At 41.3% G+C, this 57,671-nt stretch carries 55 protein-coding genes (2 of these 55 running past the window's edge); 25 read left to right on the top strand and 30 right to left on the bottom strand.

What is annotated here, in order from left to right:
* The 3 genes in view from ACP2AF_RS00755 to ACP2AF_RS00745 are tightly spaced (at most 28 nt apart) and all read right to left on the bottom strand, a layout consistent with a single transcriptional unit that may run on beyond the window.
* Positions 1–278, bottom strand: partial view of an FtsL-like putative cell division protein gene (locus ACP2AF_RS00755; RefSeq protein WP_120713444.1) — the 5' portion only. Its footprint begins 46 nt before the window's first position; the window shows 278 of its 324 coding nt (coding positions 1–278); its start codon is at positions 276–278; its stop codon lies beyond the left edge, outside the window.
* 28 nt (positions 279–306) lie between these two features.
* Complete coding sequence (gene rsmH, locus ACP2AF_RS00750; protein WP_425234335.1) at positions 307–1,218, bottom strand: 16S rRNA (cytosine(1402)-N(4))-methyltransferase RsmH; 912 nt, start codon at positions 1,216–1,218, stop codon at positions 307–309.
* Entirely contained in the window at positions 1,190–1,663 is a 474-nt protein-coding gene (locus ACP2AF_RS00745; RefSeq protein WP_282162536.1) for a division/cell wall cluster transcriptional repressor MraZ, read from the bottom strand. The genes rsmH and ACP2AF_RS00745 overlap by 29 nt, the downstream gene beginning before the upstream one ends.
* Positions 1,664–2,031: 368 nt before the next feature.
* Between ACP2AF_RS00745 and ACP2AF_RS00740 the strand changes: the two genes are divergently transcribed.
* The 6 genes from ACP2AF_RS00740 to yihA all read left to right on the top strand — a co-directional run bounded on the left by ACP2AF_RS00740 (position 2,032) and on the right by yihA (position 10,205).
* Positions 2,032–2,835 carry a hypothetical protein gene (locus ACP2AF_RS00740; protein ID WP_425234334.1) on the top strand — a complete coding sequence of 268 codons (804 nt, stop codon included), beginning with the start codon at positions 2,032–2,034 and terminating at the stop codon, positions 2,833–2,835.
* Complete coding sequence (locus ACP2AF_RS00735) at positions 2,832–5,597, top strand: TonB-dependent receptor (protein WP_425234333.1); 2,766 nt, start codon at positions 2,832–2,834, stop codon at positions 5,595–5,597. Before ACP2AF_RS00740 ends, ACP2AF_RS00735 begins: the two co-directional genes overlap by 4 nt.
* 43 nt (positions 5,598–5,640) lie before the next feature.
* On the top strand, positions 5,641–6,816 hold the full coding sequence (locus tag ACP2AF_RS00730; RefSeq protein ID WP_425234332.1) for a DUF4249 domain-containing protein: 1,176 nt from the start codon (positions 5,641–5,643) through the stop codon (positions 6,814–6,816).
* Entirely contained in the window at positions 6,813–8,609 is a 1,797-nt protein-coding gene (locus tag ACP2AF_RS00725; RefSeq protein ID WP_425234331.1) for a hypothetical protein, read from the top strand. Before ACP2AF_RS00730 ends, ACP2AF_RS00725 begins: the two co-directional genes overlap by 4 nt.
* 204 nt (positions 8,610–8,813) lie before the next feature.
* Positions 8,814–9,578 carry an alpha/beta fold hydrolase gene (locus ACP2AF_RS00720; protein ID WP_425234330.1) on the top strand — a complete coding sequence of 255 codons (765 nt, stop codon included), beginning with the start codon at positions 8,814–8,816 and terminating at the stop codon, positions 9,576–9,578.
* Between the two features lie 12 nt (positions 9,579–9,590).
* Complete coding sequence (gene yihA, locus ACP2AF_RS00715; RefSeq protein WP_425234329.1) at positions 9,591–10,205, top strand: ribosome biogenesis GTP-binding protein YihA/YsxC; 615 nt, start codon at positions 9,591–9,593, stop codon at positions 10,203–10,205.
* A gap of 133 nt (positions 10,206–10,338) precedes the next feature.
* Here yihA and ACP2AF_RS00710 read toward each other — a convergent pair whose 3' ends face one another.
* A complete protein-coding gene (locus ACP2AF_RS00710; protein WP_425234328.1) occupies positions 10,339–10,716 on the bottom strand; it encodes a GTPase in 378 nt (125 codons plus the stop codon).
* 56 nt (positions 10,717–10,772) lie between these two features.
* Here ACP2AF_RS00710 and bla point away from each other — a divergent pair, with 56 nt between their 5' ends.
* The 14 genes from bla to ACP2AF_RS00640 all read left to right on the top strand — a co-directional run bounded on the left by bla (position 10,773) and on the right by ACP2AF_RS00640 (position 24,635).
* The gene (bla, locus tag ACP2AF_RS00705; protein WP_425234327.1) at positions 10,773–11,513 is read left to right on the top strand and encodes a subclass B1 metallo-beta-lactamase; all 741 of its coding nucleotides are present in this window, start codon (positions 10,773–10,775) and stop codon (positions 11,511–11,513) included.
* Between the two features lie 16 nt (positions 11,514–11,529).
* Positions 11,530–13,146, top strand: coding sequence for an alkaline phosphatase D family protein (locus tag ACP2AF_RS00700; protein ID WP_425234326.1), 1,617 nt, complete (start codon positions 11,530–11,532; stop codon positions 13,144–13,146).
* Positions 13,147–13,382: 236 nt separating this feature from the next.
* Positions 13,383–14,408 carry a metallophosphoesterase family protein gene (locus ACP2AF_RS00695; protein WP_425234325.1) on the top strand — a complete coding sequence of 342 codons (1,026 nt, stop codon included), beginning with the start codon at positions 13,383–13,385 and terminating at the stop codon, positions 14,406–14,408.
* 469 nt (positions 14,409–14,877) lie between these two features.
* Entirely contained in the window at positions 14,878–15,009 is a 132-nt protein-coding gene (locus ACP2AF_RS00690; RefSeq protein ID WP_425234324.1) for a hypothetical protein, read from the top strand.
* A gap of 149 nt (positions 15,010–15,158) precedes the next feature.
* On the top strand, positions 15,159–16,586 hold the full coding sequence (locus tag ACP2AF_RS00685) for a sulfatase family protein (protein WP_425234323.1): 1,428 nt from the start codon (positions 15,159–15,161) through the stop codon (positions 16,584–16,586).
* 38 nt (positions 16,587–16,624) lie between these two features.
* Positions 16,625–17,677 (top strand): hypothetical protein, encoded by a 1,053-nt coding sequence (locus ACP2AF_RS00680; RefSeq protein WP_425234322.1) that lies wholly within the window; start codon positions 16,625–16,627, stop codon positions 17,675–17,677.
* A gap of 17 nt (positions 17,678–17,694) precedes the next feature.
* Positions 17,695–18,561: a Nif3-like dinuclear metal center hexameric protein gene (locus ACP2AF_RS00675; RefSeq protein WP_425234321.1), complete on the top strand. Its 867-nt coding sequence runs from the start codon at positions 17,695–17,697 to the stop codon at positions 18,559–18,561.
* An 84-nt stretch (positions 18,562–18,645) separates the two neighbouring features.
* A complete protein-coding gene (locus ACP2AF_RS00670) occupies positions 18,646–19,203 on the top strand; it encodes a DUF1572 family protein (protein WP_425234320.1) in 558 nt (185 codons plus the stop codon).
* A gap of 25 nt (positions 19,204–19,228) precedes the next feature.
* The gene (locus ACP2AF_RS00665) at positions 19,229–19,996 is read left to right on the top strand and encodes a hypothetical protein (RefSeq protein WP_425234319.1); all 768 of its coding nucleotides are present in this window, start codon (positions 19,229–19,231) and stop codon (positions 19,994–19,996) included.
* Complete coding sequence (locus tag ACP2AF_RS00660) at positions 19,996–21,024, top strand: phosphotriesterase (protein WP_425234318.1); 1,029 nt, start codon at positions 19,996–19,998, stop codon at positions 21,022–21,024. Before ACP2AF_RS00665 ends, ACP2AF_RS00660 begins: the two co-directional genes overlap by 1 nt.
* Before the next feature lie 176 nt (positions 21,025–21,200).
* A complete protein-coding gene (gene glgP / locus ACP2AF_RS00655; protein WP_425234317.1) occupies positions 21,201–22,856 on the top strand; it encodes an alpha-glucan family phosphorylase in 1,656 nt (551 codons plus the stop codon).
* Between the two features lie 108 nt (positions 22,857–22,964).
* Positions 22,965–23,204 (top strand): thioredoxin family protein, encoded by a 240-nt coding sequence (locus ACP2AF_RS00650; protein ID WP_425234316.1) that lies wholly within the window; start codon positions 22,965–22,967, stop codon positions 23,202–23,204.
* A gap of 41 nt (positions 23,205–23,245) precedes the next feature.
* Complete coding sequence (locus tag ACP2AF_RS00645) at positions 23,246–23,983, top strand: hypothetical protein (RefSeq protein ID WP_425234315.1); 738 nt, start codon at positions 23,246–23,248, stop codon at positions 23,981–23,983.
* Between the two features lie 52 nt (positions 23,984–24,035).
* Entirely contained in the window at positions 24,036–24,635 is a 600-nt protein-coding gene (locus ACP2AF_RS00640) for a MarR family winged helix-turn-helix transcriptional regulator (RefSeq protein WP_425234314.1), read from the top strand.
* Between the two features lie 58 nt (positions 24,636–24,693).
* On the opposite strand, the gene ACP2AF_RS00635 is transcribed toward ACP2AF_RS00640, so the two are convergent.
* From ACP2AF_RS00635 to gldB, 3 genes are all read right to left on the bottom strand, one after another.
* Positions 24,694–26,019 carry an ATP-dependent 6-phosphofructokinase gene (locus ACP2AF_RS00635; protein WP_425234313.1) on the bottom strand — a complete coding sequence of 442 codons (1,326 nt, stop codon included), beginning with the start codon at positions 26,017–26,019 and terminating at the stop codon, positions 24,694–24,696.
* A 135-nt stretch (positions 26,020–26,154) separates the two neighbouring features.
* The gene (gldC, locus tag ACP2AF_RS00630) at positions 26,155–26,490 is read right to left on the bottom strand and encodes a gliding motility protein GldC (RefSeq protein WP_425234312.1); all 336 of its coding nucleotides are present in this window, start codon (positions 26,488–26,490) and stop codon (positions 26,155–26,157) included.
* A gap of 2 nt (positions 26,491–26,492) precedes the next feature.
* On the bottom strand, positions 26,493–27,491 hold the full coding sequence (gene gldB / locus ACP2AF_RS00625; protein WP_425234311.1) for a gliding motility lipoprotein GldB: 999 nt from the start codon (positions 27,489–27,491) through the stop codon (positions 26,493–26,495).
* Positions 27,492–27,544: 53 nt separating this feature from the next.
* Here gldB and nadE point away from each other — a divergent pair, with 53 nt between their 5' ends.
* Positions 27,545–28,333: an NAD(+) synthase gene (gene nadE, locus ACP2AF_RS00620; RefSeq protein WP_425234310.1), complete on the top strand. Its 789-nt coding sequence runs from the start codon at positions 27,545–27,547 to the stop codon at positions 28,331–28,333.
* A 172-nt stretch (positions 28,334–28,505) separates the two neighbouring features.
* Complete coding sequence (locus ACP2AF_RS00615; RefSeq protein WP_299535263.1) at positions 28,506–29,135, top strand: response regulator; 630 nt, start codon at positions 28,506–28,508, stop codon at positions 29,133–29,135.
* A gap of 59 nt (positions 29,136–29,194) precedes the next feature.
* Here the strand turns inward: ACP2AF_RS00615 and dnaG are convergent, their stop codons facing one another.
* Positions 29,195–31,174, bottom strand: coding sequence for a DNA primase (dnaG, locus tag ACP2AF_RS00610; RefSeq protein ID WP_425234309.1), 1,980 nt, complete (start codon positions 31,172–31,174; stop codon positions 29,195–29,197).
* Between the two features lie 79 nt (positions 31,175–31,253).
* The gene (locus ACP2AF_RS00605; protein ID WP_425234308.1) at positions 31,254–31,955 is read right to left on the bottom strand and encodes a DUF4386 domain-containing protein; all 702 of its coding nucleotides are present in this window, start codon (positions 31,953–31,955) and stop codon (positions 31,254–31,256) included.
* 61 nt (positions 31,956–32,016) lie between these two features.
* On the opposite strand from ACP2AF_RS00605, the gene ACP2AF_RS00600 reads away from it, so the two are divergent.
* Positions 32,017–32,262 (top strand): zinc-ribbon domain-containing protein, encoded by a 246-nt coding sequence (locus ACP2AF_RS00600; RefSeq protein WP_425234307.1) that lies wholly within the window; start codon positions 32,017–32,019, stop codon positions 32,260–32,262.
* Between the two features lie 55 nt (positions 32,263–32,317).
* Here the strand turns inward: ACP2AF_RS00600 and ACP2AF_RS00595 are convergent, their stop codons facing one another.
* The 12 genes from ACP2AF_RS00595 to rsgA all read right to left on the bottom strand — a co-directional run bounded on the left by ACP2AF_RS00595 (position 32,318) and on the right by rsgA (position 45,470).
* Complete coding sequence (locus ACP2AF_RS00595; protein WP_425234306.1) at positions 32,318–33,385, bottom strand: hypothetical protein; 1,068 nt, start codon at positions 33,383–33,385, stop codon at positions 32,318–32,320.
* Between the two features lie 84 nt (positions 33,386–33,469).
* Positions 33,470–34,246, bottom strand: coding sequence for a hypothetical protein (locus ACP2AF_RS00590; RefSeq protein ID WP_425234305.1), 777 nt, complete (start codon positions 34,244–34,246; stop codon positions 33,470–33,472).
* Positions 34,233–34,799, bottom strand: a complete 567-nt coding sequence (locus ACP2AF_RS00585; protein WP_425234304.1) for an RNA polymerase sigma factor — start codon at positions 34,797–34,799, stop codon at positions 34,233–34,235. The genes ACP2AF_RS00590 and ACP2AF_RS00585 overlap by 14 nt, the downstream gene beginning before the upstream one ends.
* A gap of 149 nt (positions 34,800–34,948) precedes the next feature.
* Positions 34,949–35,926, bottom strand: coding sequence for a polyprenyl synthetase family protein (locus ACP2AF_RS00580; RefSeq protein WP_425234303.1), 978 nt, complete (start codon positions 35,924–35,926; stop codon positions 34,949–34,951).
* Positions 35,927–36,132: 206 nt separating this feature from the next.
* Positions 36,133–37,173: a 23S rRNA (adenine(2503)-C(2))-methyltransferase RlmN gene (gene rlmN / locus ACP2AF_RS00575; protein ID WP_425234302.1), complete on the bottom strand. Its 1,041-nt coding sequence runs from the start codon at positions 37,171–37,173 to the stop codon at positions 36,133–36,135.
* Between the two features lie 74 nt (positions 37,174–37,247).
* The gene (queA, locus tag ACP2AF_RS00570) at positions 37,248–38,297 is read right to left on the bottom strand and encodes a tRNA preQ1(34) S-adenosylmethionine ribosyltransferase-isomerase QueA (protein WP_425234301.1); all 1,050 of its coding nucleotides are present in this window, start codon (positions 38,295–38,297) and stop codon (positions 37,248–37,250) included.
* An 88-nt stretch (positions 38,298–38,385) separates the two neighbouring features.
* Positions 38,386–39,615 carry a 3-phosphoshikimate 1-carboxyvinyltransferase gene (locus ACP2AF_RS00565; protein WP_425234300.1) on the bottom strand — a complete coding sequence of 410 codons (1,230 nt, stop codon included), beginning with the start codon at positions 39,613–39,615 and terminating at the stop codon, positions 38,386–38,388.
* 37 nt (positions 39,616–39,652) lie between these two features.
* The gene (locus tag ACP2AF_RS00560) at positions 39,653–39,979 is read right to left on the bottom strand and encodes a nucleotide pyrophosphohydrolase (RefSeq protein ID WP_425234299.1); all 327 of its coding nucleotides are present in this window, start codon (positions 39,977–39,979) and stop codon (positions 39,653–39,655) included.
* On the bottom strand, positions 39,945–41,996 hold the full coding sequence (locus ACP2AF_RS00555) for a transglutaminase domain-containing protein (protein ID WP_425234298.1): 2,052 nt from the start codon (positions 41,994–41,996) through the stop codon (positions 39,945–39,947). The genes ACP2AF_RS00560 and ACP2AF_RS00555 overlap by 35 nt, the downstream gene beginning before the upstream one ends.
* Before the next feature lie 26 nt (positions 41,997–42,022).
* A complete protein-coding gene (locus tag ACP2AF_RS00550) occupies positions 42,023–43,939 on the bottom strand; it encodes a DUF3857 domain-containing transglutaminase family protein (protein ID WP_425234297.1) in 1,917 nt (638 codons plus the stop codon).
* 82 nt (positions 43,940–44,021) lie between these two features.
* Positions 44,022–44,474 (bottom strand): D-aminoacyl-tRNA deacylase, encoded by a 453-nt coding sequence (gene dtd / locus ACP2AF_RS00545; RefSeq protein ID WP_425234296.1) that lies wholly within the window; start codon positions 44,472–44,474, stop codon positions 44,022–44,024.
* Positions 44,475–44,516: 42 nt separating this feature from the next.
* Complete coding sequence (gene rsgA / locus ACP2AF_RS00540) at positions 44,517–45,470, bottom strand: ribosome small subunit-dependent GTPase A (protein WP_425234295.1); 954 nt, start codon at positions 45,468–45,470, stop codon at positions 44,517–44,519.
* Between the two features lie 105 nt (positions 45,471–45,575).
* Here rsgA and ACP2AF_RS00535 point away from each other — a divergent pair, with 105 nt between their 5' ends.
* Complete coding sequence (locus ACP2AF_RS00535) at positions 45,576–46,019, top strand: hypothetical protein (RefSeq protein ID WP_425234294.1); 444 nt, start codon at positions 45,576–45,578, stop codon at positions 46,017–46,019.
* 131 nt (positions 46,020–46,150) lie between these two features.
* Here the strand turns inward: ACP2AF_RS00535 and ACP2AF_RS00530 are convergent, their stop codons facing one another.
* Genes ACP2AF_RS00530 through ACP2AF_RS00515 form a run of 4 tightly spaced genes read right to left on the bottom strand, consistent with a single transcriptional unit; the run spans position 46,151 to position 50,120 of the window.
* Complete coding sequence (locus ACP2AF_RS00530; RefSeq protein WP_425234293.1) at positions 46,151–47,233, bottom strand: chorismate mutase; 1,083 nt, start codon at positions 47,231–47,233, stop codon at positions 46,151–46,153.
* A 4-nt stretch (positions 47,234–47,237) separates the two neighbouring features.
* A complete protein-coding gene (locus ACP2AF_RS00525) occupies positions 47,238–48,095 on the bottom strand; it encodes a prephenate dehydrogenase (RefSeq protein WP_425234292.1) in 858 nt (285 codons plus the stop codon).
* A gap of 55 nt (positions 48,096–48,150) precedes the next feature.
* On the bottom strand, positions 48,151–49,296 hold the full coding sequence (locus tag ACP2AF_RS00520) for a pyridoxal phosphate-dependent aminotransferase (protein ID WP_425234291.1): 1,146 nt from the start codon (positions 49,294–49,296) through the stop codon (positions 48,151–48,153).
* Positions 49,293–50,120 carry a prephenate dehydratase gene (locus ACP2AF_RS00515; RefSeq protein ID WP_425234290.1) on the bottom strand — a complete coding sequence of 276 codons (828 nt, stop codon included), beginning with the start codon at positions 50,118–50,120 and terminating at the stop codon, positions 49,293–49,295. Before ACP2AF_RS00515 ends, ACP2AF_RS00520 begins: the two co-directional genes overlap by 4 nt.
* A gap of 463 nt (positions 50,121–50,583) precedes the next feature.
* Here ACP2AF_RS00515 and gldA point away from each other — a divergent pair, with 463 nt between their 5' ends.
* Positions 50,584–51,477, top strand: a complete 894-nt coding sequence (gene gldA, locus ACP2AF_RS00510) for a gliding motility-associated ABC transporter ATP-binding subunit GldA (RefSeq protein WP_425234289.1) — start codon at positions 50,584–50,586, stop codon at positions 51,475–51,477.
* Positions 51,478–51,512: 35 nt separating this feature from the next.
* Here gldA and ACP2AF_RS00505 read toward each other — a convergent pair whose 3' ends face one another.
* The 5 genes from ACP2AF_RS00505 to ACP2AF_RS00485 all read right to left on the bottom strand — a co-directional run.
* A complete protein-coding gene (locus tag ACP2AF_RS00505; protein ID WP_425234288.1) occupies positions 51,513–51,980 on the bottom strand; it encodes a hypothetical protein in 468 nt (155 codons plus the stop codon).
* Positions 51,981–52,028: 48 nt separating this feature from the next.
* On the bottom strand, positions 52,029–55,259 hold the full coding sequence (locus ACP2AF_RS00500; RefSeq protein WP_425234287.1) for a DUF2723 domain-containing protein: 3,231 nt from the start codon (positions 55,257–55,259) through the stop codon (positions 52,029–52,031).
* Between the two features lie 80 nt (positions 55,260–55,339).
* Positions 55,340–56,053 (bottom strand): response regulator transcription factor, encoded by a 714-nt coding sequence (locus ACP2AF_RS00495; RefSeq protein ID WP_425234286.1) that lies wholly within the window; start codon positions 56,051–56,053, stop codon positions 55,340–55,342.
* Positions 56,054–56,078: 25 nt separating this feature from the next.
* Complete coding sequence (locus ACP2AF_RS00490; protein ID WP_425234285.1) at positions 56,079–57,200, bottom strand: serine hydrolase domain-containing protein; 1,122 nt, start codon at positions 57,198–57,200, stop codon at positions 56,079–56,081.
* A 7-nt stretch (positions 57,201–57,207) separates the two neighbouring features.
* Positions 57,208–57,671, bottom strand: the 3' portion of a protein-coding gene (locus tag ACP2AF_RS00485) for a head GIN domain-containing protein (RefSeq protein ID WP_425234284.1). The gene runs 337 nt beyond the window's last position; 464 of the gene's 801 nt are visible here — the last part of the coding sequence; the start codon falls outside the window, past its right edge; the stop codon is at positions 57,208–57,210.

Here is a 57,671-nt window from a genome sequence, read left to right as displayed (position 1 = left end):
TCTGATGGATAAAGCTCTTTCTCTTCTACGATGTTCATTACCGTAGATTCCAATTTTAGGCGTTGTACATCGGACCGAACATCCACAAACTCGCTTCGTAATTCCTTTACTTCTTCGTTCAACGCGGCAATCTGGTGCACCTTTTTATCGGCACTATGCGAGCTTCCAATCATTACTGTAGCCAGGAAGGAAGCAAAAATGATGAAGAGCCAATTTTTTGGTGCGTCGCCGCTTACCAAAAATTTCCCTTTTAATATGTCCAGTATTCCTTTTTTCATCAGTGTTCAATAAATTATTTTCTTTGAATCAAATTCTTTCCGCTACTCGTAATTTGGCACTTCGTGCCCTATTGTTCATTCTAATTTCCTCCTTGGATGGAACTACCAGTCCTCCCACTTTTTTAAACGGCACACTTGTATTGCCATAAAAATCTTTTTCGGGCTCTCCTTCAAACTGCCCGGCACGTATAAACCGTTTTACCAGACGGTCTTCCAGGGAATGGTAACTAATAATGCTCAACCTTCCCCCTTTATCCATCAACTCCGATGTTTGCATCAAAAATTCCTTGATCGCCTCAATTTCTTGGTTCACTTCGATTCGAATGGCTTGATAAATCTGCGCCAGAATCTTATGCTCCCTATGTTTGGGCAGGAACCCTTGCAAGGCATTTTTTAATTGTGCCGTGGTATTGATCGGCTCCACTCGCCGGTACTCGATCAGAGTACTCGCCAAGGCCTTGGCGTTTCGCAAATCGCCATATTCAAACAATATCCTTTGCAATTCCAACGAATCGTAAGTATTCACCACATCATGGGCGGTAAGCTGGTTGCGCGTACTCATCCGCATATCTAAATCCGAATCGAAGCGCGTTGAAAACCCACGCTCGGCCTGATCAAATTGATGTGAGGAAACTCCAAAATCACCAAGAATTCCATCAACTTTCCAAATGCCATAGAACTTTAAAAACTGCTTGATGTACCGAAAATTCTCATTGATCAGAACACATCTTTCGTCATCGATCCTATTCTCCAAAGCGTCCTCATCCTGATCAAATGCAAATAATTTTCCCTCATCTCCCAATCTTCCCAATATTTCCTTGGAATGCCCTCCGCCACCAAAGGTTACATCCACATACACCCCATCTTTTTTGATATGGAGTCCTTCTACAGACTCCTTTAATAGAACCGGATTATGATACATCGTCCTTGGGCTTTTCATTGCCCATGACCTTTCTGGCCAACTTTGCATTCTCCTCCGCAGGCGCCTTTATAGATTCCTCGTACAACGCCTTGTCCCATATTTCCAAGTTTTTGTTTATGGAGGCTAGTACCACCTCTTTGGTAATCCCCACGGTGGTAATCAGATTTTTTGGTATCAATAACCTTCCGGCACTATCTATCTCCACAGGCCTTAGTCCGGCCGTATATTTTCGTATGAACTCCAAATTTTCCGGTTCGTATCTGCTCTTGGTATTCAATTCCTTCATAACAGTATTCCATTCTCCCATAGGGTATAATTCCAAGCAGTTATCGTACATGGAACGCTTAATAACAAAGCCTTCGTTCCGGATGGGTGTCATCTGGCTCAAAAGGGTAACCGGTAGCTTTACCCTACCCTTGGCGTCTGCCTTACAATCATATGTTCCAAAAAAATAAATATCCAAAGTATGGCCGGTTCTACTTTTTAATAACTCAAATATATAGAAATTATTACCACAATTTACCACAAAAAACCACTTTGTTAATAAAATAGATGTTTTTTGAAGCAAAATGAGGTCCTTTGAAAGCAATTCATTGTAAAAAAGGGGAATAGGCCGTCACGGCACGGTTTAAAAAATGGAAGTGTGTTTTATTGGAGAAAGCTATATTTGGTAACTTTTTTATAACAATTCCTAGGATTTTAAGAGAGATTCGTACTGTTTTTGTTAAGCTGCGCTTTTTATGCCCCATTTGTGAATAAATAATCTATATTTAGAGAAGTTAGGCATGACCTCTTGTTGCTTACCTATTTTCTATTTTTTTGAACTAAAGAATGTACTACCCACATCGTAATTGCGGTCATTTTCATGTTCCTTTATTAAAAATTGGTAGTTTTAAGGCTATTCCCCTTCTAATCCTTCTATTTCTTTCTCCCCATATATGCACAGCGCAGGTTGAAAAGGATGTAAGCTCTCATTACAATTGGTTCGATTCTCTTATCGGCATTGAAAACCTGGAAATGCATTATGGGGCCGTTTATGTGGAAAAGCATAGGTCAAAAAGCAAAAAATCCAAGTTTTTTCCTTCCCCATATTTTTCACCGGGCCATGTGGTCATTGATAATCTACCGTATTATTCGCTTAACCTGAAGTATAACATCTATGAGGATGAGCTTTTAATGCAGGCTGCAAACGAGTTTGGAGGGAAAGTGTTAAAACTCTATAAAGACAAGATCAACAATTTTACTATTGCCGATCATACGTTTATAAGAATTGACGGTTCTGAAATTAATAATGACGCAGTTGATTCTGGTTTTTACGAAGTGGTCTTGGAAAAACCTCCATTTACTTTATTAAAGAGGTATCGAAGGTTATTAAAAGAGCAATTGGGTGCAAATTTGATTTTTTATGAATTCGAAGTGTTGGATCCTGAATTTGTGGTTCATTATAATACGGTATACCATCGCCTTAAAAAGATAGGTGATATAAAAGCGCTATTTCCACAAAACACGGTACAGCTCAACGATTTTATAAAGAATCAACCTTCAGGTTTAAGTTTTGAAAATCAACTGAAATCCGCATTCCTATTTATAGACTCCCTATGGAATAAAGAAAAGGATAAAGCCACGGACGAATGAAGTTTTTATTCTTTTCCTTATTTGCAGTGCTATCTTGTCAATGGTTGGCGGCGCAGAACGATACCACAAAAATAGACCTTGTTTTCACTGACGCTTCCAGAATGGAAGTTTTGGAAAAGCTAGAAGACGTTTCCGGATATCATTTCTTCTTTGTAGAGGAATGGTTAGGCAACGATTTAATTTCCGGGTCCTATCAAAATTCTTCCTTGACCACCGTCCTACAAGATGTATTTAAGGAAACCATTATCAATTTTTTCATTCTCGACGACCGCACTATCATATTGACCCGAAATACCATAATACGGGATGAACTGCACCCTAGTTTTTATGAAGAAACAACCTCTACGCAAGAGGATACAACAGAATTATCCGAGACTCCCTCCTACTTTTACCTAGAAGAAAAACAAGATACGGGGCCGCATATAGAAACCGTACGTATTGGAAGGGAGCGAAAAAACATTGGCCGCCAAACGTTTACCCTATCCGGACGTGTTCGGGACAAAACCACCGGCAAGCCTATCCAAAATTTGGCCATTGTGGTAAAAGGAGGTTCCAAGGGAGTAAGCACGGACGCCAATGGGTTTTATAAAATAGAACTTCCCGCCGGGGTAAACCTGCTTCAAACTAAAGGTATTGGTATAGAAACCTTGGAAAAAAGGGTTATTATGTACAATAATGGACAATTAGACTTTAACCCCGGTGAAAGTGCCGAACAGTTGGATGAGGTAGTGGTGGAAAGCAATAGGTTGAGAAATGTAGAAAAGGTAGTTACGGGCGTGGTCGAAATCGATATCGCCGAAATAAAAAGTATTCCCTTGGTGCTTGGGGAACGGGATATTCTTAAAACGGCCATAACATTGCCCGGGATTACCAATGCCGGGGAAGGTGCTGCTGGATATAATGTACGAGGAGGGGGCACGGATCAAAACCTGATATTATTGGACAATGCCGTTCTCTATAATCCGGCTCATTTCTTTGGTATTTTTTCGGCCTTGAACCCCTTTACCACGGGCGCGGTCACCATCTATAAGGGAAGTATCCCTGCAGAATATGGAGGGCGCCTGTCTTCTGTCTTTGATATTACCACCAAAGACACCAATACCAAAAAGTTTTCCGGCGAAGCCTCCTTGGGGCCGGTTACCAGCAATCTTGTCCTGGAAGTGCCTCTAGTAAAGGATAAGTCCGGTATTCTGGTCGGAGGGAGAACCACCTACTCCAATTGGATATTGAGATCTCTGGATGACGAATCGCTAAGAAACAGCCAGGCATCATTTTATGATATCATCGCAAAATATAATGACCGTATCAATGAAAAGAACAACATTTCGGCCACCGCTTACTTCAGTAGGGATGCCTTTAGTATTACATCGGATTCCATATTCAGCTATAGCAATCGATTGATATCCTTAAAATGGAACCATCAAATCAATGAAAAAAACTCCGCCAATGTATCGCTTTCCAATAGCGAATATGGTTTCGGTATTGATTTTGAGGCCAATTCCGACAGGGATTTCGATTTGGGCTATCGCATCAACGAGACGGAGCTCAAAATGAACATGCTAAAGCTTCTTGGGAAATCGCATAAGATCAACTATGGCCTATCCAGCAAACTATATCTTGTAGATCCCGGAGATATTGATCCCGTCGGCAGCCAGTCCATCATTGAGCCACTCAGTTTACAAAGAGAGAAAGGATTGGAATCCGCCTTGTTCATTTCGGACAATTTTACGGTAAGCCCAAAATTATCGTTTGATATTGGCCTACGCTATTCCTTCTATGCTGCACTTGGGGCATCGTCTCAAAGGATTTATGAGGACGGATTGCCCAAGAGCGAGGGAACCCTGGTGGAAGTTCAGGAATTTGGAAACAATGAAGTGATCAAAACTTATGGCGGTCCAGAAGGCAGGGTGTCCGGTCGTTACTTTTTGACCCCAGATTTTTCCATTAAGGCCAGTTACAACAACACGCTTCAATACATACATACCTTATCTAGCAACACTACGGTATCGCCCACGGATACGTGGAAGTTATCGGACATCAATATTGAGCCCCAAAGGGCCAATCAGGTTTCGTTGGGGTTGTTTAAGAATTTTGATGATAATCGCTATGAATTGAGCTTGGAGGGTTATTACAAAAGATCGAGAAATATTCTTGATTATAAGGTAGGGGCGCAATTATTGCTTAATGAATCCATTGAGACCGAAGTATTGCAGGGCGAGGGAAAGGCCTATGGGGTAGAGTTCCTCTTGAAGAAAAAGGAAGGCCGCCTAAATGGATGGTTGGGGTATACCTATTCCCGTTCCTTTATACAGTTGGATAGCGAATTTCCTGAGGAACAAATCAACAATGGCGAGTACTTTCCTGCGAATTTTGACAAGCCTCATGACATCAGTTTGGTGACCAATTATAAGCTGACCAAACGTTTTAGTTTCTCGGCCAATTTTGTATACCAAACAGGAAGGCCGGTTACCTTCCCCATAGGTTCTTATTTCTTGGATGGTGCGGAATATGCACTGTTCAGCGACCGAAATAAGTTTCGCATCCCGGACTTTTACAGGCTAGATTTGAGTTTTAATGTGGAAGGAAACCATAAGATCAAAAAATTCGCCCATAGCTTTTGGAATATATCGGTGTACAATGTGTTGGGTAGAAACAATCCATTTTCGGTCTTTTTTGTGACCGAGGATGGATCCTTACAGGCTTTTAAAAGCTCCATTTTTGCTATTCCTGTACCTACCATAACCTATAACTTTAAATTTTGAACGTGCAGTATCCATGAACAGAGAGCTCTCAAAATATAGTCAAATGATGTTTACCTTTTTTTGGGGATGCATCATTTTAGGGGGCTGCACAGAACCTTTCTCGCCGGAAATACCTCCTTCGGACAGTCTTTTGGTCGTAGATGCTGCCATTACCAACGAGCTAAAGAATCATGAAGTTTTTCTAAGTCGAACCACCCAGGGGGATGAAGAACCCCAAGTAGAATCCAATGCCACGGTCCGTATTATGGATGATAACCAACAACAATATCCATTTACGGAAACAGAACCGGGCACCTATGTTTCAGACGTTATGTTCGGTGCCGAGCCCAACCGATCCTACCGTTTATTGATTACAACAGCCAGTGGGCGGGAATACGCCTCCAGCCCTACACAGTTACCTCCCCAGACTTCGGAAATTACAGACGTTTATGCGGAAAGGACCATGACCGATAGTGGCCTGGACGGTATGGGCCTCTTTGTAAATAGTTTCGACCCTACCGGCAATTCCATCTATTATAAATACGAATATGAGGAAACCTACAAGATTATAGCCCCAAATTGGAGTCCTTGGCAACTGGTGGCCGGTTCCGAAGAAAGTCAAGTGGTGGGTGCGGTAAGAAGAGATCCGGACAATGAGGGACGAACTTGTTATACCACGGAAAAATCGAACAACATTATTATTACCAACACTTCAAGAACCGGGGAAGATCGGGTTTCCAATTTTAATGTACGGTTCATCAATCGGGACGACTATATTATTTCACATAGGTATAGCCTTTTGGTAAAACAATTTGTCCTGTCCAGGGAAGCTTTTGAGTTTTACGAAAAGCTCCAGGATTTTTCTGGTGTGGAAAGTCTATTTTCGGATAGCCAACCCGGTTTTATTGTTGGAAACATTTTCCCCGAGGATAATGGAAATGATCAGGTGGTGGGAATTTTTGAAGTGTCTTCGGTTTCGGAAAAAAGGGTCTTTTTCAATTATTCCGATTTTTTCCCTGAAGAAGACCTACCTCCTTTTGTTAATGAGTGCAATCGAGCTACATTTGAGAGCGGGTTTAATCCGATATTATATGATTTGGTCAAATCGAACAGGGTAAGCTATTTGGACGAGATACGCAATGAACTGGGAGCGCTGGAAGGATATATAGTTGTCCCTAGAGTATGTGGTGATTGCACGGTATTAGGGAGTAATGTTATACCTGATTTTTGGGAGGAATGAATATAACAAAGAACATACAAAGAATAATTCGCCTTGGTGCGCTACTATTTTTGGTTCCGTATTTTGTCAACGGCCAATACCAAATACGTAATGGAAAGGAAGTTGAAGGGTTCAAAAACATTCCGAGCGAAACTATTTTTGTCCACTACAATGACCCCGTATTGTTAGTAGGCGAATACTTGTATTATAAAATGTATTGCCTAAAGGGGGACGACCTAACCCCCAGTCCTATTAGTAAAATCGGATATGTAGAATTAGTGGGCAGGGACAAAAATTTGGTCTTTAGACATAAGGTACCACTTAAGTCCGGCACAGGCCAAGGAGATTTCTTTATCCCCACTACCGTTCCTACAGGAAGTTATAAATTGATCGGCTATACCCAATGGATGTTCAACGCCGACCATCAGGACTTTTTCACCGCCGATATCAATATCATAAACCCGTATCAAGAAATTCCCAAAACCGAATCTTCCCGGAAAGAAATTGAAGGACGATCTGCTCAAATTCGAGATGAAATCAACAGCTCGGATTCTGCAGTGACATCAGAGAAATCTCCTTCTTTAAAAATTGAATTGGATAGGGCTAAATATGCGAAACGGGAACAAGTATTCTTGAAAATAAGTCTTGGAACGGATGCTCAAGTAAATGGAAATTACTCGCTTTCCGTACGTAAAAAATACGTTGAAATGCCTAGTTCCAAAATCACGGCGACCCAGTTTCTCCTTAATTCCGATACCAGTGAAAAACCCTATGGAATAGCCATTAATAAGGGTATTTATTTACCAGAGTTACGTGGTGAGCTCCTATCGGGAAAGGTAGTTTCCAAAGCGGACAACACCCCTATGGCCTATGGAAAAGTAAGTCTTTCTTTTTTTGGGGACAATCCAATAGTACATATTGTAAATACAAATGCTGAAGGTGTGTTTCGTTCCAGTCTTGCCCGGTCTGATCGAAACAATTTGGCCGCATTACAGGTGTTGGGAGACACTAAGAATCAATGGCAAATACTCTTGGATTCCTTACCCCGGCCCAACTACGATAATCTCGATTTTAAAGAATTTTCAATTTCCCCAAACCTAAATTCCTCGATCCTTGAACGAAGCATTTACAACCAGGTAGAGAACGCTTATTTTGAACAAAAGCCTGATAGTACGGTAGGTATCAATTCAGAACTGCCCGTCTACCACAAATTGGAGGAAACCTATATTTTGGATGATTATACACGCTTTCCAACATTAAAGGAAACCATAGTCGAAATAATCAATGGTGTATTGCTCAGAAGGGTCAAGGGCCAATTCAAGTTTTTGGTACGGAGTGAAGAAAATTATCTTTTGGGCCCCGATAATATTCCATTGGTCTTAGTGGATGGACTGCCATTGGAAGATCTTTCCAGCTTGGTGGCCTACGATGTTAACGGAATTGAGCGAATTGATATTTCCCGACACGAATATTATATAGGTCCGCAGCTTTATAAGGGCATTGTGTCCATCAGCACCAAGGAAAATGATTTTTTATCCAAAACAAGCCTAAATCATGTGCAGCAAGTAAAAATAGTAAGCCCCATTTCCTTAAAACAGTATTACTTTCAGGATTATGCGGACCAGTCGGAAACAAAACGGTTACCCGATTATAGGCATCAAATGTTCTGGAAACCCGTTTTGGAATTGAAAAAAGAAGAGACCACCTTAATTTTCTATACCTCTGACAATACGGGGGAATATGAAATATCGCTTGAAGGGTTTACCCAAGAGGGAAAACCTATATCCATTTCCAAGTCCTTATTTGTAGAATAATCAGTATAGTGCACATTGTTATTCGCTCTTTTTAAAATTCTTTTTTTACTAAAAAATGCCTTCCCATTTTTTATATTTGGTAGGAAATAGGCAAAGGTGCCGGAAAATTTAAGTTGGGACTTAAAAATCGCTGGCGTACATACAGATTCATAGCTATTGTAGGGAAATGTCTATATTTGCCCGCAAGCACCTGAAGTATCCTGAATGGAAGAAAAGCTTACAACAGAAGGAAAATACCGGTATATCGAAGTAGGGGAAGGTGCCCCTATTATTATATTACACGGTCTTATGGGAGGATTGAGCAATTTCCATGGTGTTACCGACCATTTTCCCAAAAAAGGGTATAAGGTTTTGGTTCCCGAACTACCTATTTATGACATGCCACTTCTAAAGACCAATGTAAAGCAGTTTGCTAAATTTTTAGAAGGATTTATCGAATTTAAGGGACTTAAGGATGTAATTCTGCTAGGGAATTCATTGGGCGGCCATATAGGCCTTTTATATACCAAATTGTATCCAGAAAGGATAAAAGGATTGGTTATTACCGGAAGTTCGGGACTTTATGAAAGTGCCATGGGCGATGGTTATCCCAGGCGGGGGGACTATGAATTTATTAAGAAAAAGGCCCAGAACGTGTTTTATGACCCCAAGGTAGCCACTAAGGAGATTGTTGACGAGGTCTTTGCTACGGTCAATAACAGAAATAAAATTGTAAAGACTCTGGCCATTGCCAAAAGTGCCATACGCCATAATATGGCAAAAGATCTTCCAAATATGCATACCCCTACCTGTATCATATGGGGGGAGGACGATAACGTTACACCACCAAACGTAGCCAAGGAATTCCATGAGCTTTTACCGGATTCCGAACTGTTCTGGATCAAACAATGTGGGCACGCTCCGATGATGGAGCATCCGGAGGAATTCAACAAGATTCTGGATGCCTGGCTGGAAAAACGCGATTTCTAAAAGTTTTACCCGATGAAAATAAAGTCGGCCCATTTTGTGATGAGCAACTCCAAGGTGGCCCAATGTCCCAATGAACCCTTGCCCGAATATGCCTTTATAGGGAGATCCAATGTAGGCAAGTCGTCCCTGATCAATATGTTGGTACAACGAAAAAGCTTGGCCAAGACATCTGGACGACCCGGTAAGACCCAACTGATCAATCACTTCAAGATCAATGACAATTGGTTTTTAGTAGATCTTCCCGGTTATGGTTACGCCCGCGTATCCAAAAAAGAAAAGAAAACCTTCCAGAAATACATTACGGACTACTTTCTTAAGCGCAAACAATTAGTCTGTGCCTTTGTACTGATCGACGTTCGCCATGAACCCCAAAGGATAGATTTGGAATTTATGCAATGGATGGGGGAACATGCCATCCCCTTTGCCATCATTTTTACCAAAGCGGATAAATTAAAACCCCAGGAGCTTGATTCTCAGGCCGATGCATACCTCCAAAAGCTACTGGAGGATGTCTGGGAGGAAGCGCCCACCCATTTTATCACTTCGTCTACCAAGGGAACAGGGCGGGAAGCCGTTTTGGCCTATATTGATGCTATCAACGAGGAATTTCGTAAGCAGGTGAAGTAGCTGGAGAGTTTAATTTTAAGTTCTGGGTTTTGACGCTTCGACTGCGCTCAGCGTCTAGCGTTTAGCGTTCAGCCTTTTGCGTTTCAGGTTTTGAATTCTGAATTTTGGAATTTGTGATTTGTGATTTGTGATTTCACAAAAAACTACTTTTCCTTCCTGCTATCAACCCAATCAACGCATCAGCATTCTCCAACGCATTCAATTCCTCTGTCTTTATAAAAACCTCCAGATTTTCATCTACCGAAGCCAGGACAATGGGGAACGTAAACTTATAGCCGAATTTTGATCGATACGCCTTGGCAAACTCGTCCCGATGCAAAAACTCAAGGTCCAAATCGGATTGTTTTCTAAATTCCTTCCATACCTTATTTTCGGTAAAGGCACCATAGGTAATGTCACAGAGGTTGCATTCGTAGGTAGCCGGACTTAATATCTTATGCGCCCCGTCTATCAATTGGTTGCGCAGTCCGGAATCGGCATTGTAAATAAAGATGAGTTTTTCAAGTTTCATAGCATTCGAATTGAAGGGTAAAGATCTATATTTATGGCACATTTATTATTCTTTTCATGTACCGGAAATCCTTTTATGCACTTTTAGTTGTCGCCTTGGTATTTGTCCATGGTAGGTCACAAAAAACAACCACTGCTTACAGTTCGGAAAATTTAAAGATAATTCCCTTAACGGAGCATAGCTTTATCCACATTTCGTATTTGTACGTACCTGAATATGGTCGAGTAGCATGCAACGGCCTGATCTACATGAATTCCGGAGAAGCTGTTGTTTTTGATACCCCAACTAATGATGCCGTCTCCGAGGAGCTGATCCAATGGATTACGGAAACCAAGGAACATCAGGTAACCGCTGTAGTCATCAATCATTTTCACAACGATTGTGTTGGGGGGCTGGCCGCATTCCACAAATTGGATATCCCCTCTTATGCAAACCAACAAACCTTGGTCTTGGCAAAGCAAGAGGGTTATACGGTTCCAAAAGTAGGTTTTGAGGCAAAGATGGAGCTTAAGGTAGGTAACCAGATTGTACTAAACCAGTTTTTTGGGGAAGCCCATACACGGGATAACATTGCAAGTTACATTCCCAGCGAAGCGCTCCTATTCGGGGGCTGTGCCGTAAAGTCCATGAGTGCGGGCAAAGGGAACCTCGAGGACGCCAATATAGCAGAATGGAGTGCTACTATGGAAAAAATAAAAAAGACCTATCCCCATATACAGACCGTAATTCCGGGACATGTAGATCCCGGTGGGATAGAACTCCTGGAGTATACCCGAGACATGTTTAAAAAAAAATGAATCAATAAAATAGCAAATGAACAAATTACTTGTTACCCTTACCCTAGGCTCTCTGATACTCTCCTGTGCAGAGAAACCCAAAGAACAAATCCCACCGGTCACGGCACCCTTTTCCGATGTGGATACCCTAGCCATCAATGATTGGTGGAATCGGGGTGATAATCCCATAATAAATCTAAAGGTAAGTCGGGACAGTGTGGTCGCTTTTGGCATTTATACCGTGCATAACAAGATTCTAAAACTATCGGCCCAGTTATATCCGCTGTATCCCGAAGAGACCCGTGAGGTACATCTGGAAATCCAAAAAGACGGCAAGTGGACGGAAATTCAGAAACAAAAAATAAACGATATTGGTTGGTCTGCTTTGTTTCGGGTGGAGGATTGGGACGATTCGCAGGATACCCCATATCGGATCCGCCATGGAGAAATAGCTTCTTTTGAGGGATTGGTGCGAAAGAACCCAACCGATAAAACAGAGGTCAGCATTGCCGCCCTTTCCTGCAACTCCAACAAGGACCGGGGTATGCGCAAGAATTATGTTCGGAACATCAACCACCAGGATCCCGATATTATCTTCTTTGCGGGTGACCAATCCTATGACCATACGGAACATACGGCGGCTTGGTTAAAATTCGGCCTACAGTTCAGGGAAATCTTCCAAAATCGACCCTGTATTGCCATTCCCGATGATCATGATGTAGGGCAGGGCAACCTGTGGGGCGAAAATGGTAAGGTCTCCACCTCTCCTGGAGGCCCGGATGGCGGGTACACCTATCACCCGGAATACGTAAAAATGGTGGAACGCTGCCAAACGGCCCATTTACCGGACCCCTATGATGCCACGCCCATAGAACAGGGAATCGGGGTGTACTATTCCAATTTAGCACTCGGAGGTGTGGATTTTGCCATAATAGAGGATCGTAAGTTTAAGTCGGGGCCCGAGGGGAAAATCCCACAACAGGGCCCAAGGCCTGATCATATCCGCAATCCGGACTATGACCCTGCCTCTATTGATCTTCCCGGACTCAGCCTCTTGGGCGATCGCCAGTTAAAATTTTTGGACGAATGGGGCGACCAAAACCCGGATGCCTTGAAAGTAGTGCTTTCCCAGACCGGTTTCTGCGGTGGCGCCCACATTCACGGTTCTTTGGATAATCGCCTCCATGCCGATTTGGACAGTAATGGTTGGCCTCAAACGGGGCGTAACAAAGCACTAAGATTAATCAAAGAAGCTGGGGCCGTACATATTGCAGGCGACCAGCATTTGGCTACGGTAATCCACCAGGGCATTGATGAATTTGGGGACGGCCCCTGGGCCTTTGTGGTCCCTGCCATTGTCAACGACTATTATAGCCGCTGGTGGTGGCCCGAGGATGAAAAGCCCGGTACTAACCCCAACCCGGATACCGCCCTTCCCTGGACCGGGGACTATCTGGATGGGTTTCACAACAAGATACGGATGATGGCCTATGTAAATCCTGAAAGCTCCTCCAGAGGCGGGGGCTATGGCTTGATTCGTTTCAATAAGACGGACCGTACGGCCATCTTTGAGTGCTGGCCGCGCTATGTGGACGTAACTCAAGCGGACGCAGCCCAGTTTGAGGGCTGGCCCATTACGGTTCCTATGGAATAGCTTGTACCATCAAAGTGTATATCAATTTCCGCTTATTATCGTTTATAAATGCTTGTTTTCGTTCTCCCCCGAGGCGGGCAAGTGTACACAATTTCATAGTGTTTTCAGATGGGTGTACTTGATTTTATGGAAAAATTGCAGGAATTTTATAGTATTGTTTATATCCCTATGTTGGCGTACATGTGGAAATTAGAAAAAACGAAAATTGTATGAGAAAAAACAAATAAGAACACTATATGAAACGTAGATCATTTTTCAGAAAAACTTCTACAGCCCTAGTGGGGGTTGGACTTACAACCAGTTCTTATGCAAGTATAACTAAAAAGAAAATTAAGAAACCTGTTAAGGTATGTGCTACCATAGATCAGCAAGAAGTGTTCTTTTATGCCGAGGTTATTAATGAGTTAATAAAGGTAGTTCATATAGCCGATACGCATTTGTTTAAAGATGATGAAAGAGGACTACCTTACCAAGAGTTTAGTAACCGAATGGCCAAAGCTTATAACCAAACCACACATTTTAAAACACGAATAAACACGAATCCAGAGGAAGCTTTTGAACAAACACTTGCATTTGCAAAAGAAGTAAATGCCGATGTGATTACGTTGGGTGGAGATATTTTTAGTTTTCCGTCTGAAGCGGCAATAGAGTGGGTACTATCTAAATTGAAAGATACCGGCATACCGTACATTTATACCGCTGGAAACCATGATTGGCATTATGAAGGGATGGAAGGTACTTTGGAGTCTTTACGTGATTCATGGATTGAAAAGCGATTACTGCCTTTGTACCAAGGCAACCACCCTTTAATGGCGGCTTATGATATCAAAGGAATCAGATTTTTGGCTATTGATAATTCTACCTATCAAATTAATGAGGAGCAATTAGCCTTTTTTATTGAACAAGTTGCCATTGGAATGCCTTTGGTTTTATTGGTCCATATTCCAATGTATGCTCCCGGGAAGAAGATTGTATTTGGATGTGGAAATCCGAATTGGGGAGCGGCCACAGATCGCAATTTTGAGTTAGAAAGACGTCCTAAATGGCCAGAAAGTGGACATACTCAAACAACCCTTAATTTTCATAAGAAAGTCTTTACTGCGCCAAATCTATTAGGCATTTTTGCAGGACATGTCCATCGAAACTCTATTGAAATGATTAAAGGAAAACCTCAAATAGTTGCTGATGACAACGCCAGTGGAGGTTATTTAGATATCAACTTTTTACCTATGGATGAAAAAGATAAAAAGTTGATTTTGTAATTGTTGATGAAGAATTTCAACCTTCCATCGCATACACGACAATGGACGGGAATGTAGGGTCACATCTCCGAAATTCTCGAAAGGTTGCACCGGGTTAAGATAAACAATAAGGAAATAAATACATGCCAACAATGTGTAAGCAATCATAGGTTCCATAAGTTCGCTACGCTGTATACACCTGAAGTTGTGGAACATATGATGAGAGCATTTCTGTTTATTTCGCTGTTTTTATAACTCCCCGGTTGTAAAGAATAATCAACAAAAAACTATGTAGATTATAATGAAGAGGACTTTGTTGAAGTACAAGGACTTATAATAAAGGTAGAAAAGGAATTTACCTATCAGGACAAAAAAGTGGACGTAACCTACATTTACGATTTGGAAAAAGACAAACCTGTCATAGGACATGAAAACGATACTCCATTTATTCCTATGGCAGGATCGCCTGCAATAATTTTGGTTCATAAATATGGGGATAGCGTCACTTTATGAGGAACTTGGCTATTTAGAAGATAAAGACGATATGATAAAACGATACCTAGAGAAAAGTGAGCGATTTGGAGTTGAATATTATGGTATCGATGAAAATCTACTGGATTAATGGAAACAACTTACTATCAGGACGAAATGTAGAAATACAATGCACAACTAAACCCACAGCAAATAGGGTAATAAGTGCTGAATGCAATGGTTTTGTAATGTTTACCAGGTCCGGCAAATCTTTTGGATTTGGCTTTTAAAATGAGAAATATGAAAATACTAGTACAATTGATATTCGTTTTTGGTCTAGGCATTTCCTCCTGTACGGAACCCCCTAAAAGACCCAATATCATCCTGGTCATGACCGATGACCTGGGCTGGTATGATGTAGGATTTAACGGAAACACTATAGTAAAGACCCCTTGGTTGGATTCCCTGGCTTCCCAAGGGGTAATTTTGGACCGGTTTTACTCCGCTTCCTCGGTCTGCTCCCCTACCCGGGCCAGTGTACTTACGGGAAGAAATCCGTTGCGGATGCACATTCCCACTGCGAATTCCGGGCATCTAAAGGAGGAGGAAATCACCCTTCCCGAACTGCTCAAGAAAGCAGGCTATGCCACAGGACATTTTGGTAAATGGCATCTGGGCACCTTTACCCGATCCATCCCCGATGCCAACCGGGGTGGCCAGGAAAAGTTCCATGCGGATTATAGTATCCCTACCCAACATGGTTATGATGGCTACTTTTCTACGGAATCCAAGGTACCTACCTTCGATCCCATGCTCTATCCCCTAACTTATGATACCGGGGAAAGCAAACGTTATGGTTGGAAAGCGATCCAATATCCCGATTCCGCCCAAGCCTATGGTACTGCCTATTGGACCGGGGAAAACCAAAAGGAGACCCGGAATCTAAAGGGCGATGATTCCCGTATCATCATGGATCGGGTACTTCCGTTTATTGAAAATGCCCTACAGGAAAATAAGCCGTTCTTTACGACACTTTGGTTCCATACGCCTCATTTGCCCGTAGTGAGCGATAGTGTACATCGGGGTCACTATCCCCAAATGAATCTGGCCAAACAATTGTACTACGGTACCATAACGGCCCTGGATGAGCAAATGGGACGATTATGGCAAACCTTGGAAGCCACGGGAACGGAAAAGGAAACGATCCTATTCTTTTGTAGCGACAATGGTCCCGAACGGGAAACGCCCGGTAGTGCAGGTGTTTTTCGGGAACGCAAAAGAAGCCTTCATGAAGGCGGGGTACGGGTGCCAGCCTTTGCCGTTTGGAAAAACGGTCTGGAGGGCGAGAAACGCGTGGACTTTCCTATGGTAACCAGTGACTATCTGCCGACCATCCTGGATATTCTGGACATTCCCTTTCCCGATCAACGGCCCCTCGATGGTACAAGCGTTTTAAAGTCGCTGAATCGTGAAGAGTCCCAAAGACCCAAACCTATTGGATTTATCTATGGCAACCAAATCTCCTGGGTAACGAATCAATATAAACTCATTGGTGATCAACAGCTAGAAAATTTGGAATTGTATGATCTGCTCCTCGATCCATCGGAAAAAGAAAATGTGATTCGGGAATATCCCAAAATTGCTGAGCAATTGAAAGCGGACTTATCAATATGGCTGAACTCTGTTGAAAACAGCAAGAGTGGGATGGATTACACTCCGGCCAAATGATGTCTTGAAAATTTCATGAAATTGCCTAAATTAATAGCATGATACGTTCGCTGATTCCCTTTTTTATGGTTTTTCTGATGGTTCATGATCTGCTTTGTCAGGACAAAACGGCTTCCTTCTCTTCCCTAAAAAAGATACTGTTGGATACGGATATGGGATCGGACTGCGATGATGTGGGGGCACTGGCCCTATTGAATGAATATGCGAATTCCGGGCGAGCGGAAATTTTGGGTGTAGTCTATAGTTCGGGTGCGGTTCCTTATGGTGTTGGGATTATCGACGCTATAAACAGGTACTATGGCAATGGCGGCATCCCTATCGGGGCCAATTATGATATGGAATTTGGGGATCCTGTGGACAAAATGCAAGCCAAAAAACTGGCCCAGGACACCGTAGCGTTTAAGAACCGGGTAATCCGCAATACCGATGTTCCGGAACAGACGCTATTTCTCCGTAAACTATTGGCCGAACAAGAGGATAACAGCTTGCACTACGTAACCATTGGCCATACCCAAGCCCTATACAATCTACTCGTTTCCGAGCCCGATAGCATTTCCAATCTGTCCGGAATGGCATTGGCCGAGAAGAAAATAAAGCGGTGGATCGCCCTTGGAGCCCTTAATGCAAAAAATGTGGACGGCCATTATACCAAGGACTGGAATTTCTTTTTTAATGGTACGGCCCCGTACACCCAATATTTGGTGGAGCATTTCCCAAAACCTGTTTTCTTTATTTCTGGCGGATCACAAATGATGACCGGAAAATCACTAATACATACACCCAACGGCAACATTGTCCGAACGGCCTATCGCGACTGGCTGTGGAATGTGGAGCAGAAAACATTGGCCGATCAGCGACCTAGTTGGGATCTAGTGGCCGTTTGTTTCGCCGTGGAAACTTCCAAAAAATATTTCAACGTCACGGCCCGGGGATACCTAGATTTCGATGTCGACCAAGGATGCCGATGGATCGAGACGGATACCCCTACAAATCATAGCTTTGTTACCTTAAATGCCGGGTCAAACCTTCGTTTTTCGAATTATCTAAATACGCTAATTTCACGACGGGGACACAATCAAAAACACCCATAAACTAAAATCGTAAAAAAATGAAAATATCGTTTCATTTATGTATCCTTAGTGCTTTTTCCATACTGTTTCTGGGACAGTGGACCTCGGGCCAGATGACCGTGACCTCGAGAGAACTCATCGAGACCATTATTCAAAGGACTGGCGCGGAACGTTTGTCCAAAACCGTTGATGTTATTAAGGAAGGAAATCCGGAAACGCCAGTGAGAGGTGTGGTTACCTGTATGTTCGCTACCATGGAGGTCTTGCAAAAGGCCGTGGAGAAAAACTGCAATCTTATCATCACCCATGAACCGACCTACTACAACCATCTGGACGAAACCGAGCTTTTTCAAAAGGATTCCGTTTTCTTGGAGAAACAAAAATTTATCAAAGACCACAATCTGGTCATTTGGCGGTTTCATGACTATATCCATCGTATCCAGCCTGATGGTATTGTTACCGGAATGACCGAGAAATTGGGGTGGGAAGAAAATAGGGACACCGATAATCCGTACAAATTTACGTTTCCCCAAATCACCCTAAAGGAACTGCTAAAGGACATTAAACGGACATTCCCGGAAAACGGTTTTCATGTAGTAGGGAACCCGGAAATGCAACTATCTACTGTAATATATGTCCCTGGAGCATCCGGTAGTAACGCCCATATCCAACAATTGCGAAAAGCAGAGGTGGACATAGTAGTGGCCGGCGAAGTACCCCAATGGGAGACCTATGAGTATGTACGGGATGCCAATACTCAAGGGAGAAAAAAAGCCATAGTATTCATCGGGCACGTATACTCTGAGGCAAGTGGGATGAAATTTTGTGCCGATTGGATGCGCAAATTTGTTACGGATATTCCAATTCATTATATCGATTGTGGTTCATCTTACTGGACCTACTGATTCGAAATGGAATACATCCCTTTTTTTCGCTAAGGATAGGATAGTGCATATTCAAATAGGAAGTTTTAATTTTGTGGGATGCCTATGGAACTGGACTACATACAAAGTGCCATTAAACAGTTTGAATACTATAAATCTGTCGGGGAACGTACGTTTGCCCAACTGGATGAGGAGCACCTCTTTTGGCAATTCAATGCCGAATCCAATTCCATTGCCATAATCGTCAATCACTTGTGGGGAAACATGAGGTCGCGATGGACCGATTTCCTCACTTCCGATGGGGAAAAGGAATGGCGGAATCGGGATTTGGAGTTTGAGTCCGTTATTGGCACCAAAGCGGAAATGATGGTCAAGTGGGAGGCCGGATGGGAATGCCTGTTCACTGCATTGCATTCAGTGAATGCGGAAAACTTCAATACCGAAATTTTTATTCGGAATCAGGCACATACCATCGTGGAGGCGGTTAATCGGCAACTGGCCCATTATGCGTATCATATCGGGCAAATTGCCTATATCGGGCGAATGGTCAAAGGCAACACATGGAAAAGCCTTACCATCCCCAAGGGAAAATCGTCCCATTTCAATAAAGCCAAGTTCTCAAAAGGCAAACACGGTGGTCATTTTTCGGATGATGTTAAGTAGCTATTAAAATGAGACTTCAAAAATCATGAAAAAAAAACTGTTCGTTTCAATACTCTTTATCGGCATAGTATGTTCCTGTAAAAGAGAACCCGATTATTCCAAGACACTCCAGGAATATTACGATTTTGGATTACCTAAAATTGAAAGAAAGTGGTCCTATGATGAATTGGAGGGTTCGGCGAAACTCTTAGGAAGGTTAAAGGAAAAGGATTCCCTACCACTTCCTAAATTGAACAGTAAGAAGTCTGGGAAGTACTTTAAAAGAATCATTTCCGCATTACCGCGGCTAGCCAATGGCGATTCGCTAAGCTACAAGCGCAAGACCCGGGATTTCTTTTTCTTTCAAAAAATTATAAAACGTTTGGTCCTCGTTTATGGAACAACTGAAAAAGAACAGGAATACTATAGTAATGAACTGATAGAATTGAATAAACTTACCCTGGAGGAAGTAGCAAATATGACCCTGCTCTATTACGATACCATCGAACAAGAATCCGTAGACTATGCGGATCAACTGGAAAATAGTAGTGGACAGTTTCAAAGAAGCGTTCTTACCGTTCTGGAAGCTTCACTTCAAAATCACGAAAGTCATATAAAATACAAATCCGATGATAAAATAAAACTGGCAAGGGCATTCTCCGAAAATATTGCTAAGATTTGGCATCTTATCGATATCGATTCAAAGGAAAAGATTTTGGCGCAAGTAGCTAGTATAGCCGAGCAAAATGAAATAGGCAAAGTGCAAAGCATTTATTCGGATTTCCTAGAAACTATTGAATCCAAAGACCGATGATGTTCAACAACATATGGCATCCGTTAATAATCGGCAGGTTCGTACTACCGGCATTATTTTTCATCTTTTTACAGCCAAGTCCAATTTTGGGGCAAGAAACCATGCCAACGGTTAACGGACCTATCCTAATTGAACGTTTAGGATTTGCTTTGACCCATGAGCACATCATGTCCAATTTTGGAAAGGATCAGAGCGAAACCTCCCAGTATAACGAAGAAGCACTGTTTAAACAGGTGGTTCCCTATCTAAAGAAGTTGAAATCCTTAGGAGCGAATTCGATTTTTGATTGTACCACGGCCTATTTTGGAAGACGTGTGGACCTATTACAAAGGATAAGCGATTCCACGGGTATTCAACTGATTACCAACACCGGTTTCTACGGTGCGGCCAATGATCGCTATATACCTCCATTCGCTTATGAGGCCAGTGCCCAAAAAATTTCAAAAATTTGGATTGCTGAATTTCAAAAGGGTATTGACGGTACGGAGGTAAAACCGGGTTTTATAAAACTGGCCTTTGACGAAGGGCCTCCTTCCAAAATAGACACTAAACTATTTATTGCCGGTATTTTGACCCATCTAAAAACTGGACTGACCCTAGCCGTCCATACCGGGGACAATCTTGAAGCCGTAAACCAACAACTTCGATTGCTTGAGGAATACAAGGTAAGCCCAAGTGCCTGGGTATGGGTACACGCCAACAAGGTATCGGACGTTGATGTGCTTCTAAATACCGCCTCCAAGGGAGCTTGGATATCCCTTGATGGAGTAAATACATCCAATATTCAGGAATTATTAAATGCCATCACCCAATTTAAATCCCAAAATCTACTCTACAAGATCTTGCTTTCCCATGACGGTAACGGTTTTCCTCGGGGAGGACCGATTCGGGAATTTGAAGCAATCTCCAAGAAATTAATCCCAGCCATGCGCACCCATGGGTTTACCGAAAAGGAAATTAATCAAATCATGGTGCAAAATCCTAAAAACGCATTTCGGATAACGGTTAAAAAAACGGATAGACCTTAGGAAGAAATAGGTTCTCTTGGTTACTGTTTAAATTAGGTTGGTATAGACTCGCACTCGTTTTCTTGGACATATTCAGGTTTATTGCAATGGATTATGGATTGCGATACACATTAACTTTTTGTAAATAAATTGGGTAGAATGGTTTATCCCCCTATTTTAGCGGCAAAAAGAAATCTATGGTAGCAATGGAAACCCCATCAAAATATAGTGCTTGGCACCATCCCTATACCCCAGCCAAGGAATTCAATAAAAGAACGGCCTATTTTAGCATGGAATTTGCCATCCATCAAGGTCTTAAGATATATTCCGGCGGACTTGGTTTTTTGGCCGGCTCCCACATGCGCTCGGCATACGATTTAAAGCAGAATATTGTAGGTATCGGTATGCTATGGAAATATGGGTATTACGATCAAGGAAGGAACAAGGACCAGACCTTACAGACCAATTCCATAGAGAAAAATTACAATTTCCTTGAAGATACCGGATTAGAGGTAGAAGTAGAAATCAATGGTAATTCCTCCGTAAAGCTAAGGGCCATGGTATTGAAGCCGGATACGTTCCGATCGGCCCCTATCTATCTTTTGACCACCGATGTGGAAGGTAACGACTATCTATCCAGGACCATAACGGATTATTTGTACGATGCCAATGAGCAGACGCGTGTTGCGCAAAGCATCGTATTAGGTATCGGTGGCGCCAAAATCGTTGAGCTTTTGGGAGGTGCGGATGTCTATCACCTTAATGAGGGCCATGCCCTTCCTGCTTTCTATTATTTAAGAGATCGTGGGGTAAAAAAATCGCAAATGGTCTTTACGACCCATACTCCGGAAAAAGGGGGCAATGAAGAGCGCGATGGCTATCATTTGAACCGTTTCGGGTTCTTTGGACGAACACTTTCCGAACCAGAGCTTCAAAAGGAAATGGTAAACGGTAATACGATCAGCTATACCGTGTCCGCGTTGCGGATGGCTAAAAAGGCGAATGCAGTATCCAAATTACACGCCAAGGTATCCAAGGCCATGTGGAACGGGTATGGAGGTGCAAATAAAATCATACCTATAACCAATGCCCAGAACTTGGAGTTTTGGCAGGACAAGGACTTCCAAAAGGCCTGGAAAAAGAAAGACGCCAAAGCCTTTGTGAAAAGAAAGACGGCCCTTAAAAAAGAGTTGTTCGAACTTGTTTTGGACCAAACAGGAAAACTTTTTGATCCCAATATATTGACCATTGTTTGGGCAAGACGTTTTGCAGGGTACAAAAGGGCCGATTTGCTATTGCATGATATGCAGCGGTTTCAGAATATCTTGAAAAACCAGAAGTATCCCGTACAGATTATTTGGGCCGGGAAACCTTATCCCATGGACTTTTCCGCTATAGATACCTTCAATCATTTGGTAAGTTTCAGCAAAAATGAGGCTAACTTGGCGGTATTGACCGGGTATGAGATAGAGTTGTCCAAAAAGCTAAAAACGGGTTCCGATGTTTGGCTGAACACGCCTAGGATTACCCGGGAAGCTTCGGGTACCAGTGGAATGACCGCAGCAATGAACGGCTCCGTTAACCTTACGACCAATGATGGATGGATTCCGGAATTTGCCAAAGATGGGAAAAACAGCTTTGTACTGCCCGAACTTGAACATACACTACCCATACAACAACAAGACCAATTAGATAGCGAACATTTGTATACGGTTTTGGAGGATAAAGTACTACCCATTTACTACGATAAACCAGAGGTTTGGCAAAAAATCGTTTTCCAGGCCATTACGGATGTTGTCCCGGAGTTTACAAGTGAACGGATGGCTCGCCAGTACTACAAAGAGCTGTATTAGATCTATTTAAAATGAAGAATGATGAAAATATTTCAAAAATAGTCTATTTAGTTAGTTAAACTTACTATATTTGTTTCGGCAATATTGCCTCAATTAAAATTCATAACAATGAAAAGAGTAACATTTTACCACGCAGGCTGTCCCGTTTGTGTAAATGCGGAACAGGAATTTTTAAACTTGGTCGATGCCACCAAGGTACAGGTGGACATTGTGCACTTAGGCGAACAAAAAGACAAAATTTCTTCAGCAGAAAATGCAGGTGTTCGATCGGTTCCGGCCCTGGTACTGGATAATGGCAACGTATTGCATATTAACCATGGGGCTACCTTGGAAGAGGTAAAGTCATAAAAATTTAATCCATATTGTTAGTTTAACTAATTATTTGAGTGATGAAACATATGTTATTCATGGTGTGCGGTTTTCTTTTTGTCGCACTGGCCTGTAAGGGGCAAACGCTTAACGAGTCCGCTGATTTCAAGGATTCGGAAAATTTGATAATCCAAAGTACATCTGTTGTACATGATACCGAACTGCAACAGTTGGTATTTGCGATAACGGTAAAGGGTCTTGCCGGGGCCAGCGTTCCTAAAAAAGTTGGGCAAATGGACGGTGCCCCGGTCTTAGGGTATGTCTTTCCGACCAACCTCTCCTCTACCGATGTAGGGTTTTCCCAAACCGATGGAATCGTGGCATTGGCGTTGACTTCCCATCCCGATTTTGACGATACGCCTCTTTGGGATGAAAATACAAATACCATTTACGATGACGATGGGATAGTTTGGCATCCCCATTGGGTCATCTTAAATGAAGACAAGCGCGTTAATGGTGGATTGAGTGTAAAACAATTCCCCAAGGGAGACAGCAAAGTAAAGTTGCCTCCTACCAATCCCGGTATGCCCATGTATATGGATTCTCCAGGTTTTCCTGTGATTACCAAAGGGAAAACTATAAAAGTGGTAGTTCCCTCATACCGGATGAACCACCGCAAACAATTCAACTTTGATGCGGTTACGGCTTATATGCAGGTCAATACCTCAAATACGGGGGCTCCCTTGTTGGGTGTATATTCCGTATATAGTGTGGCTTCGGGAGATCTATCTTTACCCTATACGGTATCTAACAACTAGTTTTCGCCCCAAGTAGTTAGGTAAACTAATTTCTTGGGGCTATTTTTGTTTCATGGAGACTTTTGACCCAGAATACCAGAACCAAAATATTGAGGGTAAAATCGTGGTTGCCCTGGAGCGTATTTCCGAGGCTTTCAAAGTTTTGCTTTGGCAAAAAGGCAAGGAAAATCAGCTTACACCTATCCAATTGCAGATTTTGTTATTCGTCAATTTCCATTTACCGGAGAAGTGCAAGGTCAACTATTTGGCCAAGGAATTCAATGTAACCAAGGCCACAATTAGTGAATCCATACGGTTATTGCTAAAAAAGGAACTTATTCTTAAGGAAACCGATCCTGCCGATACCCGAAGTTTCTTTATATATCTTACCGAAAGAGGTAAGGCCACACTACAACGGACAAGTTCCTTTGCCCATCCTATTGAAAAGCCAATCCATTCCTTCCCCGAGGAGCAAAAAAGGATACTATTCCAAAGCCTATTGCAACTGATCGAAAAATTGAATAAAGCGGACGTCGTCAACGTACAGCGTATGTGTACCTCCTGTCGCTTTTATGAATCCGGATCGGAAAATGATTATTGTAGGTTATTGGAGAAGAAGCTACATCAAGCGGATTTACGCATTGATTGTCCCGAACATCAAACGGTATTGTAGTTTTTTGAAGTAGACCGATGGTTACTTAAATTCTGGGAAGTTCCATAAAGACATCGGGCTAACCCATAAGAAATGGTTGACCCGTACTTTCCAATACTGCGAACCAAAATTCCCCTTCCAAGTCTATTTTCTTACGTCTACTGGTGACTTCGGATATGGGCAAATTCACAAATTTATTGTTCAACCTGCCCACTACGAATTTCGTCTTTCCCGCCATTGCTCCATGAATGGCATAATGGGCCAATCTGCTACAAAAAATACTGTCGCCTGCATTGGCCGGGGCACTACGGATAATATAACTGGGATCTATATATTTAATGGTGACCTGCTTATCCATGGCCTTGAAATAGTTTCCTATTTCAGCTTTTAGGAACGGGCCTATATCCTTGTGTTTTACATTGCCCGAGGCGTCCTTGGTTTCCGCACCATCCTCCGCAAAAAGATGTTGGCCTGCACCTTCGGCCACCACGATGACCGCGTGATGCTTTGTCTCCAATCGATCTCTAAGGTTTTCCAAAAAACCATTTTCTCCATGTAATTGAAATTCCATTTCCGGCACCAGGACAAAATTTACTACGGGCATGGACATTGCCGCGCAGGCGGCAATAAAACCGCTATCCCTTCCCATCAACTTTACGATCGAAACCCCGTTGTAAGCGCCAGTGGCTTCATTATGTGCGTCCCGAATAATGGGGCTGGCCATATCAAAAGCAGTTTCAAAACCAAAGGATTTGTCTATTAGATTAATGTCATTGTCAATGGTCTTGGGAATGCCGACTACTGAAATTTTTAGACCTCGTTTTTGAATTTCCTCACCTATGGCATTGGCCCCTTTTAGGGTTCCATCACCGCCAATGGCGAAAAGCATATCCACCTGATTATCTTCAAGGGTATCCACCATATCGGAAACACTTTGGCCCCCACGCGATGAGCCTAAAACCGTCCCCCCAAATTCATGGATGTCCTTTACAACATCAGGGGTCAAGTGTTTTAGTTTATGCCCATAGGAAGGGATAAGTCCCTCGTAACCATAAGGTACACCCAAAATGTTCTTCACTCCATAAAAGTAATAGAGCCCCATAACCAAGCTCCGGATAACATTGTTGATACCGGGACACAGTCCCCCACAGGTAACGATGGCCGCCGTGGTTTTTGTGGGATCGAACAATAGCTTTTCGCGAGGACCGGCCTTCTCCAGACAAAGAGGTTCATCGTTTTCGGTAACGCACCGATTAAATTCGCTTAAGGAAATATTATAGAGCAGTCGATCTTTGTCCTGAACAAAATTAAAAACTTTATCGCCCTTTGTTGTACTTAAATGAAGTGGAGAGGGGAAGGTGGGCACGCCTAAGTTTTCAATATCAAATTTTTTAGTGGAAGCCATAAAAAGTCTTGCTTTACTCGTATTTAGGACGTTAAATTTAAGGCTAAATACATGAGATAAACAACGAAATTTGGGCGAAATGCCAAATGTTTATAAACCTAGGGTATCAAATAACATTACGCCAAAGAACGAAGTCTATTTTTTTAATTCCAGTTTTTCCGCAAAATAGTTGCAAAAATCCTTCATTGTAGCGGTCATTTTTTCATCCTGTGTCGCTTTCATAAAAGTGTCCGACAAGGAAACCAAAGTTTGATGAAAAAAAATCTTCATCTCATCCACAGGCATATCCTTGGTCCAAAGATCGATCTTTAGTGATTCCTTATTCTTACTGTCCCAAACCGACAGTAGCATAGCCTTGGCCTCCTCATTATGGATACCTCCATCCTGTGCCGACCAGGTGAGTTCCTCTGGAACCCGGTTTTCATCCAACCCTACTTTTAGTGTAATTTCCGAAGTGTGGAGTTTAGGCATAATTATTTTTTGGGTTTGTAGTTACTTTTTTTGAATATTTCCTCAGCTGGCAAAGCGAGCATCTGTTGAAGGGAAACCTTGTTCCGTTCCATAAAGGCACGTACAATCTGCCAACCCAAATATCGGCCTATGCGTCCTGGTGACTCATTGTCCAATTCCAGCCCGAACTTGGAGAAGGGAGCGGGATCAAGAAAACGTAGGCCTAACTTGGCATCTGTATCATAGAGCAACTCACGTTCAATAAAATAGCGCCACATAGGCTCTTCATTAAGATGGGCCCACTCCAAATCTTCTTGGGAATAGCCAATACGCTGGGCCTCCGACAAAAATGGGGTCAGCCTATCCTTTACATATAATTCTTTACCATAATAGACAACCTGGGCCAAGAAAGTGCGGTCTTCTGCCTTGGGAACCACTCGCTTTGTAAAAGCACTGGCCACATCACTTACCAAATACTTTTTATCCATACCTGCTGAAATGTAGTTGGATATGCGCTCGTAGAACTTATGCCCCGGGCCTAGATAGTTATCAAGTCCTATTAAAAGTAGGCTATCCGTAAGAATGACACGGTTCTCGTAATCCACATCGGACGTAACCGTAACGATTTTTGGAACATTGAACCGGGGGAAATAATATTTGATATGTTTAAAAAACAATTGCAAATCGGTTTCTTCCTGCTCGAAATTGGAAAATTCTGCATCTACTTCCCTTAAAAGTTCAACTTGAACTGTATCCTTTAATTTGGCTACCCACACGCTATCCGGGTATCGGGCGGGAAAAAGATAAGGGTATTCTTTTTTGAGCAGGGGCAAGTCCGATGGTTCTGCCTTGGCAAATTCTTGGTCAAAACGAGAGATTTGTAAATTCAGATCTATTTTATTGACTGCCTCCGTAATTTTTGCATTGTCATTACAGCCTAAAAGAACGTAAGAAATTAAGAAAAGGGTAAAAATGTACTTTCCCTCATGAAGTAATCCCGTTTCCATTTTCTTTTTAGACATCAAGGCTTTATTTTTATCGGGCAAAGTTAATCGTTTCGTTAATAAAGAACAGCATGCAAACCGAAAAGGTAATAATCCATATTGTGCAGTGGTTAAAGGATTATACCACAAACGCCAAAATGAAGGGTTTTGTGGTCGGTGTCTCCGGAGGTATAGACTCCGCTGTAACATCCACCTTATGTGCCAAAACAGGGCTTGATGTTTTATGTCTGGAAATGCCCATCCATCAATCCTCAAAACAGGTGAGCAGGGCAAACAACCATATTGACTGGTTGCAGGAGCATTATCCCAATGTGCAAAGGCAACCGGTAAACCTTACATCGGTATTCGATAGCCTTATTAAGGTACTTCCCGATGTAGCTGATGAAGAAAGTCGTTTTATGTCATTGGCCAACACGCGCGCACGCCTACGCATGACAACCTTATACTATTTTGCGGCCTTAAAGGGTTATTTGGTGGCAGGCACTGGTAATAAGGTCGAGGATTTTGGAGTAGGTTTCTATACCAAATATGGGGATGGTGGAGTGGATTTAAGTCCCATTGCGGATTTATTGAAAACGGAAGTCTATGAAATTGCAAGCTACTTGGACGTTAACGAAGAAATTATCCAAGCGGCCCCAACCGATGGCCTATGGGGCGACAACAGGACTGATGAAGATCAAATAGGAGCTTCCTATCCAGAATTGGAATGGGCTATGAAAATGGACGGAGAAGGAAAGGCGGTTACGGACTTTTCTGGCCGTGAAAAGGAAGTTTTTACTATATTTAAGAAATTAAACTCGGCCAATCAACATAAAATGAAGCCGATACCTGTATGCGAGATTCCGGAAATGTTAAAATAAACCACTCAACTAATAATCAAGTAGATAAATCGAATAATATTCAAAAAATAAGGCTTTTTAATAAAAAAAAACCATTTTTGTTTACGAATTCAGATAATTAAACCTTACATTGCATGTCAGTTTTTTTGGACTTCTGCATATTTGGGTATATTTATAGACTAAAACTAGCGAAATGATCAAAGTATTAATTGCTGACAACCACCCTATCATACGGATGGGCGTAAAACATGTATTGGAATCTGCCTCTGGTTTTGAGGTAGTTGAAGATGTTTCCACTACATCCGAGCTTTTCGAAAAACTGGAACGAATTACTCCTGATGTTGTTATGCTGGAAATGGATATTCCAGAAATAAACGGTATAGCCACATTGCGAAAGATTAAAAAAGAGTATCCTGATGTGAAAGTGTTGATGTACAGCGGACAGTCCGAAGATGTATATGCGCTGAGTAGCATTAGGGCCGGTGCATTCGGTTATTTATCAAAAGCCTCGGATATAGATTATATTATTTCCGCAGTACGAAAAGTAAGCGAGGGGAATATGTTCATCACCAATGAACTTGCCCAAAGGCTAGCATTTGATGAAGGAACCCAAAGACCTAGGAGGTTCTTTAGGAAACTTTCTACCCGAGAGGTGGAAGTACTTAAACTATTGGCCAGCGGAAAACGAAATAAAGATGTGGCCATTGGCCTTAACTTAAACGAAAAGACCGTAAGTACCTATAAGGCACGTTTAATGAAAAAGTTGAATGTAGACAATATGGTAGACCTTTTACAACAAGCAAAGGCTTTGGAATTGTATTAGTGAACGGTAAGGATCTATTGTAGAGACCCCAAAAAGAACTTTTTGGGGTCTCTGTTTTTTTATGATAGTACCCGATTCAATTTTTTATTCAGCAATTTGTTCAATTGTAGGTAGTTCATAATCTCCTCCAGGGTCTCATTATTGTTTCCGTTGTTTTCATGGGTGTTATTCTGAAGGGCCTCCATACGTTTTTTGATCAAATAGCATCGTAAGGTTAAAATGGTCTCGCTTACCAATTGACCCACCCCGGTCTTTTTACCCTTAGGGTAGATGTCCTTTCGCTCCCAATTATGCAGGGCGTACTTTTCTTCTTCCATAAGGATGGATGAAATCTCTTCCACCATTTTCTGATCAAGATCTGAGATAAAAGTAGGTATTGAAAAATCCTCATTTTCATTTAACTGTTCTATCAATTTGTAGTAGATGTTTCGAAACTGTTCGTTGGTCAGTTCTATTTCATCTTCCTGAAGATCCAGATAAATTTTTTCATAGACCTTGGCCTCCAAGGACTCTGGTTCCAATATTAAATCGCCCTCCTCGTTTTCCTTTAGGACCAAATCCTCAAACTCTTGCTGGTCATTTCCATACAGCAAAAGCATTTCAATAATTTTTCGTTCCAATTCATATTGTACATCTACTTTTTCAACGGTGACCTGATTTTTCACAACATCAAAGGCCCTTTGTTCGGGTTTGGCCCTTTTTGCGGCATCTGCTACCTCCTTTTTACCGATTTGCGCCAATGTACTAAACAGAACGTTCTCGGAAACGTTCATAATCTGGGCGCATTCCTGAATATAAATCTCCCGTTTTATGGCATCAGGGATTTTGGCTATGCTATTGACAATATCCCGAACCGTTTCTGCCCTTTTTATGGGATCGTTGGACGCCTCTTCGGCCAATAAATTTGCCTTAAATTGAATGAAGTCCTTGGTGTTTTCCTGCAAGTATTGCAAGACCTCCTCCAACTCATTGTTCTTGGCAAAACTATCTGGATCCTCACCTACGGGGAAGGGACAGACCTTTACGTTCATACCCTGCTCCAAAATCAAATCGATACCACGTAGGGAAGCTCTTAATCCCGCGGCATCCCCATCGAACAGAACAGTAATGTTTTTGGTAAGCCGATTGATCAAACGGATCTGTTCCGGAGTAAGGGCGGTACCACTAGAGGACACCACGTTGCGAATGCCCCTTTGGTAAAACTGAATAACATCCGTATAGCCCTCTACCAGATAGCAGTTATCCTCTTTGGCAATAGCTTGTTTGGCGAAGTAAACGCCATAAAGCACTTTACTCTTATGATAAATTTCACTTTCGGGCGAGTTTAAGTATTTGGCCGCTTTTTTGTCATTGGTTAAAATACGCCCCCCAAAACCAAGAACTCGCCCGCTCATGGAATGGATTGGGAACATGACCCGTCCCTTAAATCGATCAAATTTTTTGGGAGTATTGGGGTTTTGGACATCTTCTTTAACAATGGTTAATCCGGTCTTTTCCAAATACCCCAACTTATAACCATTTTCAAGGGCGGTCTTGGTAAATCCGTCCCACAAATCCAGACAATAGCCCAAACCAAATTTTTTAATGGTCTCATCTGTAAAGCCGCGTTCCTTGAAATAGGTCAGCCCTATAGCCTTGCCCAACTCTGATTCCCAGAGCATTTCCGAAAAGTGCTTCTGGGCAAATTCGGAAACCAGATACATGCTTTCACGTTCATTGGCCTCCGCCTTCTGTTCGTCGGTGCGTTCGGTTTCCTCTACTTCGATATTGTATTTTTTGGCCAAGTATTTTATGGCCTCAGGATAGGTAAAGTGCTCGTGTTCCATTAAAAAGGCCACAACATTGCCTCCTTTTCCGCTGCTGAAGTCTTTCCAAATCTGTTTTACCGGTGAAACCATAAAGCTCGGTGTGCGCTCATCGGTAAAGGGACTCAGTCCTTTGAAGTTGGAGCCCGACTTTTTTAACTGCACAAAATCACCGATGACCTCTTCCAAACGGGCGGTCTCGTATACTTGGTCTATGGTAGATTTTGAAATCAAGGTAAACTAAGTCTAGCAGGCAAATATAGCCCGTATCCATAAATATAAGCTAAAATGTAGCTTTATAAAAGTCGACCTTTTATTTCCCCTGTGGAACTTTAGCCACCTTTATCCCTATGGTCAAAAGCCAGAGGCAAATCCCAATTTCTCCGATAGCAGAGGGCAGGCCTGCAATAGTAGCCAACAAAGTTTCTCCATAACTTTCACAAAGAAAATAACCTAAAAAATCAATGAGATATCCAAAGCAGCCCAACATCAACATGATTCCCAAAAATTTGGGAAGAAATCCTGATTGGTACACCAAATACCCAAAGGGAAATAACCATAGTCCCCAAAATATATGGGCCACCAAATCTCCATTGTTACTGGATTTAAGAAGTAGCATCACTTTTGCATATAGTTCGTCCAGAGTAAAAGCTTTTAGGGTCTCGGAATCATTAATCAACGTGAGTACATCTATTTGATACGTTATGCTAACATATGAAATGGGCACACTGACGAGGGCCAGGACCACCATGAGCACTGCATGATTTTTGTTGACCTCCTGAAACAATTTGTACAAAGTCAGCGGTAAAAATATAAAACACGTAAAGCATACCAAACCACTTAGTATCCCCAATCGGAAAAGGTTTTCGGAGGTTTTGATATTTTCAACGGTCTTTGCCGGATTGTCCCAGACGATAAGCTCTGAGGGTACATAGAGTAAGCTAAACATGCCACTCAATATAAGAATGAGGTAAAATACCCCGGCAATTCTTGCGGTTCTTCTTGTAGGTTCCATTTTTACTGTTTTTATATCTTTTACCAATTTGATTTGAATTTTCTTCCGATATCTTTGTGCAATGATACTCTTCTTCGGTACTCGTCCTGGAAAAACCGAAATAAAGCGCCTACCAAGTGTTCGGTGCCCTTATTGCAATAAGGTCGGAACTTTGACCGTTTCCATAGCTTCAAACTATTTTCACTTGTTTTGGATCAAACTATTTAAAATTTCCACTTCAAAAATTGCAGAATGCTCCCACTGCAAACGTGTTTATTATAACAATGAATTTACCTTGGAGATGGAAAATGCCATGGGTATGGATTAAGAATGAACGGTTAAGATCCGCCTCAGGTAAAAGAGGCGAACCTTATTTCACCTCGTCACAAGTCGCACCGAAGGCCCAAAGAAATGTTTCGTTGCTCTACTATAGCATCTTTAAAAATCGGGTTCAAATCGTATTTTATATAGAGCAGTACGCTATCGAACCCGGCATAGGCGCTAAGCCCGTACACAAAATTTGTAGTATTATATCCCCTTTTCAACTTGTCTTTTACACTTTCCCCGGCCCGATCATATTTCAACTTTTGGCGGGTACCCAAATTAAATCCACCGTACCCACCAATACCCAGTCGAAACTGGTTTTGTATGGAGTATCGAATGGTATTTTCGGTTTGCCTAAACCTTGATGGACCAAATTCAAAATGAACAGGGAAAACCAGATTGTCCATACGGAATTTTGATTTTCTAAGCTCAAATTCAAATTCCTGTAATTCTGCCTGACCTTCATCATTAATGACAAAATATTGATTGTCCTTGGGCTTTAGACCGTTGAATTGAAAGGAAAGTCCGTAGGTGAAGCGCATAAAATTGGAGTTGTCAAAAACCCTCGTACGCCATACCCATCCCATTTCAAAAAATCGGCTCCCCCCCATTTTATAGGGTGAATCATCAAGGGATTGACCATCTATAATGGCATTGTTAAATCCTACAGCGATGACTGGATCGGAATATGTGCGACGGTCATATTTTGGAGGTTTATTATTCTTCTCAAAAACATGCCATGGTTTCCCATCTACGTTAATGCTGATTCCCGTTCCATCATCAATAATGGAAAAGCCTTTTTCCTCCTCTAGCACAGCACCCTGATTACGTTGCAAAAGGGCAATTTTGTTATCGATAATGGCATGCTTGTTTTCAATATTCAATGCTCTTAATTTTGCGGCATTTTCCTTTAGGACCCTTGCTTCTTCTGCTGTTAGGTTGCCATTATCCAATCTTCTGTTGATCTCCTCCACCTCTAATTTTAAGGCTTCCTTTTCCTGTTGGGTAATCTTAATCTTTTGCTCCTTCAGAGCTTCAATTTTTTCCTCATTCCATTCCTGAGCGACAACATGGTTCATAACCAAGGAAATTAGAATTAAGGTCAAATAAAAAACAATGGTTCTCATACTTGTTTGTTTTTGAAATGTTCCTTCCCTGCCTCCCCGACAGTTGCGGGGAGAGAAGAAGGAAATCTATTAATGATTGATGAATTAATTATTCCGGTCCGCCACGGCCGTACGCACCTTCATAAAACCGGTTTTTAACTTTTCGAAAATCTGATCCCTAAAGGATTGATCTAGCTCATCCTCTACCTGCGTCAACAGGGCCATGGCATCCACCCTGCCATTATCCCGGAAAAGCTTTTCAGCAATTATTTCCCGGTGTGCCTTCTGCAATAGCGAATCTACCTCGGAATCTGAGACTGTTCTATTTTTTTGCTCCAATACATCTACCTGCGCCACGACTTCCGCTATTTTGGTATTGATGATATCTTCGGAATCTTTACTCAAAATTTTACTTTCAACTTCTTTGTCTCCCTGTGTATCTGTGGAAGCAATACTTGTTTTTACATCCTCCAAGGTTTTTTCCTTGATCGTTTCCTGTTCGTTTGGAAAATTTACAGATTCCTCCAAGGGCTTTTTTACGTCCAAATCCTCATTCGTATCGACTACCCTATTCTCCTCTCCGAAGGTCTTTTCATCCGTAGCTTTTTTTAACGCATCCTCAACTTTGTCATTTTCACTATCCATATTTACGATTTCAATATCAGGATTCTCCATAGGTCCATGAGAGCCAAAATACATTAATGAGATTACCAAAAGACCTGTAAAACTCGCTGCAATACCATACCAAAAAAAACGATTTGATTTTGGTGTTGGAGCTCCTTCCAAACGATCAGCCACCTTTTGCCAGGCCTGGGATGATGGTTGTAGTTCCCTTTGCTCCAATTGTTTTTTGATATGCTTTTCAAAATTATTCGGTTCCATATCCTATGATATTTTGTTTCTTTAAACTTTGTTGCAATAATTTACGGGCCTTGAATAGTTGTGATTTTGAAGTACTCTCCGTAATGGCAAGCATTTCAGCTATCTCTTGGTGCTTGTACCCTTCTACTGCGTACAGTACAAAAACGGTCCTATAGCCTTCCGGTAAGGCATCGATCATGGTTTGTATATATTCAATGTCCAATTTTGCAGCGGTATCAGAGACGGATTTTTCCCCATGCCTTTCGTATACCGTATCATCATAGACTACAAATTGTTGTTTCCGTAAATAGGAAATACTCTCCCTAATCATGATTTTTTTTATCCATCCTTCAAAACTGCCTTGGTGACGGAAAGTTTCGAGACCTTGAAAAACCTTTACAAAACCATTGACCATAACGTCTTCCGCAAATTGCAGGTCTTTAATGTATCGTCTACATACCCCGAGCATCTTGGGCGCAAATTTTTCATAAAGGCGTTGTTGCGCATCCCGATTTCCGGAGGCTGCCCTTTCTATAAGCTGCTTTTCGTTTTTATAAAAAGAAATGATTTTCAATTTTATAAAAGGGGTTTTTGGTTGTCTACTATTTCTATAGACGATTTAGTAAGGGAAAACGTTGCCTGGAAAGTTGATTTTTTTTTTGAAGTCTTTTATGCAAGGTCCGTAATGTGAAAATTTCATATCAAAAACAAAGCCATTCGACTTTACTTTTTTCTATCCACTACATAATTTACCATAAGCTCAAGGGAGTTTTTGTAATCCGAAGATGGGTATGCGTCTAAAAGTTTCAAAGCCTCTTCCTTAAAATCGAGCATTTTTTGTACGGCATATTCCAATCCGCCTCTTTCCTTTACGAAAGCGATTACTTGCTTCACCCTGATTTTGTCTTTATTGTGATTTTTTACGGAATTGATCAACCATCTTTTTTCCGATTTGGAGCAGTTGTTAAGGACATAAATTAGAGGTAAGGTCATCTTTTGTTCCTTAATATCTATCCCGGTAGGTTTCCCAATTTTCTCTTCTCCATAATCAAAAAGATCATCCTTTATTTGAAAGGCCATGCCACAAAGTTCCCCAAATTTCCTAAAGGTTTCCACGTCCGGTGAATTGGGTTTTACGGAACACGCACCCAAACTACAACATGCGGCAATTAAAGTGGCCGTCTTTTGGCGGATGATATCATAATAGATTTCTTCGGTAATGTCCAGGCGTCTCGCCTTTTCAATCTGTAGCAACTCCCCTTCGCTCATTTCCCGAACGGCTACGGAAATAATCCGCAGCAGGTCAAAATCTCCATGGTCAATGGACAACAACAATCCTTTTGATAATAGATAATCACCTACCAAAACAGCAATTTTATTTTTCCATAATGCATTAATGGAAAAAAACCCGCGGCGTTTGTTACTTTCATCCACAACATCATCATGCACCAAAGTGGCCGTATGAATAAGTTCTATAACGGAGGCACCCCTATATGTTCGTTCATTTACCTCGCCCTTGTTCAACAACTTTGCGGTCAAAAAAACGAACATAGGCCGCATTTGCTTGCCTTTCCGGTTTACAATGTAATACGTAATGCGATTAAGAAGTGCTACCTTGGAGGACATGGCACTATGGAACTTCTTCTCAAAAAGTTCCATTTCACGATCTATAGGTTCCTTTATTCGGGATACTGTTTTCAAGAAGTTTGGTTTCTATCGCTTTGGATTTGGAAAGATAAAAATAAAATAAGGAAAAGAAGAGGCGTTCAGCGGGCAGTCTCAGTATTTGGCCAGGGAGGTACGAGAAAATTTAATTTCGTAACCTTATGCAGGATTATCTAATGTATTGATCAAAAAACAAAAGCTGCCTTTACCTTATTCATGGAGCGATATCAACTCCTTATTTTTTAGTGTTTATTTGCCAATTGGCCACATGCCGCATCTATATCCTTCCCCCTGGAACGTCTAACGGTAACCACAATTCCGTTTTGCTCTAAAGTGTCCACATATCTCTCCAGTGCGATATTTGAAGCTTGCTGAAACCTACCATCATCGATTGGGTTATATTCGATAAGATTAACCTTTGAAGGCGCAAATTTGCAGAAGTCTACCAAGGCATCCGCATCCTTCTGTGTATCATTAATACCTTCCCAGACCACATATTCGTAGGTGATTCTACTTTTGGTCCTGGCATACCAATATTGCAGAGCTTCCCGTAGGTCGGTCAAAGTAAACGTGGCGTTAAAGGGCATTATGGATGTCCGTATTTCGTCAATGGCGGAATGAAGGGATACGGCCAAATTGAATCTAACCCCATCGTCTGCCATTTTTTTTATCATTTTGGGAACTCCCGATGTAGAGACCGTAATACGTCTTGGGGACATTCCGAGCCCAGTTGGGGAGGTTATCTTATCGATGGCCTTTAACACATTGTTGTAATTCATTAAAGGTTCGCCCATTCCCATAAATACAATGTTGCTCAAGGGTCGATCAAAATAGAGCCTACTCTCATTATCAATGGCCACCACTTGGTCGTAGATTTCATCAGGATTCAGATTGCGCATTCGTTTTAAACGTGCCGTAGCACAGAACTTGCAGTCCAGACTACAACCCACTTGGCTCGAAACACACGCCGTGGTACGGTTTGCAGTAGGAATCAAAACAGATTCCACTACCAACCCATCATGCAATCGTACCGCATTTTTTATGGTACCGTCCTTGCTCCGCTGCATTTGATCTACACGAATGTGATTGATTACAAAAAAATCCTCCAAAAGTTTTCGGGTATCCTTGGAAAGATTTGTCATCACATCAAAGGAGTGTGCGGATTTCTGCCAAAGCCATTCATAGACCTGATTGCCGCGGAAAGCCTTATCACCTTGTTCCGTGAAAAAACCGCGCAATTGTTCCTTAGTAAGGGCTCGTATGTCTTTCTTTTTTGTTTCCAATACGTGAAAAGATAAAAAATCCTGCCGAACCGATGATTTGGTAGACAGGATTCCTATAATTTGTTCGAACCTTCCTATATAATCAACATGGCATCTCCATAGGAATAGAAACGATATCCCTCTAAAATAGCTTCTTTGTAGGCTCTTTTCATGAGATCGTGACCAATAAAGGCAGATACCATCATCAGCAATGTAGATTTGGGTAAATGGAAATTGGTAATCATACAATTGGCGATACTGAAATCATACGGTGGGAAAATAAATTTGTTGGTCCAACCGTCAAACGTATTTAGTGTTTGTTCGGAAGAAACCGCGCTTTCCAATCCCCGCATTGCGGTAGTGCCCACCGCACATACTTTTTTTCTTGTTTCCTTGGCTCGATTGACAACTTCAGTTGCCTTTTCGTCTATAATCAATTCTTCGCTATCCATCTTATGTTTGGAAAGATCCTCTACCTCAACGGGGTTAAAGGTCCCCAAACCAACATGCAAGGTCAATTCAGCAAAATTCACTCCTTTGATTTCCAAACGCTTTAATAAGTGCTTGGAAAAGTGAAGCCCAGCCGTCGGAGCCGCCACAGCTCCTTCATGTTTGGCATAAATGGTCTGATAACGTTCCTCATCCTCTGGTTCCACCCCACGCTTAATGTATTTTGGCAAGGGCGTTTCCCCCAATTCCCGAAGTTTCCTTCGAAAATCGATATAGGCTCCGTCATATAAAAAACGTAAGGTCCTTCCCCTGGATGTTGTATTGTCAATAACTTCTGCTACCAGGCTTTCGTCATCTCCAAAATATAGTTTATTGCCTATTCGGATTTTACGTGCCGGATCAACCAAAACATCCCATAGCCTTTGTTCCTCGTTCAATTCCCGCAATAAAAAAACCTCGATACGAGCTCCTGTCTTTTCCTTATTTCCGTATAATCTTGCCGGAAAGACCTTGGTATTGTTCAGGACCATAACATCGCCTTCGTCAAAATAATCAATAAGGTCCTTGAACATCTTATGCTCTATTTTACCAGAATCCCTATGGATTACCATTAATTTGGACTCGTCCCTATTTTCAGTTGGGTATTCTGCCAATAAGTCCTTTGGAAGTTCAAAATTGAAGTGCGATAATTTCATGTAAGTGAATTAAGTTAGTCATTTTTGCGGCTGCAAATATACAATGTGGCCATGGGGGTTGTCAAGTAAAACAAGGATTAAATACGAATTATGATTTTCGTATGGTTATACCCAGTATTTCCAGGTCTTTCCAAAAATCAGGATAGGATTTGGAGACCACTTCGGCATCGTTTACATATATTGAAGTTTTCATGGCCAAGGGTGCAAAGGCCATAGCCATTCTATGATCATTATAGGTGTTTATCGCTATGTCCTTGTTCACTTCATTCGACGGACGTAAAGTCAAATCCTTATCCGATACGGTTATGTCCGCACCCAATTTGGAGAGTTCTGTATCCAAGGCTACCAATCTATCGGTTTCCTTTATTTTTAGGGTGTGCAGCCCTGTAAGATGACACCCAACTCCTAATCCAAAACAGGTAACCGCAATAGTCTGGGCAGTATCCGGGGCATTTGAAAGTTCCAGATTCAAATTTTCGGGTTTTAGGTCTGCCACTTTTCTTAGGCTGATTTCATTTTCCCTGAAATCGGTGTCCACGCCCCAATTTTTATAAATCCCTGCAAGCACGCTATCTCCCTGCAAGCTATTTTTTCTATATGATGATAAGATAACTTCAGAACCAACTGCACTAAGGGCAACTATACTGTAGAAATAGGAGGCAGAGCTCCAATCTGATTCCACCACCAGGGTTTTTAAATTCACGGACTCTTTGGGATATACCTTGATCTTGTTTCCTTCAAAAGTGGTCCCTACACCAATTTGCTCCAATAAGGCCAAAGTCATCTTTATATAGGGGACAGATGTAATTTCCCCTTTCAAGTCCAATTCCAGACCATTTCCCAGACCCGGTGCAATCAGCAACAATGCAGAAATATATTGGCTACTGATATGGGCGGGAAGGCTCACTTTATTTCGGGTTAGCTTTTTCCCTTTAATTTTTAATGGTGGATACCCATCGTTCTTTTCATATTCAATTTCGGCCCCTAATTTGTGTAGCGCATCCACTAGAACTTTTATGGGACGCTCAGTCATACGTTTTGAGCCTGTAAGAAGAACTTCCTTACCTTCCTGTGAGGCAAAGTAGCCTGTAAGAAATCGCATGGCCGTGCCGGCATGATGGATATCCACAACACCCCTACTTGTATTCAGTCCTTTTTGCATGACCTGGGCATCATCGGAATTGGATAGGTTGTCAATCTCGATATTGGGGTACAACGCTTGTAGCAATAACAAACGGTTGGACTCGCTTTTTGAGCCTGTAATCCGAATACTGGATTTTAGTAGTTTGGTTGTAGGAGGAGATAGGTGTAGTTTCAATCTTATGCGGTTCTAGTGCTAAGGTGCAAAGATAGTACTATTTAAGCTTTTTGTTGTTTTGGTGTCTGTCATGATCCCGTTGGGTCTTCAAAGCCAATTTTTCATCGAAAGCTTTCTGCAAATCTACGTTCGTCTGATTTGCCAAACAAAGGACCACAAAAAGGACATCTGCCAATTCCTCGCCTAGATCTCTTTCCTTATCGGATTCCTTTTCGCTCTGCTCTCCATACCTTCGAGCAATGATACGGGCCACCTCCCCTACCTCTTCGGTAAGTTGGGCCATATTTGTAAGTTCGTTAAAATAACGTACGCCGTGCCGTTTTATCCAATTATCTACTTCCTGCTGGAGTTTCTTGAGAGCCATTTGCGGTAGTTTTGGATAAAACTACTTTTTCTGCCTCTTTTTCCACTATCTTTTTGTAGAATTCTTTTAAATTGTGATAATCTACGGCAGGAATAATGGCCGCGTTCATTTTCAAATCCGCCAATACCTGAATCTTATTGCCCTGAGCCATCACTTTATAAATAAAACTTGCCGTTTTATTGGGTAAGCCTAACTTTACATCTGCCGGTAATGTCTCGATTTCGTATCCCTCTGGTATGGAAATGTTTACCACCATTTTTTCTTCCCAAGGATACGCATAATCTATAGGGTAGTTTCGTTCGTCCAACTTAAAAGGGTTTTCGGTCATAGTACTAGTAAACAAGGGGTTAAAGTACATTTTATCCCCTACTTTTGCTATCTGACCTTCCATGGTAAAACTCATATTTTCCATAATGGCCTTGCCTATGGTCTCGTTATTCTTCACCGCGTATTCCCCGATTTCCATGCCTACATTGGAGGATTCCAATTTTTCCAGATAAGAATCTTCCTGTATGCCATTAAACTTGTTCCTGAACTCGTATGCCTTAAAATCGGTGTATGTCTTACGCATCCTGCCTTTGATTCCACCATTTTGGTCCAAGGCAACGGTACAATTGGAATTCTCCTTGGAAACTATTTTGGGCATTACGGAAACGCTATTGAAGCTCCCATCTTTTTTTATCAACTTTCCATACCAGTTCAGCGCATGTACAGGTAATACGTTAGGCTTGGTGTATTTGTTGGAAGCATCCAAAAGCACAATGTTGTCATTTAAGGAGACGGAAGCTACCACATAATTAAAGCCTCTTCGCGTAGGAAACATTGGCACTCCATGGTCCCTAGTGCTTATGAGCACGGGATTGGCCTCCAGACCTGCTTCGCTAAGCATGGCGGTCAACATCAGATTGATGTCCGCTATGTTACCACTGCGATCTTCATAGGCTTTTTTAACACCTTTATCGCTATAAAACCCCGCCATACCATTCCAATTCATATGGTTTTGAACATATTGAAAAATAATCGCTGCCTTTTCCACCTCATCGGTTCTATCTCCAATTAGGGCCTGAAGATCTTCCTTGAAATATCTTTTTTGGGCAAGTTGACCTCCAAAATTACGACTTTCATAAATTGTCTTGATTACCTTCTCCCAGGTAGTGGTATAACTTTTTATAGGGGATTGGGGAAACTTGGTATACTGCAATTCATACAACACGGCACTTCTATAGTTGTTCATGTTATTAACATGAGGTTCCTCTTTTAGGGCAGGCACATCTTGCATTGTATAGTTGGTAACATTGATAATATAATTTAGGTTGGAATTGCTGTAGGTGGTAGTTGTGTTATATTTTCCTCTTCTCTGCTTATCGGTAAAGGTGATGGTACCACCTTCGGTACCCGTTTGAGGATTAAGAGGCAGATATCCTTTCATGGTGGGTTTAAAAACGAAGTATTCCGGGGCCCTAATGGAAATCTCTTGATATTTGATGGGGATGTCATATTGCATGGCTATTTCATCAATAATCCAATAAAAAGGAGAGTGGATTTGGTATTCGTATTCAACCACACTACCAACTTTTACGTTGGGCATGGTAAATTTTTCTTCGTTGTAATACTCGTTCAGTTCTGTTTTAAACTCTCCTTCTTTGGACAATTTATGCTTTTTAATTTCCCCATTTTCCAAACTATAAGTAAATGCCTTCAATCCACTGATGGTCTCCTTGTCTCCATTGTCCTTAGACAATTTTTCAATTACCGTGGCATATTCAAATCCTTCCGACTTATAAATTTTTACCCGCTCATGGATAGAGGTAACCAATTTAAAACCTAGGGATTGCTTGTATTCAAAACGAATGTTTTTATATCGATACAATACCGCGGCGACCGCAGAAGAATCTTTTTCATACACTTCTTCCCTAAGTTCGGCTTCCGATACTTTTCCAAATTTAACTTTCTGAGCCAAGACATCGTTGGCAACTAGGGAAACAAAAAGACATAAACTGATTTTGAGGTTTTTCATGATTAAAATATTGGGAGGTTTGGGTTTTAAAGATTGGTTTTGACAATTACTGCTTGGGCATTGTCAGCTGAAGCAATCTTCTTTCTAAAATTGCGGTAATTCGCATATTCCTCCTTGGGGTGTGTCCCTTTTTTGAGGAAAAAACTACGTTTGTAATTTAAGGTATTGGTTTCTGAATTATAATTAAGTTCCATGGTATAAGTGCCGAATGGAGTTTCAAGCTTTACATCTTCCGGAAGAGCTTCCACTGCATATCCATTGGGCATAGCTATCTCAAATACATCCTCATCCAAAAAACCTCGTTGTATTTCCAAGGGTAATTTCCGATTTCTATAACGTTGAGGCACATAACTATTCTTATTGAAGGCATTGGGAGCAAACAGAATTCTCTCCCCACTGATGGAAGCATAATTTTTTGCGGAGACCTCTACCTCCTCTGTAAATCGAATTTCCTCACGATTGTTATCAAATTTGTAGCTGTGAAGGTTAAGGTTATTCACCTCGCTCCAATAGTCCTTATAATGCTTGCCAATCTTGTCCTTGGACTTTTCCTCCAAGGTGAAACGATTGTCATACTGCACGCCTTCAGTAGCAATAACAACTTTACCAGATATTGCACCATCTTTCAAAACGTTAAATTTTGCCTTGGTCAATTGATGGTTCTGTTCGTTATTATATGCGACCGTGGATACGAGTTCACCTCCTTCCGGCTTTACTACAAGAACCTTGCGGTCGTCAGTAAAGTCACCGACAAAACCAAAAGGATGAATTTGGGAAGTGCAATCTATCCAATAGTATTTGTCCCCATATGGAATGGCCAAAATAACATGGTTGCCCTGTCGTAGGTCTGCAAAGTCTTCCTCAAAATCCACTTTTCTGGGGCCCGCTTCCACTACCGTATAGTAAGAATCCACTCCCACTGCCTCCAAAAGAGCCTTGGTATAATTGGAGAGGCCTTTACAATCCCCATATTTAACACGGTCCACCTCAATGGCACTAATGGGTCTAAAACCTCCAATACCTATCTGAACACTTATATATCTAGTATTGTCCTGCACATACTCATAAATTACTTTCGCCTTTTCCAAATCATCCTCAATACCGCTCACCAGATTTCTGGCCATGGTTCGGGTTGCTTCCGAAAGCTCTGTACGTCCTTTTAGAAGTGAATTGTTGACCCATTTTCCCAATTGGTTCCAGTCATCCACGTCTCCATCAAAGCCTTTGTAGTGAAAATGTTCCAATCTTACCAAAAGTTTTGGTACCAAGCTACTGTAATCCGGACTATGTGCCTCACTTTTTACGGAGGGAAGGTGTTGGGCGGTATAAACGATACGGCCATTCCTTTCTTCTTTTTCAATAGGAAAATCATCTAAATTGTATTCTTTGATGACCGGTTTCAAGTCGCTTGAGGCGTAGGTAATTTCATAATGGCTCTTTTCCACACTTGCCAAATATCCTGATAAAAAGTACCACGCGGGAAAAACCCCAGTATCAATGGTCTCCACTTCATAGGAAAATTCCATAGTGTAAGGATATTGTATTGGGGTATAGGAATACGCAAGCAATCTATCATCTATATAAAGAGAAATACCATCCGCAGCACTAACATCCCGAAAATCCCTTTTCTTTAGGTGTTCTATTTCTTTCCCCATTTTATCGTACACATAGGCTTCTATGTGCTTTATCTTCTTGTCACTGTCGTAGAAAACACGGGGGTTGGCATATCTATTGCCCATTTTGTTCAAAACCGTTACTACTTGTTTTACGGTATATACCATTCTATTCCTGGCTTCCACGTGTATTTTCATTTCATCGAGGCGAACCACGGCATTTGCATTTTCTACAAGGGTTTTATCCAATAAAAGGGCTTGATAGTTGGATTTTTGTGCTGAAACGATACATACCAGAAAAAAGGATGTAAGAAGTAGTAGTAGGCGCATTGGTTTAGGTCGGGGTTGAAACTTACAACGTAAAGTACTAAAATTTCTTACATTTATCCACTACAAAATCGACAAATGTACCTTATTCCCTGTTTTTTGTGTCCATAATGATGGTTACAGGACCATCATTTAATAATTCTACTTTCATATCGGCACCAAAGATTCCCGTTCCTACTTTTTTATTTAGATCCATTTCCAATTGCTGCACGAATTTTTCATACAAGGGAATGGAAACATCAGGTTTTGCGGCTTTTATATAAGATGGCCTATTTCCTTTTTTGGTGGATGCATGTAAGGTAAATTGACTGACTACCAGAGCAGTGCCATTAATATCCAGCAACGAACGATTCATTACCCCTCTTAAATCGTTAAAAATACGGAGGTTTACGATCTTACGTGATAGCCATTCAATATCTTCCTTCCCGTCGCTGTCCTCTATTCCTAATAATACAAGAAGACCTTCATCGATCTTTGAAACCACCTTTCCTTCTACGGTTACACTGGCCTTCGATACTCTTTGAATCACTGCTCTCATACTCCAATTCCAACCCTTCCATCTAAAAAAGGCATATTCCGTTTAGTCCACTTTTCCATAATTGTCCATTCTGTACGTATCTTCCTGTCCTGTAACCATTTGTACATAACTTCGATACCTACTCAAAGATACCTCACCCTTTTCCAAGGCCTCCTTGACCGCACATTTTGGCTCATCCAGATGCAAGCAGTTGTTGAATTTGCAATTCTTCTTTAGCTTAAAAAATTCGGGAAAGTAATCCCCAATTTCATCTTTGTCCATATCCACCATACCAAAACCCTTTATTCCTGGTGTATCAATAATGCGTGCATCGAAACTCAGATCAAACATCTCTGCGAATGTTGTAGTGTGTTGTCCTTGAAGGTGTTGTTCGGATATTTCGGCAGTTTTAATGCTCAAAGAAGGTTCCAATTTATTGATCAAGGTAGATTTGCCTACTCCCGAATGACCCGAGAACATACTGGTTTTATTGAGCATCAATTCCCTGACCTGATCGACATTTCTTCCGGTTTTTGCGGATATGCCGATACAGGTATATCCCACATTTTGGTAGAGGTCGATCAAATATCTTACCTCGGCCGACTCTTCTCTGTCATAACTGTCCATCTTATTGAACAACAAAACGGTTGGAATGTCATAAGCTTCGGCAGTCGCCAAAAAACGGTCTATGAAAATGGTGTGGGTTACCGGGTTGTTCAAAGTAATAATCAAAAAGACCTGATCTAAGTTAGCGGCAATGATATGGGTCTGTTTGGAGAGGTTTACGGATTTTCGAATAATATAATTTTTCCGGTCTTCGATTTCAGAAATAATTCCGATGGTTTCGTCCCCAATTAGTTCTATCTCGAATTTCACTTTGTCCCCGACCGCAACCGGATTTGTGCTTTTGATACCTTTAATGCGAAATTTTCCTTTTATCCTACATTCATAGAACGCTCCGCTATCCGTTTTGACGGTATACCAGCTCCCTGTAGATTTATATACAACTCCCGTCATTACATCTAAAAATTCATCATGGATAGTCCGCGCAAAAATACCGATTTTTAATTTTAAGATTCGCGGTATCTTTGGGCAAATTCTAACAATTAAATCATATTGAAAATGAAAAAAAGTCTATGTATTATCTGTCTGGCCATTGTTGCAACCTTTGAAATCCACGCCCAACAATATAAGATAATAACCAGTGTAGAATCCATTGTGCCAAGCGGAATAGGCCGGTCTCGAATTATTGACGCCCAAGAAGAAAAGGATTTTGCCGAATACACTTCAGAACAGACGGAAGAGGATAACACAAGGAACAAGTCCAAACGAGGGAATATTCGGGTAAAAAACTTTGAGGAAACAAAGCTTCTAAATTTTTACAATATCGCTGGAATCCGTTTTCAGAATATTGCAGCCAATGATGCGGTTACTTCCTCTAAATTAACTGCAATGGCGGCTGATGGTTGGGAATTGGTATTTGTATCGAGTGCCGTTGAATCCGATGCGGGGGATAAGGACGGCCAAGGCATCTTTATTACCCGGTATGTCTTTAAAAAGGATTAATAAGCTTTTGTATAAGCTTCTCTGAGGCTTAAAAGTTTACTTTTAGGAAAATACAACAAAGTATAAGGGCGAAGCAATCTGTACGTTTTAGAAACCAAATGAACAGATTGCTTCACTCGCTTTTAACTGTTTTAGGCATTGATGATCTTTTCCTGATGGTTTATGGATTCCTGATGGATGGCCTTGAACATTTTTAACACAAATTCCTCACTCAATCCTTTGGATTCACCTTCCAAAATCATTTTTCCTAAAATGGAGTTCCACCGATTGGTTTGAAGCACCGCTACATTGCGTTGCTTTTTAAGTTCCCCTATGCCACCTGAAACCTTCATGCGTTTTCCGAGCATATCGATCAATTGATTATCGATAATATCTATTTGGGCCCTTAGGTTATTCAACCTACTATTGTATTCTGCCTCCTTATCGGTCTCCTTTCTAATTTTTAGATCTTCCATAATTTGTACCAATCTTTTGGGTGTTACTTGTTGTGCTGCATCACTCCATGCATTGTCCGGATCAAAGTGTGTCTCTATCATCAATCCATCAAAATTTAGATCCAGTGCGGTTTGGGAAACATCAAAGATCATGTCCCTCTTTCCGGTAATGTGGGATGGGTCGTTAATAATGGGCAAATCCGGAAATTTGGTCTGTAACTCAATGGCCAATTGCCACTCCGGAATATTTCTATATTTGGATTTTTCATAGGTCGAAAAACCTCGATGGATAACCCCCAGCTTTTTAATGTTGGCCGTGTACAAACGCTCTACGGCACCCAACCATAATGAAAGGTCGGGGTTTACCGGATTCTTTATTAAAACAATCTTGTCCGTCCCTTCCAGGGCATCAGCAATGTCCTGTACAATAAATGGGCTCACGGTAGAACGGGCACCTATCCACAACAAATCAATATCATGTTCCAGGGCCAGCTCCACATGGTTTCTGTTGGCAACTTCGGTAGCTGTTTTTAACCCGGTCTCCTCTTTTACCTTCTGCAACCATTTTAAGCCTAATGCGCCCACACCCTCAAAATTTCCAGGACGGGTACGAGGTTTCCATATACCAGCACGATAATAATTTACATCCGTATCCTTCAGATCATGGGCAATCCTTAATACTTGCTTCTCGGTTTCAGCGCTGCAGGGTCCGGCAATCACCAATGGATGTGGCAGTTCCATATCGTCCAACCATTTTCTCAATTCCTTTGTATTCTCCATGTTATTATTTGTTAAGTGGTATTCCTTTTAATATTTCCTTTATTTTATTCGTATTATCCATTTCAGTATAAACGCCCTTATAATCATTCTCCAAAAGGAGCTCTTTGAACGCCTCCAAGTTTTGGATATAATCCTCCAATATTTCAACTACATTTTCCTTGTTCTGTTCAAAAATAGGCGTCCACATGGCCGGGGAACTTTTAGCCAAACGCACCGTACTTTCAAATCCACTACCGGCCATATCAAAAATATCCTTTTCGTTTTTCTCCTTTTCAATTACCGTTTTACCTAACATAAATGAACTGATATGCGATAAATGTGATACATAGGCAATATGGCGGTCATGAGCCAAGGGATTCATATATCGGATTCGCATGCCCATTTCCTGAAATAGTCCCAAAGCCCGTTCCTGCAATTTAAAGGCGGTCTTTTCCACTTCGCAGATGATATTGGTCTTACCGTTGTATAAGCCTTCCATAGCTGCTGATGGACCGGAAAACTCAGTTCCGGCAATGGGGTGACAGGCCAAAAAGTTCCTGCGTTTGGGATGGTTTTCTAAAGTTTTGCAAATCAAACTTTTGGTAGATCCGCCATCAAAGACTACACAATCATCGCTAACGGCATCCAAAATTTCCGGTAATTTCTCTGCCAAGGCATCCACTGGAATACTCGCAATGACCACGTCCGCTTGAGATAGACCCTGATAACCGGATTTTTCATCAATTATACCCAACGACAGGGCTTCGTCTAGATGGGACATATCGGTATCCACCCCAAAAATTTTCGAGTCGGGACGTAATCTTTTTATATCCTTTGCAAAGGAGCCTCCAATTAAACCTATACCTATAACGAATATGTTCATTTTTTAGCTGTTAGACTTTTCCAAATCAATACAGGAAAGTTCCATTTTTTCATTTCTAAAACCGATCTATTGCTTCCTTGATCTTATCTTCTTGTACACAAAGTGAAAACCGGATATAACCTTCACCATTGCTCCCAAAAATAGTGCCTGGTGCTATAAAAACACCATTATCGTACAACACCTTATCAATAAATTCCTCGGAAGATTTGCTTCCTTCCGGTAATTTGGCCCATACAAACATACCCGCAGCATTCTTATCATAGGCGCAGTTTAACTTATCCACTAAGTCGAACATCAATTGACGTCTGGATGCATATACGGCATCCAATTTTTTGAACCATTCATCTCCGCTTCGCAATGCCGTTACCGCACCTTGTTGAATTCCATAGAACATTCCCGAATCCATATTGCTTTTTATCTTCAATACGGCATTTATATGTCTTTCGCTGCCCATTACCATACCCACACGCCAGCCTGCCATGTTAAAGGTCTTGCTCAATGAATTAAGTTCCAAGGCCACCTCCTTGGCCTCTTCTACCTGTAAAATACTTGTGGGGTGTTCGTTCAACACAAAACTATATGGATTGTCATTGACCAATAGAATCTGATTTTCCTTGGCGAATGCCACCAATTCCAGCATTTTTTCATGTGTTATGGTAGCTCCTGTAGGCATGTTCGGATAGCTGATCCACATTAGCTTTACCTTGGAGAGATCCTGACTTTCCAAAGCTTTCAGGTCCGGCAACCATTCGTTGGCTTCCGTCAGGTCATACTTTATAGGAACGGCACCTACCAGTTTAGTGACCGAAGTATAGGTAGGATAGCCCGGATCAGGTATCAGTACTTTATCCCCGGCGTTCAAAAAAGCCAGACTGATGTGCATTATTCCTTCTTTGGAACCCATCAATGGTAAAATCTCGTTTAATCCGTCCAGGGCAACCCCAAATTTGGATTGATAAAAATCAGCCATGGCGTGCCTTAATTCAGGTAATCCCTGATAACTTTGATATTGATGCGCGCCAAATTCCCCCAACACATTCTGAAGCGTGTTCACCACCTCTGGTGAGGGATCTAAATCGGGGCTTCCAATACCCATATTGATAATAGGTCTGCCCTCTGCTACAAGTTGACGTACCTCTCGCAACTTCTTGGAGAAGTAATATTCCTCAACCGTTTTTAATCTTTCCGCTGTTTGTATCATAATCGGGCGTTTTTGTATTCCCCTATGACCTTAAAATTTTCGGACATAATCTCCAAAAGCGATTTGGCCTTGGCAAAATTATCATATTGTTCAAAAGTGACGTCCACAAAAAAAGCATATTTCCAAGGGGTCTCTATTATCGGCAACGACTGAATTTTGGTCAAATTAAGGTTACAATCGCTCATCACATTGAGAACCGTTGCCAAACTGCCTCTTTTATGGTCGGTTTCAAATCTTAGGGAAGCCTTGTTTATTTCGTCCTTGGGGAGTTCTTTGTTCTTGGTTTTTACAATAATAAATCTTGTGGCATTATTCTTTATGGTCTGTATCTCGCTGGCAATAATCTTTAAACCATATAGTTCGGCGGCCACTTGAGGCGCAATGGCAGCAATGCCCTTTAAACGGTGCTCCATAATTTGCTTAGCCGTTTCGGCAGTATCTACATCTTCTACCATTTTAATATGGGGTTGCGTCTTCAAAAACTCCCTACATTGTAAGAGGGCCATAGGATGCGTACGAACTTCTTTTATATCTTTAATTTGCTGACCTTCCAAAGCCATCAAATGGTGGTGAATGTTCAAATAATGTTCTCCTATAATATGTAAGCCGTTGTCATACACCAGCGCATAATTGGGAATAATAGATCCTGCAATAGAATTCTCAATGGCCATGACACCTTTGTCCGCAGAACCATCCAACAAGCAATCTACCAATCTATGAAAGGAAAGACATTCCACTAAATCCACACCACCCTCAAAGTATTCCCTTGTGACCTGATGGTGGTTGGATCCCCTTATTCCCTGTATGGCTATTTTCAAACTCATTATACACTAACTGACGATTCCCTTGACCTGTTCCAGGTATTCCATTTTCATGAAAAATGGGAAATAAAAAAGTCCCGTTTTTCACGGGACTTCATATTATATTTTTGTTTTCAATATACTACAACAGTCCCTTTCTTCCTTTAAAAAAGAAGTAAAAGTAAAAACCGTTCCAGAAATATTGTTTTGTCATTATGCTATAAAACTTTGGCTAATGTACTAATTAAATTTAAAAATCAGGTTTATGCCGCCTCTTTTTTTGATTTTCTAAGAATTAACGCCAATCCTTGTCCATTTATTTTTCAAAATCTAGTTTTAATGCGAATTATACACGTCATGCAAACAACAAGGATAAGGCAGTAATCCTTGTTCCGAACCCCAAGTACGTGTTTTTTCAATAATCTTAATAGATATGCGGAGGTCTTAATGGTATTTGCTATATTTTTGGAGAAAATCACCGAAACCAATGTCCATTGTCGTAAAAAACATTACCAAAACATTTGGGAACCAAAAAGCTTTGAACGATGTCTCCTTCAATGTGAAAAAAGGTGAGATCGTTGGTTTTTTGGGACCAAATGGTGCAGGGAAATCTACTTTGATGAAGATTTTGACTACCTACCATGAAGCAGATGAGGGGAAAGCCATGGTAAATGATTTTAACGTTAGTACTGATAAAAAATATGTCCAAAGGAGTATTGGGTACCTGCCTGAACACAACCCCTTGTATTTGGAACTATATGTAAAGGAGTATTTGGCTTTTAATGCCGATTTCCATAAGGTGGACAAGAATCGTATAAAGGAAATTATTGAACGGACGGGGCTGCAACCGGAGGCACATAAAAAGATAGGTCAACTTTCCAAAGGATATCGACAACGGGTAGGTTTGGCAGCGGCACTATTGCACAACCCGGATGTGCTCATTTTGGATGAGCCCACTACGGGACTAGATCCCAATCAATTGCTTGAAATCCGAAAACTTATAAAAGAAATTGGAAAAGAAAAAACCATATTGTTGTCCACTCATATCATGAAAGAAGTAGAGGCCGTTTGTGATAGGGTATTGATTCTGAACAAAGGGGCACTAGTCGCCGACAAGAAGCTGAACGATTTACGGGACGAAGAGGAACAGGTTATCGAGGTAGAATTCGATTACCGTGTGGAAGAAGCTTTTTTACAAAAACTTCCGCATGTTTCCCAGGTTAAAAATACAGGAGGTTTTGTGTATGAAGTTACTTTTAGTACCTCCAAGGATATGCGTCCGGCCATTTTCGATTTCGCTCATGACAATCAGCTTAAAACATTACAGTTAAGCCGAAAGAACAGAAATTTGGAAAGCTTGTTTACCGAACTGACGGCATAAATATTCTGTAGGAGTTTCTACCTACCTCCAAAAACCTAAAACTTTAAGGCCAATCCAATCCCATTTTCATTACTGGTAGGAGCTAAGAATAGAGATGTTTTTTTCCCTAGACTATCATTATATTCCAAAATGGCCATCTTTTTATTTTTCATCGCTGAATGAAAAAAGATAGAGCTTATTATACCGGTGCCAGCAGTAGCGATTAACGGTCCCGTAAGCGGCTCATTATCATCCAAATTTGAAAGTAGCCAAATAGCAGAACCAAAATTTGCGGTTCCGGCAATCAATGCACCTATCATATTTTTCTTGGATTTTTGCCAATGAAGGGCGCACACCTGGTTCTCTTTCATAATAACATCGATTTCTTTCCAAGTAAGTGGCTCCTTGTCCTGATAAAACTTATCACCCCACATTCCAGGAAAAACCGTGATTTCCTGTGCGGAAAGGTTGGCCGCACAAACGCTCAGAATAAATAAGCAAAGTAGTTGTTTTAAATTTTTCATTCTTTTTTTTGTTTAAAGATATATATTTTTAATTAAACAAAAAATGAATTAACCTTGATCTAACAAATCAGAAAGCCTATTTACATATCTATTAAGTTCCATAGTTTCTTTTTCATAGATTTCGGAGTCTCCATTTTGTTCTAGAATATCAAGGAGCCTCTGATAGGCTTGCAAATCTGCAAGTACCTCCTCTATGTTATCATACTTTTCTTCTGAGGGTAATGCCAGACTATATTTAAACCTTTCTAGATAAACGGTTTTTAGCTTGCGAAATAGTTTCCGGGCTTTTTGGGTATCCCCCACTTTGTAGTACCCATCAAGAAACGGTTCCACAAAAGTGTAATATCCAAAATGTTCCATTGGAACGTTGGTCATGGCCATATCAATGATTTCCTTCGCCTTTTCAAATTTATTCTCCTCCAAAAGATTTTCCAATAAACGGGCCAATACTATACGATGGGTTACTCCAAATTGTTTTCGGGTCTGTGGATCATGGTAGATGTTTGGACTTCCTGAATTACCCCACTCCCATTTCTTGACAATGGTATACATTAGTTCGGAATCCAGTCTACCTTTCTCAAAAATACTTTCGTTTTTGGTCCTTATCGGCACCAGTTTGTAGACAAGACCGTCCAACTGAAGATAATCACTCATCCAGATATACTCCTCTTCATCAAAACTTCCTCCGGAAAAATAGATAGGCCGCTCCCAATCGTTGTTAGCCAGGATATCCAACATGATTAAATTGCTTTTTCTGATGCCGGTCTCCGGAAGATCAATATCGATATAATCGACTATCTGTGAAGCGTCTTTTACCTTGACCAACCCAGCTGCCAAGACCTTTTCCTTATTTACCGGAATTCGTATTTTGTTCGTAGGATAAAATACAGCATCCAAATATTCCTCAGAAAAATTGCTAATATCCCTTCCTTGGTTTTCAAGCAACTTTTTTACTTTGGTTTGTGGGTGGTCGCTAGCTACCCATTTCAAAAAATCTTGAATGGGCCACCTCTTGTCCGTTAATGGGGCATAATAAATAACTTCTCTGGAACCATAGGTATAGTTCTCATGGGTCAGTTGGGAAGGAATTGGTTCACTTTCGTAGGCCTTACGTTTCATTTGGTCTATATACCATGAAAAATTTAAATACCCTGATATAATCGTGCGGGTATCCGTTCTATAATTCTCAATTTCCTGGGCGTACCAAAGCGGAAAAGTATCCATATCCCCTATGGTGAATAGGATTGCCCCGGCATTTTCCTGTGTAGAATCAAGATAAGCCTTGGCCATGGCCAATGCCGTATACCTATTGGAACGGTCATGATCGTTCCAATTCTGTTGTGCCATAAGTATGGGAACTGCCATTAAGCAAATACCGAGGAGAATGGGAAGGCCAATTTTTGGTCTAACAAACTTTCTAATTTCCTCAAAAAGGCCATATACCCCTAGACCTATCCATATGGCAAAAATATAAAAGGAACCGACTAGCGAATAATCCCGCTCCCGAGGTTGAAAAATAGGCGGATTGGTATAAAATTGTATGGCAATTCCAGTGAATACAAAAAAAATGAATAGCACCCAAAATTGCTTTGGGTCTTTGGAAATCTGAAATACAAGCCCAATGATTCCCAAAAGCAGCGGTAAAAAGAAATAAGTGTTTCGGCCCTTATTGTATAGGTCTTCCGAAGGAAGGTTTTCCTGACTACCTAAGCGGAAACTATCAATTGTCTTTATTCCACTAAGCCATTCCCCGTTACCATCAAAACGACCCTGTTCATCGTTCTGCCTTCCTACAAAATTCCACATGAAATAACGCCAGTACATATAGCCTAACTGAAAGTGGAATAAATACTTGATGTTTTGCCATAAGGTAGGAGGTTTCACAATAATCCAATTGTCCATTTCCCTTAGAAAACCTACATATTGGTCAGCTTCTATGAGTCCGTCGGCATTTTTCTTTCGAAAATCCCGAACCACATCCCTCAATTCAACATCCGCCTGGAACTCAGGTTTTATCGTAAAATCCAATACACCATAATAACGTATGTAGTTCTCAGCGTTCTGTTGGCTCCACATTCTAGGCAAAAAACCTGTATGATCCGGACTTGAGCTTTGCGAAGCACCTTTATACTGATTAACAACTTTATATTTTCCCAGTTTCTCATCGCGTTCGTATTTTGGACTATCGTCCTTAGGAGGATGTTCAGAAGCGAACATGTCCGAATAATAGGCCCCATAAAAAGGACTATCTGTGCTCGGATATTGTTCCCTATTGTAATAGGCCAACAATGAACGTGCGTCCGATGGATCATTTTCGTTGATTACCACATCCGCACTTGCCCGAATGGGCAATAGTAACCAGGAGGAAAAGCCTAGGGCCAAAAACAGGATAGAAAGTATACTGGTATTTGAAGACCTATATTTCCTTCTTTGTGTGTACCTAAGGGTAAAATAGAAAAAGAACACCAAAAGTATTCCCATAATGATGCTCCCTGAGTTAAAAGGCAACCCTATAGAATTCACAAAGAATACCTCGCTCCATCCAAATAGTTTCAACATATAGGTCAATGAGAACTTAAAGATCAATAACAATATGGTCACAGCAAGGACATTGGCCAGGACAAAATTCTTAATTGTAATGACTTTACATCGTTTAAAATAAAAGAGCAGTACAATAGAAGGAATGGCCAAAAAACCCATAAACTGAATACCAAAGGTCAAGCCCGTTATAAACGAGATAAGAATAAGCCACTTGTCGCCCCTTGGTGTATGTAAACTATCCGTCCATTTAATGCCTGTCCATAGCAACAAGGCCATAATGAAGCTGGCCATGGAATAAACCTCTGTCTCGGTCGCATTGAACCAAAAACTATCCGAAAAAGTAAAGGCTAACGATCCCACCACACCACAGCCCAAAATGCCGATATATTGACCCTTAACAGTCACTTCGGTTTTCAAGACCAGCTTTTGGGCAAGATTCGTAATGGTCCAGAAGAGAAATAGTATGGTAAACGCACTGGATACTACTGAAACATAATTCACCATCAGCGCTACTTCTTCGGGGGCCGTTGCAAATAATGCGAAAAATGATCCAATCATCTGAAGGAGCGGTGCCCCTGGAGGGTGGGCAATTTGTAATTTGGCAGAAGTGGCTACATATTCACCAGCGTCCCAAAAACTTACGGTAGGTTCAACGGTAAGTCCATAAACACCAAGGGCGATACCAAAAACAGTCCAACCCAAAAGGATGTTCCACGTATTAAATTGCTTTAGGGTCATCTAAGAGTTTCCTACAAAGAACCTTCGGAAAAGAATAGAATGGTATGTGAAGTAGTCGGATTTAGGTACTAGTACCCGTGCTAATTTTGTAGTTTTTGTACCAATTCTTCACGACTGGATACGTGTAACTTGCTGTAGATATTGGTAATATGAGTTTTTACCGTGCTAAGGCTAATAAAAAGTTCATTGGCAATTTCCTTGTTGCTCTTGCCCTGTAGAATAAGGCCATGAATATTCCTTTCCTGTTTGCTTAAACCTACTATTGGCAAACCTTTTCTTTTACGTCGCATCCAAAGAACAACTAACACTAGCCCAATACTGACAAATCCAAGCAACCCAATGACCAGCTTACTGTTCTTGTATTTGTTTTCTACTACCTCCGTGGTCAAAAAGGCTAGTTTGTTTTCCAAAAAGAGGTATTCCGAGCGATTTATGTTGCTTTTCTTAAGTTTTGTAAGAAGAGCCACATAGTAGTCGGGATTTTCAGTAATATCCAATTCAAGTAGGTTTTTATTTTCCAAGAATTTGATCGCCAGTAATTTTACCCTCAATATTTTGATCGAATCGCGTGCGTAATCCCTAAATTCCGATTCTTGCACCTCTTGAGTAGATGTTGAAGCATTTAACCGTGTTTCGAAGTACTTTAATTTCTTCCATTCCCCGATTTCAAGATTGCTATGATCGTCCTCAATTCCCTCAACGTAGTTATCCAAATTCATAGTATCCGTCTGGGCGTATAAATTTACCGTTGCCCAAAAACAGAAAACCAATCCATATGCAGCTAAAACTCTCAAACTCTTAATTGATTTGTCTAAATTTCTATAAATTCCGGGAGGCATGCAAATTTGATAGAATATCCACCACCTCATCCAACTCGGTTTGTACCTTGGGATCCGTGCAGTTTACCAAAATGGCGAACACCATCTGCTGCTCCGGGTAAACAAAAAAATTGGAATACCCCCCTACACCATTGCCCCTATGCCCATAAAAAGGCCTCCCACTCTGATCTTCACTAGCCTCCCAGCCCAAACCATAATAGGTAGGATTGCCATTAATCTTTCCAGAGGTTAAAAATTGTGATACTACTTCATTGCTGAAAATTTTGCCATCTAAATAGGCCTGGCCCAACTTTGCAATATCTTCCGCAGTAGAAAGATAACCCCCTCCTGCCATTTTGTAATAGTTGTTCACCGGAATGGACTTTCGAAAGCCATGGCGATTTTTGGAGTAAAAACTTGTAAGGTTGAAATCAAGAGAAGTTCCCCTCTCTCCCAAGGCCCAAAAACTATGATCTGCAGGATACTCTGGAAAAGTATGGCGCATTCCTAGGGGTAAGAGTACTTTTTGTTTTACACAATCCTCAAAGGCCATACCACTGGCCTCTTGCATGGCAAGCGAGATCAATACCCAATCAAAGCTATTGTAGTGATAATCCGTTCCAGGTTGAAAGAGCAAATCATCGTCTTTAAAAATTGTAATACTTTCCTTTATGGAATACGATTTGTTGAGTCCATACTCCTTTCCGCGATACCCTCGAATGCCAGCAGTATGGCCCGCCAATTGACGAATGGTAAAGTCCCATTGTTTTCTAGGGAAGTACGGCACATACGCATAAAATGAGGTGTCTAGATCCATAATACCTTCATGGACCATATGAGCCAAGGCAGTTGCTGCTATGGGTTTGGAGGCACTTGCAATACGAAAAATGGTCTTTGTGGGCTCTACTCGAGTTTTTTGGTCCAAATCCGCATATCCATATCCTTTCCGTAACAGGACTTCACCTTGCTTTAAGACAGTGATGGAAATACCTGGCACCTTGTATTCATTGACCAAGGTTGCTAAAAGGGCATCTGCCTTGGCCAAGCCTTGTAATTCACTAACGTTCCCCAACACCTTTTTTTGGGACATGAAATTTTTAAGGAGTTTGAGGATAGGTTTCATTCAGTGGTTATTGAAAAATCAATCGTCCATTAAAAATCTCCTCCACGGCAACCTCGGCAGGTCTGTTAAAACTGATAACATCTCCTGTACCTCTAATTACCCCTGTCAGAGACAATTGTGGATTGATGAGCATATCGTTGGAACCTCTATGGTTCAATGTGATATTTTCTGCCATTAAGTTTTCTGCTTCGATTCTAGAATCTCCCGCTGCAATATTGAGGTTAAGGTTTTGCACCGCTCCTCTTAATCTGAAATAGGCGATACCATTAGCGGCTACACTTACGTTTTCAGAATCTACTTCCAGATCAAATTCGCCATCCGTGGTTTCTGTTTCAGGGTTTACAAAGCTTTCGGACAATAAAGTAAGACTTGGATAGGCCAATATCCCATCGCTCCGAATAGGAAAACCCGTACTACTTCGAATCTCGGAAATATTGGGAGAGGTAACATATACCGTAGTCAACCCATACT

The sequence above is a fragment of the Ulvibacterium sp. genome, from assembly GCF_965248315.1.
In the GTDB taxonomy this organism is placed as follows: Bacteria; Bacteroidota; Bacteroidia; order Flavobacteriales; family Flavobacteriaceae; genus Ulvibacterium.
The sequence above is the reverse complement of the archived record's forward strand: the minus strand, read 5'-3'. Positions and strand labels throughout refer to the sequence as shown.

Bases quoted from the DNA above. Each gene is read 5' to 3' on its own strand.
- ACP2AF_RS00515 (WP_425234290.1), bottom strand. From the start codon at position 50,120: ATGAGTTTGAAAATAGCCATACAGGGAATAAGGGGATCCAACCACCAT.
- rsgA (WP_425234295.1), bottom strand. From the start codon at position 45,470: ATGACGGGAGTTGTATATAAATCTACAGGGAGCTGGTATACCGTCAAA.
- ACP2AF_RS00710 (WP_425234328.1), bottom strand. From the start codon at position 10,716: ATGAAACTTGAAAAACTCATCTTTATTTACAATGCCGATTCCGGACTG.
- ACP2AF_RS00530 (WP_425234293.1), bottom strand. From the start codon at position 47,233: ATGGAGAATACAAAGGAATTGAGAAAATGGTTGGACGATATGGAACTG.
- ACP2AF_RS00675 (WP_425234321.1), top strand. From the start codon at position 17,695: ATGAAAATATCGTTTCATTTATGTATCCTTAGTGCTTTTTCCATACTG.
- ACP2AF_RS00605 (WP_425234308.1), bottom strand. From the start codon at position 31,955: ATGGAACCTACAAGAAGAACCGCAAGAATTGCCGGGGTATTTTACCTC.
- ACP2AF_RS00635 (WP_425234313.1), bottom strand. From the start codon at position 26,019: ATGGCTTCCACTAAAAAATTTGATATTGAAAACTTAGGCGTGCCCACC.
- ACP2AF_RS00550 (WP_425234297.1), bottom strand. From the start codon at position 43,939: ATGCGCCTACTACTACTTCTTACATCCTTTTTTCTGGTATGTATCGTT.
- ACP2AF_RS00650 (WP_425234316.1), top strand. From the start codon at position 22,965: ATGAAAAGAGTAACATTTTACCACGCAGGCTGTCCCGTTTGTGTAAAT.
- ACP2AF_RS00740 (WP_425234334.1), top strand. From the start codon at position 2,032: ATGTACTACCCACATCGTAATTGCGGTCATTTTCATGTTCCTTTATTA.
- ACP2AF_RS00725 (WP_425234331.1), top strand. From the start codon at position 6,813: ATGAATATAACAAAGAACATACAAAGAATAATTCGCCTTGGTGCGCTA.
- ACP2AF_RS00735 (WP_425234333.1), top strand. From the start codon at position 2,832: ATGAAGTTTTTATTCTTTTCCTTATTTGCAGTGCTATCTTGTCAATGG.
- ACP2AF_RS00535 (WP_425234294.1), top strand. From the start codon at position 45,576: ATGAAAAAAAGTCTATGTATTATCTGTCTGGCCATTGTTGCAACCTTT.
- ACP2AF_RS00595 (WP_425234306.1), bottom strand. From the start codon at position 33,385: ATGAGAACCATTGTTTTTTATTTGACCTTAATTCTAATTTCCTTGGTT.
- ACP2AF_RS00700 (WP_425234326.1), top strand. From the start codon at position 11,530: ATGAACAAATTACTTGTTACCCTTACCCTAGGCTCTCTGATACTCTCC.
- ACP2AF_RS00555 (WP_425234298.1), bottom strand. From the start codon at position 41,996: ATGAAAAACCTCAAAATCAGTTTATGTCTTTTTGTTTCCCTAGTTGCC.
- ACP2AF_RS00720 (WP_425234330.1), top strand. From the start codon at position 8,814: ATGGAAGAAAAGCTTACAACAGAAGGAAAATACCGGTATATCGAAGTA.
- nadE (WP_425234310.1), top strand. From the start codon at position 27,545: ATGCAAACCGAAAAGGTAATAATCCATATTGTGCAGTGGTTAAAGGAT.
- gldB (WP_425234311.1), bottom strand. From the start codon at position 27,491: ATGTCTAAAAAGAAAATGGAAACGGGATTACTTCATGAGGGAAAGTAC.
- ACP2AF_RS00615 (WP_299535263.1), top strand. From the start codon at position 28,506: ATGATCAAAGTATTAATTGCTGACAACCACCCTATCATACGGATGGGC.
- ACP2AF_RS00505 (WP_425234288.1), bottom strand. From the start codon at position 51,980: ATGAAAAATTTAAAACAACTACTTTGCTTATTTATTCTGAGCGTTTGT.
- ACP2AF_RS00645 (WP_425234315.1), top strand. From the start codon at position 23,246: ATGAAACATATGTTATTCATGGTGTGCGGTTTTCTTTTTGTCGCACTG.
- bla (WP_425234327.1), top strand. From the start codon at position 10,773: ATGTACCGGAAATCCTTTTATGCACTTTTAGTTGTCGCCTTGGTATTT.
- ACP2AF_RS00590 (WP_425234305.1), bottom strand. From the start codon at position 34,246: ATGGAACCGAATAATTTTGAAAAGCATATCAAAAAACAATTGGAGCAA.
- ACP2AF_RS00730 (WP_425234332.1), top strand. From the start codon at position 5,641: ATGATGTTTACCTTTTTTTGGGGATGCATCATTTTAGGGGGCTGCACA.
- yihA (WP_425234329.1), top strand. From the start codon at position 9,591: ATGAAAATAAAGTCGGCCCATTTTGTGATGAGCAACTCCAAGGTGGCC.
- ACP2AF_RS00660 (WP_425234318.1), top strand. From the start codon at position 19,996: ATGTTCAACAACATATGGCATCCGTTAATAATCGGCAGGTTCGTACTA.
- queA (WP_425234301.1), bottom strand. From the start codon at position 38,297: ATGAAATTATCGCACTTCAATTTTGAACTTCCAAAGGACTTATTGGCA.
- dtd (WP_425234296.1), bottom strand. From the start codon at position 44,474: ATGAGAGCAGTGATTCAAAGAGTATCGAAGGCCAGTGTAACCGTAGAA.
- ACP2AF_RS00500 (WP_425234287.1), bottom strand. From the start codon at position 55,259: ATGACCCTAAAGCAATTTAATACGTGGAACATCCTTTTGGGTTGGACT.
- ACP2AF_RS00670 (WP_425234320.1), top strand. From the start codon at position 18,646: ATGGAACTGGACTACATACAAAGTGCCATTAAACAGTTTGAATACTAT.
- rsmH (WP_425234335.1), bottom strand. From the start codon at position 1,218: ATGAAAAGCCCAAGGACGATGTATCATAATCCGGTTCTATTAAAGGAG.
- ACP2AF_RS00600 (WP_425234307.1), top strand. From the start codon at position 32,017: ATGATACTCTTCTTCGGTACTCGTCCTGGAAAAACCGAAATAAAGCGC.
- gldC (WP_425234312.1), bottom strand. From the start codon at position 26,490: ATGCCTAAACTCCACACTTCGGAAATTACACTAAAAGTAGGGTTGGAT.
- glgP (WP_425234317.1), top strand. From the start codon at position 21,201: ATGGTAGCAATGGAAACCCCATCAAAATATAGTGCTTGGCACCATCCC.
- ACP2AF_RS00685 (WP_425234323.1), top strand. From the start codon at position 15,159: ATGAAAATACTAGTACAATTGATATTCGTTTTTGGTCTAGGCATTTCC.
- ACP2AF_RS00640 (WP_425234314.1), top strand. From the start codon at position 24,036: ATGGAGACTTTTGACCCAGAATACCAGAACCAAAATATTGAGGGTAAA.
- ACP2AF_RS00680 (WP_425234322.1), top strand. From the start codon at position 16,625: ATGATACGTTCGCTGATTCCCTTTTTTATGGTTTTTCTGATGGTTCAT.
- ACP2AF_RS00490 (WP_425234285.1), bottom strand. From the start codon at position 57,200: ATGAAACCTATCCTCAAACTCCTTAAAAATTTCATGTCCCAAAAAAAG.
- ACP2AF_RS00695 (WP_425234325.1), top strand. From the start codon at position 13,383: ATGAAACGTAGATCATTTTTCAGAAAAACTTCTACAGCCCTAGTGGGG.
- ACP2AF_RS00520 (WP_425234291.1), bottom strand. From the start codon at position 49,296: ATGATACAAACAGCGGAAAGATTAAAAACGGTTGAGGAATATTACTTC.
- ACP2AF_RS00690 (WP_425234324.1), top strand. From the start codon at position 14,878: ATGGGGATAGCGTCACTTTATGAGGAACTTGGCTATTTAGAAGATAAA.
- gldA (WP_425234289.1), top strand. From the start codon at position 50,584: ATGTCCATTGTCGTAAAAAACATTACCAAAACATTTGGGAACCAAAAA.
- ACP2AF_RS00665 (WP_425234319.1), top strand. From the start codon at position 19,229: ATGAAAAAAAAACTGTTCGTTTCAATACTCTTTATCGGCATAGTATGT.
- ACP2AF_RS00525 (WP_425234292.1), bottom strand. From the start codon at position 48,095: ATGAACATATTCGTTATAGGTATAGGTTTAATTGGAGGCTCCTTTGCA.
- ACP2AF_RS00560 (WP_425234299.1), bottom strand. From the start codon at position 39,979: ATGGCTCTCAAGAAACTCCAGCAGGAAGTAGATAATTGGATAAAACGG.